Here is a 57,671-nt window from a genome sequence, read left to right as displayed (position 1 = left end):
AAGGCCTCAACCGCGAAGGCTTTACCGTCTATGCCGTGCAGTTGGCCGGCCATTGCGGCAGCATGCAGGACCTGGTGCAGACACGCTGGACCGACTGGCTCGCCAGCGTGCAATCGGCGTTGCTGCGCTTTGCACCCCATGTGGACCGCGTGGTGGTCGGTGGTCTGTCGATGGGCGCCTTGCTGTCGCTGGCGGTGGCCACCTCGCACCCGCGCCAGGTGGCGGGGGTGGCTGCCCTGTCCACCACCTTCCGCTATGACGGCTGGAGCATTCCCAGCTACACCAAGCTGGCCTTTTTGCTGCCGCTGTTTCGCCTGCTGGGCATCGGCCGGCACAGGGTGTTCATGGAAGCACCGCCTTATGGCATCAAGGATGAGGCCTTGCGCGCAAGGGTCGTCGCGCAAATGCACAGTGGCGACAGCGCAGCAGCCGGCCTGCCCGGCAACCCCTGGTGGTCCATCATCGAGCTGCGCCGGCTCTCCGCCCATGTCCGCAGCCATCTGCGAGATTTGCGCGCGCCCTGCCTGGCCATCCATGCGAAGGAAGACGACATCTCCCACCGCTCCAATGCCGAGGACATCGCCACCGGCGCGCTCCATGCCAAGGTCGAGGTCGTGCTGCTCGACAACTGCTACCACATGATCACCATCGATCGCGAGCGCCGTACCGTGATCGCCAAGGTGCATGACTTTGTGGCCCGCATCGGCGGCATACCGGTCTCGAAAGTAACGCATGGGCAGTGAAATGACATCCCTGGTCATCGGACTATGGCTGCTGAATGCACTGGTCGACACCGGAGGGCAACTGGCCTTCAAAGCCGCAGCAAGCCAGACACCCAGCACCACTACCGGCTTCGCCCACTGGCGCTTTATGCTGGCTCGTCCTTGGATCTGGGTCGGTGTGGCATGTTATGTGATCGAGTTTGTAGCCTGGCTCGCGTTTCTGTCGCTGGTTCCGCTGTCTGATGGTGTGCTGCTAGGCAGCATCAATATTGTGGTCATCATGCTGGCGGGCCGCCTGTTTTTCCAAGAGAAGCTCGCCCCCTTGCGCGTTGCAGGCATTGTGCTGGTGTCCATTGGCGTTGCCGTGGTCGGCCTCAGAGGGTAGTTTCGTGAAGCGTTTTTACCTCATCGGTTTTTTGGTGCTGATGGCCTTTGACACTCTGGCCCAATTGAGCTTCAAGATGGCTGGCAATGCCGCACTGCCCCTTGAGCTCAGCCCAGCTTGGTTGTGGCGGGTTTTTTCTGACCCCTGGATCTATGGCGCCCTGGCCGGTTACATCGGCGCATTTTTTACCTGGATGCATTTGCTCAGGCGCGCCCCGATCGGGCCGGCCTTTGCGGCCTCCCACCTGGAAATCATCTCGGCCCTTGTGGTCTCGCACTACCTGTTTCAAGAGAACGTGGGCGCCCCCCAGATAGCCGGATGCCTGTTTATCCTCGCGGGTATCGCCTGCCTGGCGATGAGCGAAGCGCAGGACCATCGCAAAGCCGAACACGCTTGACGGACCGCGCGGCTCCAATGCAAGTCCGTGTGCAAAGCCCGCAACGACGGAATCAGGGCCGCACAGCGGATGCCTTTGGAATAAGGGTGGCCGCAGCAAGCGCTGCCATCAACCGCTGGTTGAGCGCATGCTGCCCCGCCTGGGCCTGCGCCAGCGCCTGTACGTTGATAACAGTGTCCTGGCCATCACCGGCACTGAGCCAGCGCTTCCACCAGGTGCTGTATTGCCAGGATGAGACATCGCCGGTGATGTCGCTGCCCACCAGCTGGCCCCCCAAGGCCGCGATGATGCCCATCGCCTGCGCCTCACGCATCTGGCCCTGGTCCCAGTTCGTGGTGACCACGTCGGCGGCAAACACGTCCTTGTCGATGCTGAGGTAGCTGCTTTGGCGCTCGCGGGCCAGGGTAGCGGTCAAGGCATCGGTCAAGGCATCGAGGCTGGGGAAGGCGCGAAAGGCGGCAGACAGACCCAGGCGCCGCGCCCAGCCGGTGTCCACGCCGCAGCTCCAGTAGCTGAGCTTGCCGGCACGCAGCGGGCCCAGGTAGTTCTCCCAGGCATGGCCGGCGCCAATATCGGGCGAGGTGATGCCGGCCACATGTACATGCGATACGGCAGGGTGCATGGCAATGCGCCGCACCCAGGAGCCGCAATGCACGCCCCAGGGAAAGCGCATATTGTCCGGGTGGTTGTCCAGCACCACCACCCGCAACGGGCGCGCCGCTGTGCAGCCCTGGCGCGCAATGCAGTGCTCGATCAGCAGCCAGGACAGGTGGTGAAAGTCGCCACTGCCCATCCAGGCCGTGCCATGCTGCTGTGGCAGCAGGGCCTGCACATGGCGGCGGAACTGCTGGTAGCGGCCCAGCGAGGCGCCAAAACGGATCGCCTCCTGCCAGTCGCCCAGCGACAGGCGCAGCTCCCCGGCCAGGGGGCCGACGGAGCCATCGACATCCAGCACCAAGGGGGTCATCGCTGTTCCTGCCATGCGCGGTCACTTTCAAAATGCCGGGAAAACCGCCGCCCCAAGGCCCTCAGCAGCGGGTTGCGGATGTAGACCGCATGCTGGGTGAAGGTAAAGCTGGCACCCAGCTGCGCCTTGACCTCGGGATCGGTCCAGCCGGCGACATAGTGTGACAGCCCGCATTCCAGCGCATATTCCAGGTTCACGATCCAACTGACGAAGTACAGGTTGGTCTGGCGCGCACGCGGGTAGGACAGGCCGATGTATTTGTCGACCAGGCGCCCATCATGCGCAAAGCACAGGTTCCAGCCCAGCAAGGCGCCATCCTGCGCATCGCGGTATTCAAACACCAGGCCCTGGTTGCTGGCATCGCGCAGCACCGCGGCAAAAAAGCTGCGGCTGAGTTTGTCAAAATGCAGCTCGCTTTGCGCATACACGGCCTCGAACAGCGCATAGTAGGCATTGACCAGGGCCTCATCGGCAAAGGCCGGGCCGGTGGGAATGCGCCGGATCTGCAGCTGGCTGCGGCTCTTGAGCTTGCGGCGCAGGTCGGAGCGCCGGTTTTTGGACAGCTGCGCCAGGTAGTCGTCGATGCTGTCGAAATCGATAGCCACATAGGCCAGCGCCTGGCCTTCGACCAGGATGAAACCCTCATGCTGCAGTGCCTGGGCCAAGCGATGGGCATCGGCATTGTCGGCCGGCGGCAGCAGCGGCGAATGTTGCGGCAGGTCCTTGACGATGGTCAGCATGCAGCGCCCGGCGTAGCGGCACAGCTGGCGGGCCAGCTTGTCCATCTCCACATCCGGGGGCAACACCAGGTACTCGCTCAAGGTAGAGCCGACAAAATCGGTGCGCAGCCGCAAGCGCTGCGCCAGCCAAGCCCCGCCGGGCAGCTGCAGCACCCAGCGCTTGACGGCCTCGTCGGCCGTGGTCAGCAGGTCAAAAGGCGCGCGAAAGGCCGGGAACGGCCGGTCCGAGAACACCGCAAAGCCCTCGGGCGGATGCGCGGCAAACTGCCGGATCAGCGCAGAGGGCTCCAACTGGTTGCGCGAAGGGCGCAAGGACTCGCTCAAGCTCAGGACCGCTTGGCCAGGGTGATCAGCTGGTCGAGCAGCACCAGCGCTTCATCGATCTCGCTGCGGCTGATCATCAGCGACGGCGCGAAGGTGATCACGTTCTTGTAGTAGCCGCCCACGTCCAGCACCAGGCCACGTTTTTGGCCCTGGTACTCCAGCTTGCCTTCCAGGCCCAGGTCGACCATCTTGTCGAGCAGCGCCTTGTTGGGGGTAAAGCCATCGGCCGTGCAGATCTCGGCGCGCAGCGCCAGGCCCATGCCGTCGACATCGCCGATTTCCGGATGGCGCTTTTGCAGCTGTTGCAGGCCGTCGAGGAAATAGGCACCCGATTCGCGCACCTGGCGGCCAAAGTCCATCTCGTGGGTCATCTTCATCACTTCCAGGCCCAGGGCCGTGCCCAGCGGGTTGGAGGCAAAGGTCGAGTGGGTCGAGCCCGGTGGGAACACCGTGGGGTTGATCAGCTCTTCACGGGCCCACAGGCCAGACAGTGCGTTCAGGCCATTGGTCAGCGCCTTGGCAAACACCAGCACATCGGGCTTGACGCCAAAGTTCTCCACCGACCACAAGGTGCCGGTGCGCCAGAAGCCCATCTGGATTTCATCAACCACCATCAGCACGCCATGGTCGTCGAGCACCTTCTTCAGGCCACGGAAGAAATTGGGCGGTGGCACCACATAGCCGCCAGTGCCCTGAATCGGCTCAATATAGAAAGCCGCATATTCGCACTGCTGGGTCTTGGGGTCCCAGACGGCGTGGTATTCGTTCTCGAACTTGCGCGCAAACTCCTGCACGATGGAGTCCGCATACTCTTCCGAGGTCATGCCCTTGGGGCGGCGGAACGGATAAGGGAAAGGGATGAACTGTGCGCGGTCGCTGAAGTGGCCGAAGCGGCGGCGGTAGCGGTAGCTGGAGGTGATGCTCGATGCACCCAGGGTACGGCCATGGTAGCCACCTTCAAACGCAAACATCAGGCTTTTGCCATGGGTGGCATTGCGCACCACCTTGAGCGAGTCTTCAATCGCCTGGGCGCCGCCCACGTTGAAGTGCACGCGGCCGGGCATGCCCCATTTCTTCTCGGCATCCTGCGCGATGAACTTGGCCAGCTCGATCTTGGTAGGGTGCAGGTACTGGCTGGCGACCTGGGGCAGCGCGCGCAGCTGCTCGATCATCTTGTCTTCCAGGCGCTTGTTCTTGTAGCCAAAGTTGACGGCCGAGTACCACATCTGCAGATCCAGATACGGCGTGCCTTCCTGGTCATACATGTAGCTGCCCTCGCAGCCGCTGAAGATCTTGGGGGGATTGACGTAGTGAACGGTATCGCCAAAAGAGCAGTATTGGGCTTCGTCAGCCAGCAGTTGTTCGGTATTGAAAGTCACGGCGGAGGGCTCCAGTTTTGAGTGCCGCCAGTCTGGCCCTGCAATGTTGTCGCTCCGCCTACATTGTTTGTAGGATTGATGGAGATCTTGCCCGCTTGATGGAGCATGGCCGCCGCCCGGTTTGGCGCTGGCGGATACTGGGTGTACCATGGTCAGCCACCAGGGCGCCCCCAGAGGCGGCCCGTGCATTTGAGCCGCAGACACCATCTTCCATGAATAGTCCACACAAACGTTTTTCGATGATTCGCGAGTTCCACCTCGCAGACTGGTTCACCCTGGGCAATGCCGTCTGCGGCGTCGGCGCGCTGTTCTCGGCGATGACCTTTCTGGAAACCTCGGACCGCCGGCATATCTACTTTGCAGCCGCCCTGGTGCTGGCAGCACTGATCTTCGATATCTTTGACGGCCGCATTGCACGCTGGCGGCAAAAATCATCGGCCATGGGCCGCGAGCTCGATTCGCTCGCCGATGTGATCTCCTTCGGTGTAGCGCCCGCCATCATTGCCTATGCCTGCGGCATGCAGGGAATGTGGGACCGCATTGTGCTGGGCTACTTTGTGGCCTGCGGCGTCTCGCGCCTGGCCCGTTACAACGTCACTGCAGAGTCGCTGTCCGATGGCGCATCGGGCAAGGTCAAATACTTTGAAGGCACCCCCATCCCGACCTCGATCGTGCTGGTTGCTCTGCTGGCACTGGCCGCCGCGATGAATGCGGTGCGGGCCGATCTGTGGTTTGGCAAGCTGCTGATTGGCGGCTTCACCCTGCACCCGCTGGTGCTGCTGTTTGCGGTGTCGGGCTCGCTGATGATCAGCCGCATCAAGATCCCCAAACTGTAAGAACTTGGGCCTCGCGCCCAAGTCCCCATCACATCCCGCGAATATGCTCCACATGTGCCAGCAGTGAGCGCTTGGCCACCGGCCACAGCCGCTCGGGCGTGTCGGCATAGGCAATCGCCACCCAATCCTCCGGCGTCCCATCAGGCGCTTGCGCCATGGCCTGGCGCACCTTTTCTTCGCGCGCCATGCGGTGGGCATGCAGCTTGGCAATCACCTGCAGCGGCTGGGCCAGCGCATAGCCGTGGGCCGGCAGGATGAAGTCGATCTGGTCCTGCTCGCAGGCCTGGGCCAGCTTGGCCAGCGAGGCCAGGTAGAGGCGCATATTGCCGTCTGGTGGGTCCACCACGGTGGTGCTGCCGTTGAGGATATGGTCGCCGCTGAACAGCAGGCCGTCTTCCTGCAGCATCAGACAGACATGGTTGGCGGCATGGCCGGGGGTGTGCAGCACCCGCAGGCTGTGGCTGCGCGCCGGGTCGCTGGGGTGGGCCAGCTGCAGCACCTGGCCGTCCTGCAGTGCTTGGTCCGGCGTGAACTGGCTGCCCGCGCGGGCAGTGCAGGCAGAGGCCAATCCCCAGATCAGCGGCTTGCTGCGCCCCGACTGCGCGACCAGCGCCTGCAGTGGCGCCGCACCAGGGGAATGGTCGGCATGCGAATGGGTGCAGACGATGGCGCGGATATCGCCACCGGTGGCGGCCATGATGCGCGCCAGGTGCGGGTCGTCCTGCGGCTGCGGCCTGGGGCCGGGGTCGACCACGATGTAGCCGGTCTCGGCGTCACCGACCAGGTAGGTGTTGGTGCCCGGGCCGGTCATCGTGCCGCCATTGTCGGCCGTCAGGCGCTGCACGTTCTTGAGCAACGGCACCGGCTGTTCGCTCTGCCAGCCCACTGCATGGTGCAGTTGGCCATCGGGGCAGACCAGGGCCAGCTCGCCGTAGGCGGTTTCGTGCTCCATAAAGCGGCGCACCTCGCCATCCACCATCGCGCCACGCGGCATCGACTGCCAGAGCCACTGGCCAGGCTGCACCTGCTGCAGCGCCTGCAGCACATCCAGCAGCGCCTGTACCGTCGGATAGGCCGCCAGGCGCTCCAGGGTGACCCGGGTGGGGAACATCACCGTCATCTGCCCGTCGGCCGCGCGCTGCAAGGCCTGCGCGGGGTGCACCCACAGGGCCTCGAACTGCTCCGTGTCATCGGTCACGGCTTCCTGCCCCTCGGGCATGCGCGCCACCAAAAAGGGCACATCAAAGCGGATCGGTATCTCTTGCGCCGCCGTCCAGCGTGCCAGCGGCCACAGCATATCGGCCGCCAGGGTCAGGCCCAGCGCGCCGCACTGGGGCAGCAGTGGCTGGCTGCGGTCAATGCTGGCCACCTCGGCCTGGCTGGCCCAGCGGCCATCGGCATGGCGGGCCAGCAGTACGCCCATTTCCTCCATGCTCTCGCGGATGGCGGCCTGGGCGTAGGTCAGCTCCTCGGTGGTTTGCGCCGTGCGGCGCGCCAGCAAGTCATGGTGCAGGGCATCACTGGCATCCACCGCGCCACCGGGAAAGACATAGTGCCCAGCGGCAAAACGGGCTTGGTCGGAGCGGCGCGACATCAGCACCTCCAGCCGGGTGGCGCCAGGCCCTGCCTGGGGATCGGGCGCATCGCGCAAAAACAGGGCCGTGGCGGCTGCGCGGGCCGGCGCGGGCTCGCGTTGCACATGGAGTAGCTGGCTGGTACGGGTCATGGGCCCATTATCAACACTTGCAAGGCTGGGCCGTGTCACCCGCAGCGCGGGCGGGATGGACCGCCACAGACTGTCCGCATCTGCAACCTCGGGGCGGGCTGCAAGTAACAGGTTCTTACACCGCCTGCCCCCCCGCGCATCCGGCCGGGCCCAAAAAGCGATAATGGGCGGATGGACATCCGTTTTACCAAGATGCAAGGCGCCGGCAATGATTTTGTCGTGCTCGACGAGACCGCTGGCCCGCTGGGTTTGCGTGCCGACCAGTACCGCTTTCTGGCCGACCGCCATTTTGGCGTTGGTGCCGACCAGATCCTGACGGTGCGGCCCTCGCCCGCCCCTGGGATCGATTTTGAATACCTCATCCACAATGCCGATGGTGGCGAGGTGGAACAGTGCGGCAATGGCGCGCGCTGTTTTGCACGTTTTGTGTATGACAAGGGCCTGACCGACAAGCAGGCAATCCGGGTCCAGACCCAAAAAGGCGTGATCGCCCCCGAGCTGATGGCCGATGGCCGCGTCACCGTCAACATGGGCCAGCCCCGCCTGGTGCCTGAAGACGTCCCCTTCAACACCAGCGGCCTCGCGCCGGTGGCCCAGCACCACACCCAGAAATGGCCGCTGGCGCTGCAAGTGCCGGTCGATCCCACCACCGTGTTCGTCGTACCGGTGTCCATGGGCAACCCGCATGCGGTGATGCTGGTCGACGATGTGGACACTGCGCCGGTCGCCTCCCAGGGCCCCGTGCTGGAGTCGCATCCCCGCTTTCCCGAGCGCGTGAATGTCGGCTTTTTGCAGGTACAAACCGCGCACCAGGTGCGGCTGCGGGTGTTCGAGCGCGGCACTGGCGAGACCCTGGCCTGCGGCACCGGCGCCTGCGCGGCGGTGGTGGCCGGCATCGAGCTGGGCCTGCTGCAAAGCCCGGTGGATGTGCAGACCCGGGGCGGCCTGCTGACCATCGCCTGGAGCGGCCAGGCCACCGACCCGGTGATGATGACCGGCCCGGCCACGACCGTGTTTGAAGGGCAGATCAGCATTCCGGACTAAGCACGGCGCTGCACCTTGCGGCTACCGATTGAGGAGACGGCGAGCAGCCGATACGAGAGAGACCGATGAGCGCAAACAACAACCAGGTTCCCCCCATTACCGAAGAAGACATCGCCGAGTTCCTGGTGCAGACACCGGATTTCTTCGAGCGCCAGGCCCAGGTGCTGACCGGCGTGCACATGGTCAGCCCCTACGGCAACCGCACCGTCAGCCTGCAGGAGCGCCAGGCCGAGATGCTGCGCGACAAGATCAAGGGCCTGGAGCACCGCATCATGGACATGATGCGCAACGGCAGCCAGAACCACCACACGATTGACCGCATCCACCACTGGACCTGCGATGTCGTCAAGACCCGCAACCCGCTGCAGCTGCCCGAGGTGATTGCCGACAGCCTGATGCAGCACTTTGACGTGCCCCAGGTCGCGCTGCGGCTCTGGGATGTGGCCGAAACCTATCTGAACGAGCCCTTCGCCCAGGGCGTGAGCGCCGATGCCCGCAGCTTTGCGAGCTCACTGTCCACGCCGTACTGCGGCCCCAATGTCGGCGTCGAGCCGGCCGGCTGGCTGCCCGACAGCGCCCAGGTGCAGTCGGTGGTGCTGCTGCCGCTGCGCGACGGCGCCATCCTGGGTGACACCCCCGCCTGGGGCCTGCTGGTGCTGGGCTCGCCCGATCCGGCCCGCTTCCAGGCCGACATGGACACCGATCTGCTCGAGCGCATTGGCGAGATTGCCGCCAGCGTGCTCTGCCGCCTGCGCTAGGCCCCATGGACACCGCTGCGCTCAGCGCCCCCATGCTCCAGTACCTGGAGCATGTGCGCGTGCAAAAGCGGCTGGCGCCACGCACACACACGCTCTACACGCTGGATTTGCAGCGCCTGTCGGCCATGGCCGCCGAGGCCCATACCGAGGTGCTGCAACTGGGCCCCCAGCATATCCGCCGCTTTGTTGCGCAGATGCATGCCGCAGGCCGCAGTGGCCGGGGCATTGCACTGATCCTGAGCGGCTGGCGCGGCTTTTTCAACTGGGCCGGCCGCGAAGGCTTGGTCGAGCGCAACCCGGTGCAGGATGTGCGCGCCCCTAAATCTCCGAAACCCTTGCCCAAGGCCTTGTCGGTCGACGATGCGGTGCGCTTTTCCGAAGCCAGCCATGCGCAGGGCGACCCCTGGGTGCAGACCCGCGACAGTGCCATGGTCGAGCTGATGTATGGCAGCGGCCTGCGCGTGGGCGAGCTCGTGGGCCTGGATACCGCTGCCAGCGTGCAGGCGCTGGGCTGGATCGATATGGAAGCCGCCGAGGCCCATGTGCTGGGCAAGGGCAGCAAGCGCCGCGTGGTGCCAGTGGGCAAGGCGGCCCTGGTGGCCCTGCAGGCCTGGCTGGCCGTGCGCGACCAGGTGGCCCCCTGCGATGCGGCCTTGTTCATCGGCGTGCGTGGCGCCCGTCTGTCGGCCGCCAGCGTCTGGCAGCGCCTGCGCGAGCGCAGCCTGGTCGCCGGCATGACCACGCCGGTGCATCCGCATATGCTGCGCCACTCCTTTGCCAGCCATGTGCTGCAATCCAGCCAGGATTTGCGCGCGGTGCAGGAGCTGCTGGGCCATGCCAGCATCACCACCACCCAGGTCTACACCCGGCTGGATTTTCAGCACCTGGCCCAGGTCTACGACCAGGCCCATCCGCGCGCGCGCAAAAAAGATTGATCAGAATGACAAAACGGCCACCGATCTACATCGGTGGCCGCTGTCGTTATCAAAGTGTGAAGTCTGCCGATAAGCCGGATTCTGTGCACCTGGGTTGCCCCAGGCGTGACCGCCATTACTCTGGGCCGGGTGTCACCACCACGGCTCGACGCTACCTACCCGCCAACTCTGCGGAACCACATCAACGCTGGCCTACTTGGTATTGCTGCGCGTAGAGATTGCCCGTTTCACCCCGGGTGGTTTACCTTGCGGTACGCCCCCCGGACTCGTCTCTGTTGCTCTGATCCTCACCTCACGGTGGGCAGCCGTTAGCTGCTACGCTGTCCTGTGCAGTCCGGACGTTCCTCCAGTGCGGCCTTTCGGCACTAGCACCAGCGGCGGTCTGGCAGGCTTCACAGGCGTGATTATTCCACCGAATGGCAGCCGCCCGCGCCAGCCGGGCAAAAACTGCAGGCCGATGCCAGGATAAATGGCCAGCCGCCGCCCTATTCGGCCACCGCGCTGCTGAACTCGCGCCGGAACTGCTCGGGCGGCATGCCCGCTGCGCGCTGGAACATCGCGATAAAGGCCGAGGCCGTGCTGTAGCCCAGGTCAAAGGCGATCTCCTGCACCGTCTGGCCCTGGCCCAGCGCATCCACCGCGCAGAGGTGGCGCAGGCGCTGGCGCCATTCGGCCAGGCCCATGCCCAGCTCCTGGTGGCAGTGGCGCGCCAGGGTGCGCTCGGTCATGTGTACTGATGCCGCCCAATCGGCCATCGTGCGGCGGCTGCTAGGCTCGGCCTTGAGGGCATCGAGCACCGCCAGCAGCGCCTTGGACTGGGCCGATGGCAGAAAACTGTGCTCGGGCGGCGCCAGCCGCAGCTGGTCCACCATCACCTCGGCCAGGCGCAGGTCTTCGGGCGTCGCGGGCCGGCGTATGTCGCGCTGGGCCAGATCGGCCAGGATGCTGCGCGCAATGGCGCTGATGCGGATGATGCAGGCATGCTGCGGCAGGCCCGTGCACAGCGCCGGCTGCACATAAAACGAGCGGTAGACGGCTGCCTGCGGCACATAGCAGTTGTGCTCCACCGCAGGCGGAATCCAGATGCCGTACTGCGGCGGCGCCACCAGGCTGCGCCCCTGGGTGACGATGGTCATCGTGCCATGCGATGTGTAGTTCAGATGCCCGGGCCGGTGGCTGTGCGCATCGGCAAAACTGCCGGCGGCAAACTCGTCATAGCGCACCAGATAAGGCGCCGTCTCGGCATCCACGTCGTAAATCTTCAGTGCCTGGCCTGTCGCCATCCTGGCCTCCTCGCCTGCCGCACCGCGCAATATGTCTGGCTTGGTGCTTTAAATGTCTGATTGCAGCTATAGGCTTTAAACCCGCCACGGCGATGATAGCAGCCAGATGTTTTTGAATGCTTGAGATATGCAATACCTGTATCCGCTGCTGGCGGTCTTGATCTGGTCGGGCAACACCGTTGTCAGCAAACAGGCCGCTGGCGCCATCGCACCCATTGAAATCGGCTTTCTGCGCTGGGTGCTGGCGGTGCTGCTGGTCACCCCCGTGCTGCTGCCGGCGGTCTGGCGCAACCGCGAGGCCATCCGGGGCCATGCCGGCCAGATCCTGGTGCTGGGCGTGCTGGGCATGGTGGTCTACCAAAGCTGTGCCTACTTTGCCGCCGCCTACACCACGGCGACGCACATGGGCATCATCCTGACCCTGTCGCCGCTGGTGGTGCTGGGCATCTGCGTGGGCCTGCTCGGCCAAGTGCTGACGGCCGGTGGCGCCATCGGCTCGGTGCTGGCCTTTGCCGGCGTGGTGCTGGTGATCAGCGAGGGGCATCCCGCCTCCTTGCTGGACCAGGGCATCAACCGGGGCGATCTGCTGATGCTGCTGGCCTGCCTGGCCTATGCCGCCTACAACATCCTGCTCAAACGCTGGGCCATGCCACGCGTGCCCAGCTGGCAGCTGCTGTACCTGCAGATGGTGGTGGCCATGTTTGCGCAGCTGCCGTTCTACCTGGCCTCGCCCAAGGTCGGCCTCAATGCGGACAACTGGTACCTGGTCGCCTATGCCGGCACCATGGCGTCCATCGTGGCCACCTGGATGTGGATGACGGCCGTCGCCAAGCTCGGGCCCAGCCGCTCGATCATGTTCTTCAACCTGACCCCGCTGCTGACCGCGCTGATCGCCTCGGCCTGGGCCAAGGAACAGTTGCACAGCTACCTGTGGATCGGCGGCGCGATGACCATCCTGGGTGTGCTGCTGGCCGAGCTGTGGAAGACGCCGCTGCGCCGCGCCCGGGATACCGCCGGTCGGGCTGCCTGAGCGTTCAGCCCATGGCCAGCAGGTCGTAGATGATCCTGGCCATCAGCGCCAGCAGGCCGCCGATGGACAACAGCATCAGCCAGGGCGCCCAGACCTTGTCGCGCCAGGAAAAGCCCAGCAACAGGCTGACGCAGCAGATGCCCAGCAAAACCAGGGTGGTGTTGAAACTCAGCAAACGGCCTCCTTGCACAGCGGTGTGGTTCAGTGCCCATCTTCGGCCGATGGGCTTGAGACTGTGTTGACGGCCATCAAGGAGCAGGTGCTTGTAGTCCACGGGCTAAGAACTTCTCGGACATATTGATATTCCAGACGGAATGAACAACTGCGTCACAATGGTTCGGCAATTTCCACCCCCTTGTTCATCCCGATCCGCTGGAGGCACCATGAAAGTTGAGAATATTCTGCACACCATTGGCAACACGCCGGTGGTCCATATCAACCGTTTGTTCGGCGCTGGCGCCCAGGTCTGGATCAAGTCCGAGCGCAGCAACCCGGGCGGCTCCATCAAGGACCGCATCGCGCTGGCGATGATCGAAGATGCCGAAAAGACCGGCGCGCTCAAGCCCGGTGGCACCATCATCGAGCCCACCAGCGGCAACACCGGCGTGGGCCTGGCGCTGGTCGCCGCGGTCAAGGGCTACAAGCTCATCCTGGTAATGCCCGAGAGCATGTCCATCGAGCGCCGCCGCCTGATGCTGGCCTATGGCGCCAGCTTTGACCTGACGCCCAAGGAAAAGGGCATGAAGGGCGCCATCGCCCGTGCCGAAGAGCTGGCCGCGCAAACCCCTGGCTCCTGGATCCCGCAGCAGTTCGAAAACCCCGCCAATACCGCCGTGCATGAGCGCACCACCGCGCAGGAAGTGCTGGCCGACTTCCCCGATGGCCTGGATGTGCTGATCACCGGCGTGGGCACCGGCGGCCACCTCTCGGGCGTGGCCCATGTGCTCAAGGCCAAGTTCCCGCAGCTCAAGGTCTACGCGGTCGAGCCCACCGCCTCGCCCGTCATCTCGGGCGGCCAGCCTGCTCCGCACCCGATCCAGGGCATTGGCGCCGGCTTTATCCCGCGCAACCTCGACACCAGCGTGCTCGACGGCGTGATCCAGGTCGATGCCGAGCCCGCCCGTGAATACGCCCGCCGCGCCGCACGCGAGGAAGGCCTGCTGGTCGGCATCTCGTCGGGCGCCACCCTGGCCGCCATCGCGCAAAAGCTGCCCGAGCTGCCACCGAACGCCAAGGTGCTGGGCTTCGCCTACGACACCGGCGAGCGCTACCTGTCGGTGGACGGCTTCCTGCCGGCCTGATAGCCCTCCCGTCTCATCGCTCAGCCCCTGGCCGCAAAGCCAGGGGCCTTTTTATTACCTATCGTCACATCAAAATAGATAACCCTGATTAATTTCAGGGAGCAACCATGCCATATTGCAGGCCGGGCGCGTTTTCCACCTCTGGCTTTTGCAGGTCCTGGACCATCTCAGCGGGTTCAACCCGGTCCCTCGGACAAGGAAACGCACGCGCCCGTCGACCCCGAAATACCACAACACCAAGGAGGCTCAGTGATGCAATTTTCCTGGAACGATCCCACGGCGATCATGTTCGCCATCTACCTTGTCGCCATGCTGGCCATCGGCTGGCTCGGCTACCTCGGCACCAAGAACCTGTCCGACTACATCCTCGGCGGCCGCAGCCTGGGCAGTTTTGTCACGGCGCTGTCGGCGGGCGCCTCCGACATGAGTGGCTGGCTGCTGATGGGCCTGCCAGGCGCCATCTACGCCACCGGGCTGTCCGAGTCCTGGATCGCCGTCGGCCTCATTTTCGGCGCCTACCTCAACTGGTTTTTTGTGGCGGGGCGCCTGCGCCTCTATACCGAACGCGCCGGCAATGCATTGACCTTGCCCGACTACCTGGCCAACCGTTTTGAAGACCGCAGCAATGTGCTGCGCATCGTCACCGCGCTGGTGATCCTGGTGTTCTTCACCTTGTACTGCGCCTCCGGTGTCGTCGCTGGCGCACGCCTGTTCGAGAACATGTTTGGCATGCCCTACACCACCGCGCTGTGGGTGGGAGCCGCTTGCACCATCGCCTATGTGCTGATTGGCGGCTTTCTGGCCGTGAGCTGGACCGATACCATCCAGGCCTCGCTGATGATCACCGCGCTGCTGCTGGCACCGGTGATTGCCTGGCTGGCGGTGCAGGGGCAACTGCAGCCTGGCCAGGACCTGCATGCCATCGTCAGCGCCGAGAAGTTCGACCTGCTGCGCGGTGCCAGTGTTGCGGGCATCGTATCGCTGCTGGCCTGGGGCCTGGGCTACTTTGGCCAGCCGCACATCCTCGTGCGTTTCATGGCGGCCTCGTCGGTGCAGACCATACCGGCGGCGCGCCGCATCAGCATGACCTGGATGGTGCTGTGCCTGGGCGGTGCGGTGGCCGTGGGCTTTATCGGCATTCCGTATTTCGCCGCCCATCCTGAAGGCGCTGCGGCGGTAAACGCCAATGCCGAGACCGTGTTCATGGAGATCACCAAGCAGCTGTTCAACCCCTGGATCGCCGGCGCCTTGCTGGCTGCCATTCTGGCTGCGGTGATGAGCACCCTGTCCTGCCAGCTGCTGGTCTGCTCCAGCGCGCTGACCGAAGACATCTACCGCGTCTTTCTGCGCAAGCAGGCCAGCCAGACCGAGCTGGTCTGGGTGGGCCGCGCGATGGTGCTGCTGGTAGCGCTGATTGCCATTGCTATCGCCAGCAACCCCGAGGCCAAGGTGCTGGGCATGGTGAGCTATGCCTGGGCCGGCTTTGGTGCCGCCTTTGGCCCGGTCATCATCCTGTCGCTGTTCTGGGGCCGCATGACGCGCGGCGGCGCACTGGCCGGCATCATTGTTGGCGCCGTCACCGTGCTGGTCTGGAAGCAGCTCGGCTGGCTGGGTCTGTACGAGATCATCCCGGGCTTTGTGTTGGCATGGATCGCTGCGGTGGTCGTGAGCCGCATGGGGCCGCCACCGTCGGCCACGATGCAGCAGGCCCATGCCGATGTGGAGCGCGAATTCTCCCAACTGCAGCGCTGATCTCCGCCAGCTAAAAAGCAAAAACCGCTCCCGAGAGCGGTTTTTGCATGGGCAGCAGAGGCTTACTTGGCCGCCACAACGCCCGCCCCAGCGGTCTCTTGCGCGATGGCTTGCGCCACCTTGCTCACGCTGGAGCGCTTGCGCCAGGCCGACCAGGTCACGGCAGCCAGCAGGAACAGGCTGATGCAGACAAAGGTCGCGCTGATGGGGCGCTGCATGAAGACCATCATGTCACCACGGGACAGCAGCAGCGCACGGCGGAAGTTCTCTTCCATCATCGGGCCGAGCACAAAGCCCAGCATGATCGGCGCGACCGAGAAGTCCAGCACCATCAGGATGGCACCGATGATGCCGAAGGCCAGCACCTCCCAGATGTGGAACAGGCTGTTTTGCGTGGTGAACACACCGACAGCAATGAAGAACATCGCCGACGGGAACAGGTACTTGTAAGGCACGGCCAGCATCTTGACCCAGACACCGATCAGCGGCACGTTCAGAATCATCAGGATCACGTTACCGATCCAGAAGCTGGCGATCAGGCCCCAGAAAATGTCCGGATGCTCGGTGATCAGCTGAGGACCAGGCTGAATGCCCTGGATCAGCAGCGCGCCCAACAGCAGCGCCATCACGGCGTCACCGGGGATGCCCAGACTCATGGTCGGGATGAAGTCCACCTGGGTCTTCGAGTGCGCCGAGGCCTCGGGGGCTGCCACGCCAGCGATCATGCCGGTACCAAAACGGCTCGGATCCTTGGCCACCTTTTGCTCCAGCGCATAGGCGATGAAGGTGGTGATGGTCGGGCCCGTGCCGGGCATGGCGCCAAACAGGGTGCCCACGGCCGTGCCGCGCACCATCGGCCAGAAGGCTTCCTTCAGCTCGGCCATCGAGGGGCGCATGTCACGAATGCGCATCTTGGTGTTGCTGGTGATCGCCTTCATCTTGTTGACGTTGAGCAGGAAGTCGGCAATACCGAACAAGCCCATCGCCACGGCCACCATTTCCAGGCCATCGCTCAAGTCCGGGATGTCAAACGCAAAGCGGAAGGTACCGCTGTTCACGTCGGTGCCGACGATGCCGCAGAGCAGGCCGAACAAGGTCATGGCCACCCCCTTGAGCGGCGAGCCGCGCGACATGGTCGAGCCAGCGAGCAGGCCCAGCAGCATGATGGAGAACAGCTCGGCCGGCCCAAACTTGAACGCAATCGTGGTCAGCAGCGGCGAGGCGAAGATCATCACGATGATGCCGACCGACGCGGCAAAGAACGAGCAGATCATCGTGATGCCGAGCGCGGTTCCGCCCTTGCCCTTCTTGGTCATCGGGTAGCCGTCCAGGCAGGTCACGGCATGGGGCGGGTGCGATGGCAGGTTCAGCAAGATCGCGCCAATGGCGCCACCGTACTGCGAACCATAGAAGATACCGGCCAGCATCAGGATCGCAGGCACCGGATGCATGGTGTAGGTCAGTGGCAGCAGGATGGAGATCGCCGACAGCGCGCCCATGCCCGGCAGCACGCCGATCAGGTTGCCCACCAGGACGCCGAAGAACGACCACATCAGGTTATGGCCCTGGAAGGCGATGCCAAAGCCGTACCAAAGGTCTTGCAGTGCTTGTCCCATGGCTTACATCCCCCACCTGACCAGCGGCATCTGCACCTGCAGCGCCCACCAGAAAATCACCACGGCGACGATCATCATCGACATGGCCAGCACAAAGCAGGCCATGACGCTGTTGCTGCGGTCACCCAAAGCGCAGATAAACACGATGGCAAAGGTCGCCGGCAGCAGGCCCAGGTATTCGCCACAGAAGTAGAAGGCAATGGTGCCCAGAATGATGCAGGCTGCACCCCGGAAATCGGGAATGTCATGCTTGTGGCCAACCAGCGCCGCTTCGTCGCCGGGGCCTTTTTTCTTGGCACTCAGCGCAATCAGCACGCCCGTCAGCGCCAGCAGAATGCCGACCGCAAACGGGAAGTAGCCCGGCCCCATGTGGGCCAGCGAGCCGATGTTGTAGCCTTGTGCCGCGTAGGCAGCGCTGCCACCGAGCAGGATCATCAGCGCGCCGCCGTAGTAATCCTTGTTGTAGCTCTTGCCGCCATCGCTCATGGCCGCTCCTTGGCGGGCGCCCGGCGCCCATGCGCACCCGCGAGGGTGGACCTGTGTTGACCCATGTTCGTCTCCTTTTCTTACAACTTGCGCGGAAAGTCTAGAAAACGAAGCTGCCAAACAGCTGCCAAACGCCAGGCAACGCCTCAAAATACGTAAATCTACTTAGCGAAAACAGTCCCCTAAAGGACAGCGCGCTCAGGCCTGATGGGGGGCTAGCGGCAGGCGCACCAACGCGGTCAGCCCCCGGCCAGCCGCGCTATCGCTGGCATCGCCATCTTGCAGCAGCAAGTCGCCATGGAAGCGCTGCACATAGGCCCGGGCGATGGCCAGTCCCAGGCCCGATCCTCCCGGCGCCAACGCCGCATCGGCCTGCAAGCGGCTGAAGCGCGCAAAGGCACGCTCGCGGTCCTCGGGCGCAATGCCGGTGCCGTTGTCCTGCACACGGATCTCCACCCAGGCACCCTCGCGCTGCACCGCCACATTGATGCGGCCCCCGGCAGGTGTGTAGGCAATCGCGTTGTGCACCAGGTTGGCCAGCAGCTCATAGACGGCGGTGGCCGCTGCCTGCACCGGTGCGGCCATCGCCGCGCCCGGGCCGGTCTCGCCTTCGGCATCGCCCTCGAAATCCTGGCCGCGCACATCAGTCCAGCCCAGGTCCTGCTGCTTGTCCAGCGCCAGCGGCAGGTAGGCCAGCACCACCTCGCGCGCCACTGCATTGGCATCGCAGACCTCGCTCTCGAACGCCTGCTGGGCGGTGGGCTGGCTGGCATGGGCCAGCGCCAGCAGCTGCTCGGACACGCGGCGACCCCGCTGCAGCTGCTGCAGCATGCTGCGCAAGGTGGCTTGTACGGCGTCGGGGTCGGTCTCACGCAGCGCATAGCCGGCCTGTGTGCTCAGAATGGCCAAGGGCGTGCGCAGCTGGTGCGATGCATCGGCCAGAAACTGGCGCTGCTGGGCCAGTGCATCGCGCTGCTGCGCCAGGTGCAGGTTCATCGCATCGACCAGGGGCCGCACCTCGCCGGGCACGGCCTCGGTGGCCAGCGGCTGCAGGTCATCGCTGCGGCGCTGCTGCACGGCCCGGCGCAAGGCCTGGAGCGGGCGCAGGCCCCAGGCCACGCCCAACCACACCACCAGCACCAGGACCAGCAAGGTGCGGCCATCGCGCAGCAGGCTGTCCCACATCAGGCTGCGCACCGTGCGCTCAATGCCGGCGCTGGTCTGCGCGGTCTGGATCAGCACGCGCCATTCCTGGCCCGACTGGTCATGCAGCACCCGCAGCAGCGCCAGCACCCGCACTGGCTGGTGGTCCACCTCGGCGGCATACGACACGCGCGTGCCATCGTCGGCCGCGCGGAAAGGGCGGCTGGGGTCGGCCGGGTCATGCCTGGGCTCGGGGAACGCGCTCGCACCCAGCAGCAGCCGCTGCTGCGCGCCATCGGGCGTCTGCAGCTGCACGCGCAAAAATTTGCGCCGGCTGCTCAGCACTTCGAACATCGAGATGATGTGCAGCGGCTCGTCCAGGCTCAGTTGGCCTTCCGCATCCCAGCGCAGGTTGTCCGACAGCGCCTGCGCCGGCTCCAGCAGGCTCTGGTCATAGGCGCGCTCCAGCTCGCGCGCCAGGCTGACGCTGTCGCGCCAGCTGTCGAGCACCAGCAGGCCCATCAGCACGGGCACCAGCACCCACAGCAGGCGCAGACGCAGGCCGTTGGAGGAGCGCAGGCGCCAGCGCATGGTGTTCAGGCTGAAAGCGTGCTGCCCGGGCCCTTGGGCAGCAGGGTTTCGAGCATATAGCCCAGGCCGCGCACCGTCACGATATGCACATCACCACCGGCCAGCTTGCGCCGCACCCGGTGCAGCACCTGCTCGATGGCATCGGGGCTCACGCTGCTGTCCTGCGGAAACACCTTGGCCGTCAGCTTGGACTTGCCCACCGGCGCACCGGTGCGCGCCATCAGCGCTTCGAGCGCCGCATGCTCGCGCGGGGTCAGCGCGAGCATCTGATCGGCCAGCCAGAAGGTGCGGTGGTTGCTGTCATAGCGCAGCGAGCCGCATTGCTGCATCGCCTGCACCCGCCCCTGGCTGCGCCGGTGCAGCGCGGCCAGGCGCGCCTCCAGCTCGGCCACTTCAAAGGGTTTGGTCAGGTAGTCATCGGCCCCCCGGTGCAGGCCTTCGACCCGGTCCTGCACCGCCCCTTGCGCGGTCAGCACCAGTACCGGCTCACGGTGGCCCTGCACTCGCATCGCCGACAGCCAGTCAAAGCCATGCTGGTCGGGCAGTTGCAGATCGAGCACCACCACGTCAAAGCGGCCATCGGGCAGCAGGCGCGTGGCCATCGCCGCCTGTGGGGCATGCACGGCTTCGATATTCGATTGCTTGAGGGCGCGCACCAGCCAGGCGGCCATCTCCTGCTCGTCTTCAATCAGCAATATGCGCATCGTTGTCGCCCGCCCGTAGACCCACAAAGAGCGCGATCATACGCCCAAGTGGCCGCTGCACGGGCACGCCATGCCCAGCGCTACTCCTGGATGGGTGACGGAATGCCAGGCGTGGGCACCGGTGGGGGTTGCACCGGGGCGGGGTCTTTCACAGGCGGGGCTTCCGGGTGCCGGGGGTCAATATGCATTCTGGGCTCCTTGCAGGTCAATGCTGCGATTGTGCCCAGGCCCGGCAGGGCGCGCTGTCAGCAAACGCCCTGCCCTGGCAGCCCGGCACCGGCTCAGCGCGCCAGCACAGGCACCAGCGCCTTGCCGGTATGCGTGCCCGCCTGCACCAGGTCTTCAGGCGTGCCAGCGGCCACAATGCGGCCACCGGCATTGCCGCCTTCGGGCCCGAGGTCGATCACCCAATCGGCTTCGGCAATCACATCCAGGTCATGCTCGATCACCACGACGCTGTGGCCGGCATCGACCAGGCGGTGCAGCACATGGATCAGCTTGTCCACATCGGCCATGTGCAGGCCGACGGTGGGCTCATCGAGCACATACAAGGTGTGGGGTGCCTTGTTGCCACGGCGCGTGATGTCATCGCGCACCTTGGTCAGCTCGGTCACCAGCTTGATGCGCTGCGCCTCGCCGCCCGACAAGGTGGGCGAAGGCTGGCCCAGGGTCAGGTAGCCCAGGCCCACATCCTGCAGCAGCTGCAGCGGATGGGCGATGCTCGGCATGCTGGCGAAAAAGGCCACGGCCTCGTCCACCTCCATCTGCAGCACCTCGCCAATGCTTTTGCCGCGCCAGGTCACCGCCAGGGTTTCGGCATTGAAGCGGGCACCATGGCAAACTTCGCAAGGCACCTTCACATCGGGCAGAAAGCTCATCTCGATGGTGCGCATGCCCTGGCCCTCGCACGCAGGGCAGCGCCCTTCGCCGGTGTTGAAGGAGAAGCGCCCGGCCGCATAGCCGCGGGCCTTGGCCTCCAGGGTCTCGGCAAACAGCTTGCGGATCGTGTCCCAGAAGCCGATATAGGTCGCAGGGCAGGAGCGCGGCGTCTTGCCAATCGGGGTCTGGTCCACTTCCAGCACCCGGTCGATGCCTTCAAAGCCCTGCAGGCCCTTGCAGCCCGTCAGCAGCGGGGCCTTGCCGGCGTCCATGTCGTCACGCCCGGCCTTGGTGGCGCGCTGGCCCACCCAGGCGGCCACATTGCTCAGCAGCACATCGCGCGCCAGGGTCGATTTGCCCGAGCCCGATACGCCCGTCACGGCGACCAGGCGCTTGAGCGGCACGCGTGCGTCCACGTTCTGCAGGTTGTGCAGGTTGGCACCCAGCACCGTCAGCCAGTGCAGCGGCGCCATCGCATCAGCCCGGGCCGGTGCGGCCAGCGCGGCATTGGCCTCGGCGCTGTCGGCCGCCAGCGCGGCAGCAGCGTCGGCGGCGATCTGCTTCTTGGTGCGCTTCTTGGCGACCGGCTTGGCCTCCTCGGCGGGCACAGCCACTGCATCGGCCACGCCATGCACCAGGCGGCGCGGCTGGAAGGGGTGGCGCATCGCATGCAGCAGGTAGCGGCCAGTCTGCGAATCGGCCGCGTCCATCACATCCTGCGTCGTGCCCTGGGCCACCAGGCGGCCACCGCGCTTGCCGGCGCTGGGGCCGATGTCGATCACATGGTCGGCACGGCGGATGGTGTCCTCGTCATGCTCCACCACCACCAGCGTATTGCCCTTGGCGCCCAGCTTGTGCAGCGCATTGAGCAGGATGTGGTTATCGCGCGCATGCAGGCCAATCGTGGGCTCGTCGAGCACATAGCAGACACCTTGCAGATTGCTGCCCAGTTGCGCGGCCAGGCGTATGCGCTGCGCCTCGCCACCCGACAAGGTGGGCGCGCCCCGGTCCAGGGTCAGGTAGCCCAGGCCCACTTCTTCCAGAAAGGCCAGGCGGCTGTGGATCTCGGGCACCAGGTCGCGGGCGATGTCGCTTTCGCGGCCGGACAGCTGCAGCCCCTCGATCCAGAGCCGCACATCGGTGACCGACAGGCGCGCGATCGACGAGATCGACTGGCCATGGAACAGCACCGCACGCGCGGTGGCATTGAGACGCGTGCCCTGGCAGGTCGGGCAAGTGGTTTCGCCCACATCCTCGGCCTCGGGTTCCTCGAAGCTTTGCTCGCGGCCCCGGTTGTCCTGGCTCATCACCGAGTCGTCATAGACCTTGCGCTGGTCCTTGGTGAGCTTGACGCCGGTGCCCACGCAATCGGGACACCAGCCATGCTTGCTGTTGTACGAGAACAGGCGCGGGTCCAGCTCGGCATAGCTGGTCGCACACACGGGGCAGGCGCGCTTGGTGGAGAACACCTGCAGCCGGCCAATGGCTGCCGTGTCGCTGCCGGCCAGCATCGCCGCCTCCAGCGTGTCGATGGCCGACAGCACATGCAGCACGCCCTTGCCAAGCTCCAGCGCCGTGGCCAGCTTGTCGCGCAGCAGGGCCTCGTTCTCGGGCCTGATCTCGATGCTGGCCACCGGCAGCTCGACCGTGTGCTCCTTGAAGCGGTCCAGGCGCGGAAAGCCGGTGGTCGGCAGGAACTGGCCATCGACGCGCAGATGCGTGTAGCCACGCGGCCGCGCCCAGTCCGCCAGCTCGGTGTAGACGCCCTTACGGGCCACCACCAGCGGCGCCATCAGGCCGATCAACTGGCCCCGGTACTGCGTCATCAGCTGCGCGGCAATGCTCTCGGGCGTTTGCGGCTGCACCGCCGCACCATCCTTGGTGCAGTGCTGCACGCCCAGCTTCACATACAGCAGGCGCAGAAAATGCCATACCTCGGTGGTGGTGCCCACCGTGGACTTGCGACCGCCGCGCGAGAGGCGCTGCTCGATCGCCACCGTGGGCGGAATGCCGTAGACCGCATCGACCTCAGGACGGCCTGCTGGCTGCACGATGGAGCGCGCATAGGCGTTCAGCGATTCCAGGTAGCGGCGCTGGCCTTCGTTGAAAAGAATGTCAAACGCCAGGGTCGACTTGCCCGAGCCCGATACGCCAGTCACCACGTTGAACTTGCCGCGTGGAATATCGACGCTCAGGTGCTTGAGGTTGTGCTCCTTGGCATTGATGATCTGGATGCTGTTGCTGGGCGCCACGGCTGCGGTGCCCGGCGTGCTGCGCTCCAGCGCATAGCCGGCGCGCGGCTCGCGCACCTCATGCGGCTGGCCGTCGGCACGCCCGCCCAGCATCGCCACTTCGTAATCGCGCAGCGCCTGCGCGGTGTAGGAGCGGCCTGATTTGCGCACCTCTTCGGGCGTGCCCTCTTCCACCACCTTGCCGCCGTCTTCACCGGCATCGGGCCCCAGGTCGATCAGCCAGTCGCTGGCGCGGATCACATCGAGGTTGTGTTCGATGACGATCAGCGAATGGCCGGCTTCCAGCAGCTTGCGCAGTGCGCGCATCAGCTTGGCAATGTCCTCGAAATGCAGGCCGGTGGTGGGCTCGTCAAACAGGAACAAGGTGCCTTTGCGCGCCAGGCTCTGCTTGGATTTGGAGGCGCTCTTGGCGGCCTCAGCCAAGAAGCCAGCCAGCTTCAGGCGCTGGGCCTCGCCGCCCGACAACGTGGGCACGGGCTGGCCCAGCTTCACATACTCCAGCCCCACATCGACGATGGGCTGCAGCGCGCGGATCACCTCGCGGTCCTTGGCGAACAAGCCAGCCGCTTCGCTGACGGTCAGCTCCAGCACATCGGCCACGTTCATCAAACGGCCATCGCGTTCGATGCGCACTTCCAGAATCTCGGCGCGGTAGCGCTTGCCATCGCAATCGGGGCAGCGCAGGTAGACGTCGGAGAGGAACTGCATCTCCACATGCTCAAAGCCAGAACCGCCGCAGGTAGGGCAGCGGCCATCGCCGCTGTTGAAGCTGAACTTGCCCGCGGTGTAGCCGCGCTGCAAGGACAGCGGCGCCGTCGCAAACAGCTCGCGGATGGCATCCCAGGCGCCCACATAGCTGACCGGGTTGGAGCGCGCGGTCTTGCCAATCGGCGATTGGTCAACAAAGACGACATCGGACAGGTGGTCTGCCCCCAGCAGGCGCTGGTGCGCACCGGCCAGCTCGGTCGGCTTGCCAAAATGGCGCATCAAGGCGGGTGCCAGCACATCCTGGATCAGGGTGGACTTGCCCGAGCCCGAGACGCCGGTCACCACCACCATGCGCTGCAGCGGGAAATCCACCGACACGTTCTGCAGGTTGTGCTCGGTCGCGCCTTCCAGAATCAGACGCGGCGTGCTCTCGGTCACCATGCGCTTGGCGCCCATGCCCACCTGCTTGCGGCCGCCCAGGTAGGCGCCGGTCAAGGTGTCGGCATGGCGCAGCTCGGCCGTGGTGCCATCGAACACGATCTGGCCGCCCTTCTCGCCTGGGCCGGGGCCCATGTCGATCATGCGGTCGGCAGCAAACATCACTGCCGGGTCGTGTTCGACCACCACCAGGGTGTTGCCAGCATCGCGCAACCGCTTCATCGCCACGGTGATGCGCTCCATATCGCGCGGGTGCAGGCCGATCGAGGGCTCGTCCAGCACAAACAAGGTGTTGACCAGCGAAGTGCCCAAGGCCGTGGTCAGGTTGATGCGCTGCACCTCCCCGCCGCTCAGGGTGCGGCTCTGGCGGTCCAGGGTCAGGTAGCCAATGCCGACATCGCAGAGGTACTGCAGGCGATTGCTGATCTCTTCATGCAAGAGCCGCAGCGCCTGCGCGTCGCCGTCATTGCTGCGGCGGATGTCCATGCTGGCAAAGAACTGGCGCAGCCGCACAATCGGCAGCAGCATCAGGTCGTGCAGGCTCAGGCCTGGCAGGGCCTCGAGCTGCTCGCGGCTCCAGGCTACCCCGCGCGGCATGAAGCGCTGTGCGGGCGGCAGCGCCGCATCGGCATCGGCCTTGGAGCCCACGCGCCACAGCAGGCTCTCGGTCTTGAGGCGTGCACCGCCACAGACCGGGCAAGGCGTGTAGCTGCGGTACTTGGACAGCAAGACGCGGATATGCATCTTGTAGGACTTGGTTTCCAGGTACTCGAAATAGCGGCGGATGCCATACCACTGGCGGCTCCAGTTGCCGTCCTTGTAGCCCTCTTCGCCGTTGATGACCCAGTCCTTCTGCGCCTCGGTCAGCTTGGCCCAGGCGGTATCGCGGGGAATGCCCTGCGCCTCGGCATGGCGCATCAAATCGTCCTGGATCTCCTTCCAGGCCGGCGTCTGGATCGGCTTGATCACGCCGGTGCGCAAGGTCAGCTTGTCGTTGGGGATCACCAGGCCCCAGTCCACCCCAATGACCCGGCCAAAGCCCCGGCAGGCATCGCAGGCGCCCACGGCCGAGTTGAAGGAGAACATCGACGGTGTCGGCTCGCGGTAGCGCAGGCCGCTTTCCGGGCAGTGCAGGCCAGACGAGAACTTCCATAGCGCCGGCTCGGCGGTGTGGCCGTCGGCATCGGCTTCGGCAATCGCATACACCGTCATATGGCCGCTGCCGCGCTTCAAGGCCACCTCGATGGCTTCAATCACGCGCGCCTTCTCGGCCTTGCTGAGGCGGAAGCGGTCAGCCACCACATCGAGCAGCTTGACCCGCTGGGGCGCCTCTGCCGAGGCCTGCTTGCCGGCCTTGGGTTTTTTCTTGCTGCTGTCCACCGCAGCAGCGTGGCGCACGGCATCGACCTCGCGCTCGGCCTGCACCTTGGTAAAGCCGCTGGCCGACAGCCATTGCTCGAGCTGCTCGGCGCTGGTGTTGGCCGGCAATTCGACGGGAAAGGTCACCACGATGCGCGGGTCATCCGCCTGGGTGCGCTGCAGCAGCTGATCGTAAATGCTTTCGGGCGTGTCATGCTGCACCGGCAAGGCGGTCTGCTGGTCAAACAGATGGCCGGCGCGCGCCACCAGCAGCTTCAGGTGGTCGTTCAGCTCGGTCATCGTGCCCACGGTAGAGCGCGAGCTGCGCACCGGGTTGGTCTGGTCAATCGCAATCGCCGGCGGCACGCCTTCAACCTTGTCGACCGCAGGCTTGTCCATGCGGTCGAGAAACTGGCGCGCATAGGCGCTGAAGGTCTCGACATAGCGGCGCTGGCCTTCGGCATACAGCGTGTCGAACACCAGGCTGGATTTGCCCGAGCCGCTGGGCCCGGTCACCACCGTCAACTCCCCCGTGCGGATATCCAGATCCAGATTCTTGAGGTTGTGCTGACGCGCACCACGGATGCGAATGTTTTCCTGAGACATACCGATGAGCTATCCAGTAATTCGTTGGCGCAGTCCATCAACCGGATAAGCAGGCCCCCGGCGCAGTGCCAGGGATGCCCAGACTCGGAAGGCTGACACGACTGCGTGGGGCTAATGATCGTGAACAACCATTCTAGGGAGTTCATTCATCGGCTGAATCAGCTCGCGGCAAAGCCCTGCAAAACACTGTACATATTTACAGATAATAGCAAATCGGCGATGTATCCCGGCCACAGGGCAGTCACCCACGAAAAAGCCCGCATCCTCTCGAATGCGGGCCTGGCAGCGGACGGCGCGCGGGGCGCCTCTGTGGGGCGGTGGCCGCTCAGAAGTGGTGGCGAATGCCGAGCGCAAAGGTGCTGAAGTCAGCCCCGTCTGTACCGGTGGCATATCTGGCATTGGCCTTGTTGTCCACCTTGGTGTAGCCGGCATACACTTTGGTACGCAGGCTCAGGTGGTAGTTGTAGCCCAGGATCAGCTGGCGCGCGCTGCTGCCCGAGACGCCGCTCCAGTCGCCCGCCCAGCCAACACCCGCGATCAGATCCGATAAACCCAGGCTGTACAAGGCAGTGATGCGGGCCGCATTGCGCTTGCCGCGCAGGTCTTCATCGGTGCGCTGGTAGTAGGCGCCCACTCGAAAGGCGTCGAAGGTGTATTGGGCATGCAGGCCCAGGGTGGTGCTGTCATGGACTTTGGTGACGCCTGTGGCCAGCGACAGCGGCCCTTGGGCCCACTTGGCCGTGAGGTCGTAGCCGTTTCTGTTGCCCGAGTTTTCTGCGTTTTCATGGAAGGCGCTGGCTCCCTCGATCGTCAGGCCGCCCCATAACACCGGCGTGCGATAGGCAATCTTGTTGGCATCGGGCATCGGGTAATAGTAGAGCGCATCCGACAGCGAGCCCAGGTCGTGGTTGGGCTGGCCCATCACCCCTTCGGCAGCCATGGCGATGTAGGTCTCGGAAGGCATCGAGCCCAGACGCAGCCGGCCAAAGTTGCCGGACAGGTTCACTTCACTGTGGCGCCTGAAGTCAATGCCTGTACCTCCACGACCGGACCCATCGTCGGAATTGAAATCTGCCTCCAGCACAAAGCCTGCTCTCAGTCCGCCTCCCAGATCTTCAGTGCCGCGAAAGCCAATGCTGGAGCGGTTGTTGTACAGCCCGGTGGTCGTGGCATCACCTGTTTTCTGCCGTTCCAGGGTGGTATTGATGCGCCCAAAAATCTCCAAACTGCTTTGCGCCATGGCGGCAGGCGCACCGGCAGCGGCCAAGCCGGCCAGGGTCATACGGTTAATCAGCACACGCATGTTGTCTCCTCACGGATAGTCTTTGAAATCGCGAGAAAGGACCGTCGATTTCTCCACGAGAACCGATCTAGCAATCTATATTTAATACCAAAACTCTATTTTTAATAGTTATTTTCTATTATAAAAAGTACAGTTTGGTTAATACAGGGAAGATCTTTTAGATAACCGTGAGAGCTAAGCAGAATCAGCCTAGACCCATTGATGGTGAAAAACAAAAAGACCCGCATCCGTCCAGAATGCAGGTCCAAGCGTGACAGCGAGCCAGAGATTACATCGTCCGACAGAAGGCATCACAGGCATAAAAAAACCCGCCTCCTTGCGAATGCGGGTGGTGAAGCAGAAGGCGCGCTGGGCGCCCGAAGCTTGCTTAGAAGTTGTGGCGGATACCAGCAGCGAAGGTGCTGAAGTCGGCGCCGGAGATGCCGGTGGCGTAGCTCGCGTTGGCCTTGTTGTCGACCTTGGTGTAACCAGCGTACAGCTTGGAGCGCTTGCTCAGGTTGTAGTTGTAGCCCAGGATCAGCTGGCGCGCGCCGCTGTTGCTGACGTCGTCCCACTTGCCAGCCCAGCCGAAGCCAGCGACAAACTCGGAAGCACCCATGGTGTACATACCGGTCACGCGGGCAGCGTTGCGCTTGCCGCGCAGCTCTTCGTCAGAGCGTTGGTAGTAGGCACCCAGTTGGAAGGCGTTGATGGTGTAGTGCGCGCGCAGGCCCAGTTGCTTGTCGCCACCCACCTTGCTGAAACCTGCACCCAGGGCCAGCGGACCGCTTTCCCAGTTGGCAGCCAGGTCGTAGCCGTGCTTGTCGTTGGTGCCGGCAGCCTTTTCGTGGAACGATGCGGCGCCTTCGATGGTCAGGCCGCCCAGGAACACAGGGGTGCGGTAGGCGATCTTGTTGGAGTCGCGCATCACGTAGCTGTACAGCGCATCCGACAGCGAACCGGTGTCATGGTTAGGCTGGTCCAGCACGCCGTAGTCGGCCACTGCGTAGTACGACTCGGAGGTGAAGGTACCCAGACGCAGCATACCGAAGTTGCCAGCCAGGTTCACTTCGCTTTGGCGGCGGAAGGTCAGACCACCAGCCGAACCGGTGCCCGAGCCGTCGTCCGAGTTGAAGCCCGATTCCAGCACGAAGCCAGCCTTCAGGCCACCACCCAGGTCTTCCGTACCACGGAAGCCGATACGCGATGCGTTGTTGAACAGACCGGTGGTGGAGACATCACCCACCTTTTGGCGTTCCACCGAGGTGTTCACACGGCCATAAACCTGCACGCTGCTTTGCGCCAGTGCAGCGGTAGAGCCAGCAATGGCCAAGGTGGCAATCATCAAACGATTCAGTGAACGCATAGTGTCCTCGGGGATGGAGTAATAAAAATATGGTTGGACGTTGCGGTGATTTGCGGAGGGCAAATTCAAGCTCGTCGCGTAGGATGAATTCTAGGCGGCACACCCCATTGAACGTGCTGAATATCAGGCAGTTTTTCAAGGAGTGACGCATCGCTACCACACTTCGATGACAGACCTTGGTATTAACCATGAGAGCGCACCAAGGCAAAAAAAACAGCACCCGCAGGTGCTGTTGAGAGTTGAAGGCCTTGGGTGATTACGCCAAGCGAATATCCAGGGCCGTCTCGCAGTATTGCGTTTCAGTCGTTCGCGTAAATATCCACATCCTTGGTTTCACGCACGAACAAGGTACCGATGACAAAGGTGATACCGGCAATGATGATCGGATACCACAAGCCGTTGTACATGTTGCCGGTCTGGGCCACGATCGCGAAGGCTGTCGTGGGCAGCAGACCACCAAACCAGCCATTGCCGATGTGATAGGGCAGCGACATGGAGGTGTAGCGGATACGGGTGGGGAACATTTCCACCAGCATCGCGGCAATCGGCCCGTAGACCATGGTCACCAGCAGCACCAGGTAGGTCAGCAGCACGACGGTCAAGAACTTGTTCGTCTTGGCAGGGTCGGCCTTGGCGGGGTAGCCGTCCTTGGCCAGGGTCTCGGCCACAGCCTTCTTGAAAGCGCCGTCCTTGGCTTTCAGATCGTCGCCACTCAGGCCCGCAGCCGAATAGCTGGGGATAGTGTCGTTGCCGATCTTGATGACCGCCGTCGTGCCAGCAGGTGCGGCCTCGGTTTCATAGCTCACCGAGTTGGCGGCCAGCAGTTGCTTGGCCACGTCGCAGGAGCTGGTGAACTTGGAAGTACCCGTCGGGTTGAACTGGAAGGAGCACTCGGCCGGGTTGGCCACGACCACCACCTTGTTCTTGGCTTGCGCCGCTGCCAGATCGGGGTTGGCCGCTTCGGTCAGCATCTTGAACACGGGGAAGTAGGTCAGCACAGCCAGCAAGCAGCCCGCCATGATGATGGGCTTGCGGCCGATCTTGTCGGACAGCGCACCAAAGATCACGAAGAACGGGGTGGCGATCAGCAGGGCCACGGCGATCATCAGATTGGCACTGACGGCATCGACCTTGAGCTGCTGCGTCAGGAAGAACAGCGCATAGAACTGGCCGGTGTACCAGACCACGGCCTGGCCGGCGGTCAGGCCGATCAGCGCCAGGATCACGATCTTCAGGTTCTTCCACTGACCAAACGATTCACGCAGCGGTGCCTTGGAGGTCTTGCCTTCGGCCTTCATGCGCTGGAACGCCGGCGACTCGGACAAGGTCATGCGGATCCACACCGACACGCCCAGCAGCAGAATCGACACCAGGAACGGAATGCGCCAGCCCCAGTCATTGAAGGCAGGCTCGCCCATGGCGGTGCGCGTGCCCAGAATCACCAGCAAGGACAGGAACAGGCCCAGGGTTGCCGTGGTCTGGATCCAGGAGGTGTAGGCACCGCGCTTGCCATGCGGTGCATGCTCGGCCACGTAGGTAGCAGCACCACCGTATTCACCACCCAGCGCCAGACCTTGCAGCATGCGCAGCACGATCAGGATGATGGGCGCTGCCACGCCAATGCTGGCGTAGTTGGGCAGGATACCGACGATGAAGGTCGATGCGCCCATCAGCAAGATGGTGACCAGAAAGGTGTACTTGCGCCCGATCATGTCGCCCAGGCGGCCGAACACCAGCGCGCCGAAGGGGCGCACGATGAAGCCGGCCGCGAAGGCCAGCAACGCGAAGATGAAGGCAGAGGTTGGATCCAGTCCGGAGAAGAACTGTTTGGCGATGATGGCCGCCAGCGAACCGTAGAGATAGAAGTCGTACCACTCAAAAACGGTACCGAGTGACGAGGCAAAGATGACCTTGCGCTCCTCCTTTGTCATCGGCCGTGCTGCTGCACTGGTTGCCATGCTGTTGTCTCCTAGTAGTGTTGCCGCTCTTTTGTTTGGCGGACACTGCATTCTTCAAGCAAGCGCTGACCCAAGTCTGACGGTTTTCCAACACTAGCTTGCAAGCTGCTGACAATTCGCTGACAAAATCCAGCGCAACCCGCAGAAATTGTTTTGCCATGTGGAAAATCGCTGCACTGCAGCAGCAACCAAGGGAAAGTCCCAGGGCTGGCAAAACCGCTGGGAAAGGTGTTTTCAGCGGCGCTGAAGCCGGAAATCAGCGCTTATCAGCGCTTGGCCAAGCCGGAGGGGCGGTCGGCTGCCGCATCCCATTGGCCATCGGCAAACCAGGCATCGCCGTTCAGGTAGGCGCTCAGCATCGGCAGCCCATCCAGGCCCCAGAACAGCTTGTCGTCCAGCACCATGCTGGGCACGCCAAACACGCCGGCAGCCGCCGCCGCATCGGTATTGCTGCGCAAGGCCTGCTTGGCCGCCTGCTCGGCCGCATCACCATGGCGCAGCTGCTCGGCCAGGGTTAGCTCCAAGGCCTGCAGGCGCTGCGCATCCAGCGCATCGGCGCCACCCAGCCAGACATGGCGAAAGATGGCATCGGCCGTGAAGCGGTTGATGCAGCCGCCCTGGCCGGTGCGCAAGGCCAGGCGCAGCAAGGGCAAGGGGTTGAAGGGGTGCTGGGCGGGCATCTGCAGACCGCAGCCCAGGCTGTGGCCCAGCCAGCTGGCATGGCGGTAGGTCCATTCGCGCTTGCCGGCAATGCCGGCCGGGCCGGGGTTGGCATGCTGCTGCAGCAGCGCCCCCAGCAGGACGGGCCGGTAGCGCACATGCACACTATGGCCTTGCAGCGCCTGCGGCAGCGCATGGAAGGCCAGCCAGGCGTAGGGAGAGACAAAGTCCAGGTAGAAATCGATGCTTTTCATACCCGGCTCCTGTCAGACGGTCGGCACCAGCGGCCGGCCATTGGTGCCCAGGCCCGCACGGCCCAGCGCCTGCAGCCAGATCTGCTGGCGCTCGGCGGTATCGGCCTTGGACCAGGCGCGGATCTCGTCGATCGAGCGGTAGCAGCCGATGCAGTGGCTGCGGTCCGCATTCATCTTGCACAGCGACACACAGGGCGATGGCACGACATCGGCGTAACCGGCCGCAAAGGCACCGGTGACGCGCACCTGCTTGGTGCGGGCAGCCAGTGGCGCGGGCGATGCCACCGGCAACGCCACCGGCTTGTCCACTTGTTCTGTCATGCCGCCTCCTTGACTACATCGGCCACCGGCGCCCCGGTCAGCGCTTCCAGATCGGCCGGCGCCAGCGCAAACACGCCGTTCGGGTGGCCTGCGGCAGCCCAAATCTGTTCAAAGCGGAACAGCTCGCGGTCAATTAAGGTGACGGGCTTGGTCACATGGCCGACCGGCGAGACACCGCCAATCGCAAAGCCGGTGCGGGCTTTGACAAAATCCGCATCCGCGCGCCCTACCGGGCCGACCAGCGCCGCCACCTTGGTCTCGTCCACGCGGCAATCGCCCGAGGTGATGACCAGCACGCAGGCATCGTCGATCTTGCGGCGAAAAATAATGCTCTTGGCGATCTGGCCCAGCGCAATGCCCAGCGCATCTGCCGCCTCCTGGGCCGTGCGCGCTGAGACCTCCAGCATCTGCGGCCCATGCGGATGGCCCTTGTCCTGCAGCACCCTGGCTACCCGCTGCACCCCTTCGGGCAGGCTCAGCAACTCCGCTCCACACATGGTTTGACTCCTGATTACGCCATGATTGTGCCGACTTGCGCCTGCGGCTGCAGCACCCCGGGCATTCGTGCCCCCGCCTCGGCCCTTCAGCCCGCGCGCTTGTTGATCAGCGCCACGGCCACGCGCGAGTTGGGCTTGCGCTGCAAAAAGTCGCTGATGTAGATGCCCGCATCGACCAGCTTGTCCAGGTCAATGCCGGTCTCGATGCCCATGCCATGCAGCATGTAGACCAGGTCTTCGGTGGCGACATTGCCGGTCGCACCCTTGGCATAGGGGCAGCCGCCCAGGCCGGCGATGGAGGACTGGAAGTTCCAGATGCCCAGCTCCAGCGACGCCAAGGTATTGGGCAGCGCCTGGCCATAGGTGTCGTGGAAATGGCCGCTCACCTGATCGACGCTGAAATACTGCAGGGTCGCTTCCAGCGCCTTTTGCACCTTGATCGGTGTGCCCACGCCAATGGTGTCGGCCACGTCCACGCGCTCCACGCCAATACCCTTCATCAGCTCGGCCAGGTAGGCCACGCGCGAAGGCGCAATCTCCCCTTCGTAGGGGCAGCCGACGGTGCAGCTCATCGCGCCACGCACGGCAATGCCGGCGGCCTTGGCCGCTTCCACCACAGGGGCAAAGCGCTCGATGCTCTCGGCAATCGAGCAGTTGATATTGCGCTGGCTGAAGGCCTCGCTGGCCGCGCCAAACACCACGATCTCATCGGGCTGGGAGGCCACGGCCGCTTCATAGCCCTTCATGTTCGGGGTCAGCACCGAATAGCGCACACCGGCCTTGCGCGCCAGCCCCGCCATCACCTCGGCGTTGTCGCCCATCTGGGGCACCCACTTGGGGCTGACAAAGCTGGTCACCTCGATCTCGGTCAGGCCCGCATCCTGCAGGCGGTGGGTCAGCTCGATCTTGACAGCCGCCGGCACCGGCGATTTCTCGTTCTGCAGACCATCACGCGGGCCGACATCAATCAATTGGACACGTTGGGGGTAGCGGGCCATGGGGCGTCTCCTGGGGTATTTCTTAAAAACGGGGGGCGGAATCAGTATCCGCGATCGGCATAGACCATGCCGCCAGGCTTCTCTCCGGCGGCAAAGGCCCGGAGCTTGTGCAGGATCTGCTGCAAGGTCTCTTCGGGCAAGGTGCGGGCGGAGCTGTGGGGCGTGATGCGGATCTGCGGCTGCTGCCAGAACGGGTGCCCGGCGGGCAGCGGCTCGCTGCGGAACACATCCAGTGTGGCGCCGGCGACCTGGCCGCTGTCCAGCGCGGCCAGCAGGTCGGCATCGACCAGGTGTGCGCCGCGCGCCACGTTGATCACATAGGCGCCCGGCTGCAGCTGTGCCAGCAGGCCGGCGTCGATGATGTTCTCGGTCTGCGGGGTCAGCGGCAGCAGGTTGACGAGGATGCGCGTGGCCCGCAGGAAGGCCGGCAGCTGCGCGCTGCCTGCAAAGCAGTCCACACCAGCGATCTGCTTGGGCGAGCGGCTCCAGCCGCGCACCGGAAAATCAAACTGCGCCACCGCCCGGGCCACGCGCTCGCCCAGCACACCCAGGCCCATCACGCCGACGGGAAAGTCGCTGCGCAAGCGCAAGGGCTGCTGTGCCCAGACGCCAGCGCTTTGCTGGGCGCGGTACGGCGCCATGTCGCGGAAGTGGTCGATGACCGCATGGCAGACATACTCGGCCATCTGCACGGCCATGCCGGCGTCTTCCAGCCGCAGCACCGGCACGCCGGGCGGCAGCTGGCGCGCAAACAGCGCATCCACGCCTGCGCCCATGTTGAAGATCGCCTTGAGGCCCGCGCCTTGCTCGTCCAACAGCTGCTGCGGCGGCTTCCAGACCAGCGCGTAGTCGGCCTGGGCCATGCCCGGTGTCCAGCCGCTGGCGTCCGCCTGGGGAAGGTGCAGGCGAATGGCATCCAGCCAGGGCTGGAGCGCATCGCTGTCGGTGTAGACGAGAATTTTCATGGCCGGCATTTCAGCACAGAAAGCAGCGCAGCGCCGTCACAGACAGCGCAGAGGCGCATACGTCAGGACGCAGCGACCTGCAGCTTGAGCAGTTCGGCGCCTTCGCTCACCTGGTCACCGGGTGCAAACAGCAGCTCCAGCACCTCGCCATCGGCCGGGGCGGCAATCGTGTGCTCCATCTTCATCGCCTCCATCACCGCCAGCGGCTGGCCCTTGCTGACCTTGTCACCGGCCTTGACCGCAAACGATACGACCTTGCCCGGCATCGGGGCCGTCAGGCGCCCACCTTCGCTGCCGGCGTCACCGGCATGGGCCAGCGCATCGATGGCGGTGATCTCGGCCGCGCCACGTGGGGCAAACACATGCACCACCTCGCCCTGCTGCCAGGTCTGCACCTGGTCGCGCTGGCCGTTGAACTGCAGCTCCACCAGCTCGCCGTTGGCGCTGAACTGCAGCGGGCCGGTGGCATCGCCCACCGTCAGCACCAGGCCGCCCGCCTCGTAGCGCAGCGCCGCCTGCAGCTTGTCGCCGCCAAACTCAAAGTCAAAACGGCGCTCGGTCACGCCATGCGATTGCCAGCCGTCGCGGCGGCTGAAGGGGTCGTTGCTCTCGGTAGCGCGCTCCTGCAGCAGCTCGGCCACCACGGCAGCGGCCGCAGCGGTATCCAGGCCCAGGCCGCGCTGCTTGAAGAGCAGCGCCTCTTCGCGCTGGATCAGTGCCGTATCGAGCTTGGCCTGGCCAAACGAGGGCGTGGCCAGGATATGGCGCAGAAACTGCACATTGGTCTGCAGGCCGACGATGCGCACGGCCGCCAGCGCCGCATCCAGCCGTGCCAGCGCCTGGGCGCGGTCTGCGCCATGGACGATGAGCTTGGCGATCATGCTGTCGTAGAAGGGGCTGATGGCATCGCCTTCGCGCACGCCATCGTCAATGCGCACATCGCTGATCGCAAAACTGCTGCAGTCGGGCTTGCGGTAGACATGCAAGGTGCCGGTGGCGGGCAGGAAGTTGTTGTCCGGGTTCTCGGCGCAGATACGCGCCTCGATCGCGTGGCCGCTGATCTTCAGCTCGGCCTGCTGCTTGGGCAACGGCTGGCCGTTGGCCACCAGCAGCTGCCACTGCACCAGGTCCTCGCCGGTGATGGCCTCGGTCACCGGGTGCTCGACCTGCAGGCGCGTGTTCATTTCCATGAAGTAGAACTTCATCGCCTCGGGCTGGTCGTAGCCGCCGGGCTGCTCGACGATGAATTCCACCGTGCCCGCACCCACATAGCCCACGGCCTTGGCCGCTGCCACCGCGGCCTCGCCCATCTGCTGGCGCAGTGCGGCCGTCATGCCGGGTGCCGGTGCCTCTTCCAGCACCTTCTGGTGGCGGCGCTGCACCGAGCAGTCGCGCTCGAACAGGTAGACGCAGTTGCCCTGGCTGTCGCCAAACACCTGGATCTCGATATGGCGGGGGCGCAGCACGTATTTCTCGATCAGCACCGCATCATTGCTGAAGCTGTTGATGGCCTCGCGCTTGCAGGACTCCAGCGCGGCGGCAAAGTCCTCGCTCTTTTCGACCAGGCGCATGCCCTTGCCACCGCCGCCGGCGCTGGCCTTGATCAGCACCGGGTAGCCGATGCGGTCGGCCTCCGCGTGCAGCATGGCCGGGTCCTGGCCCGCGCCGTGGTAGCCAGGCACCAGCGGCACACCGGCCTTTTCCATCAGCTGCTTGGATTCGGCCTTCAGGCCCATCGCACGGATGGCGCTGGCAGGCGGGCCGATGAAGACCAGACCAGCGGCGGCGCAGGCGACGGCAAAGTCTTCGTTCTCGCTCAGAAAGCCGTAGCCAGGGTGGATGGCGTGGGCGCCGGTGGCCTTGGCGGCCTCGATGATGCGTTCCCAGCGCAGGTAGCTGTCCTTGGGGGCGCTGCCACCGATGTGCACGGACTCGTCGCAGGCGGCCACATGCTTGGCATGGGCGTCGGCGTCGGAGTAGACGGCCACGGTCTTGACGCCCATGCGGCGGGCGGTAGCGGCGACGCGGCAGGCAATCTCACCACGGTTGGCGATCAAAATTTTCGAGAACATAGAACAATCTCCTCAGTCTTCTTCCCTGACCCCGGCCCGCCTTTGCAAGCCCTGGGTCAATATCGTTGGTGATCCGCGCCCGTGGCGGCCAAGGCCACCGGCTCTTCATGGCCCAGCCACCGGCGAATCCGGCGCACCACGGCCCGCAAAAACTTCCACAGCACCCAGGTCATCACCCACATCAGCACCAGCACCACGGCCAGCGCCACCGCAAACACCAGCGGGTGGTTGATGGCCAGCCACACCGCACCGACCGACACCCCGTCTTCCAGCAGGCTGGCGCCCCAGTTGGAGAAAGGCTCCGGGCTGGTGTTGATGGCCGCGCGCGTCGTGGTCTTGGCCACCTGGCTGCTCAGCGCCAGGGTGCCGCCCATCAGGGCGGCCGCCGTGGCCATCGTTGCGTTGTCGGTGCCAAACACGCTGGCCGCCAAGGCCGCGCCCGCCGGCACACGCACGACGCTCTGCACCACATCCCAGACCGAATCCACGCCGGGAATCTTGTCGGCAAAAAACTCGACAAACAGCAGCGCGCCACTGATGACCAGGATCACCGGCTGCTGCAGCACCGTCAGCCCGCCGGGCAGGTGCAGCACGCCCGTCGCGCCCAGCATGCCCGTCACAAACACCACCGCGTAGAGCCGAAAGCCACTGGCCCAGCCCAGCGCGGCCGCCAGGGCCATCAGCTGGCCCCAGTCCCACTGCGCCATGGCCTGGCCCATCTGGCCGGCCACCTGGCCGACCTGGTCGGCCGCCTGCCCCACCGTTTGGGCGGTGTCCTTGTCCAGATGCAGGCCGATGCCGTGCAGCCAGTTGACGATGGTGTTCCAGATATCCATGGTGGGTGCTCCTCAGTGCCAGTCAGCAAACACGCTGTTTAAACGCGCTGTTTATAGCGCCAATGCCTGCTTGCTGTCTGCCATCCGAGGCCGCGTCATGCATACATCAGCTGCCCAGCCAGCTGGGTTTGCGTTTGTTCAAGAATGCCTGCACGCCTTCCTTGCCTTCGGCGCTGGCGCGGATATCGGCAATGCCGGCCACCGTCTCGGCGATCAGCGCCTCGTCCACCTCGCGGCCGGCCACATCCAGCACCAGCTTTTTGCAGGCCTGCACTGCGGCCGGGCTGGCACTCAGCAGGTGCTTGAGCAGGCCGTCAACAGCGCTGTCCAGCGCCTCGGCCTCCACCACCTGGTGCACAAAGCCGGTGCGCAACGCTTCGGCAGCGTCAAAGCGCTCACCGGTCAGAAAGTAGCGGTGCGCCGCACGCGGGCCCATCGCACGGATCACATAGGGGCTGATGGTCGCCGGGATCAGGCCGATCTTCACCTCGCTGAGGCAAAAACCGGCATGGCTGGCCGCCACCGCCATGTCGCAGCAGGCCACTAGGCCCATGCCACCGGCGTAGACATCGCCCTGCACCCGCGCAATCGTCGGCTTGGGGCAGGTGTAGATGACGCGCAGCATCTCGGCGAGCTTGCCGGCATCGACCAGGTTCTCCTCGCGGGTGTAGTCGGCCATCGCGCGCATCCAGTTCAGGTTGGCGCCGGCGCAAAAGGCCGGGCCTTCGGCGGCCAGCACCACGGCGCGGACCTGGTCCTGCGCACCCACCCAGGTAAAGGCGCGGGTGATGTCGGCAATCACCTCATCGCTGAAGGCATTGCGCACATCGGGCTGGGTCAGCGTGATGGTGGCCACCGGTCCAGCGGCTTCGACGGTCAGAAATGTGCTTTTCATGGAGTCCTCTCTGTCTCAGGGCATTACATGCGGAAAACGCCAAACTTGGTGTCTTCGATCGGTGCATTGCGCGTGGCGGCCAGGCCCAGCGCCAGCACGCGGCGGGTATCGGCCGGGTCGATGACGCCGTCATCCCACAGGCGAGCCGAGGCGTAGTAGGGGTGGCCCTGGTCCTCGTACTGCTGGCGGATGGGTGCCTTGAAGGCCTCTTCCTCCTCCGCCGTCCAGGCGCCGCCCCGGCCCTCGATGCCATCCCGCTTGACCGTGGCCAGCACGCTGGCCGCCTGCTCGCCGCCCATCACGCTGATGCGTGCGTTCGGCCACATCCACAGGAAGCGTGGGCTGTAGGCCCGGCCGCACATGCCGTAGTTGCCGGCGCCAAAACTGCCACCGATGATGATGGTGAACTTGGGCACGCTGGCCGTGGCCACCGCCGTCACCAGCTTGGCGCCGTGGCGGGCAATGCCCTCGTTCTCGTACTTGCGGCCCACCATGAAGCCGGTGATGTTCTGCAGGAAGACCAGCGGAATCTTGCGCTGGCAGCACAGCTCGATGAAGTGCGCGCCCTTGACGGCCGACTCGCTGAACAGAATGCCGTTGTTGGCGATGATGCCCACCTCCATGCCCTCGACCCGGGCAAAGCCGCAGACCAGGGTGGCGCCAAAGCGGGCCTTGAACTCGTCGAAATCGCTGCCATCGACAATGCGGGCGATGATTTCGCGCACGTCGAAAGGCTTGCGCGTATCGACGGGGATCACGCCATACAGCTCATCGGCTGGGTAGGCCGGTGCCTGCGGTGCCTTGTCAGCCGCATTGGGCTGCTTGGCCTTGTTCAGGTGGCTCACGGCCTTGCGGGCCAGCGCCAGCGCATGGGTGTCGTTGTCAGCCAGGTGGTCGGCCACACCGGACAGGCGGGTGTGCACATCGCCACCGCCCAGGTCTTCGGCGCTCACCACCTCGCCGGTTGCGGCCTTCACCAGCGGTGGGCCGCCCAAAAAGATCGTGCCCTGGTTCTTCACGATGATGGACTCATCGCTCATCGCCGGCACATAGGCGCCGCCGGCGGTGCAGGAGCCCATGACCACGGCGATCTGCGCAATGCCCTGGGCCGACATATTGGCCTGGTTGTAGAAGATGCGGCCGAAGTGCTCGCGGTCGGGGAAGACCTCGTCCTGGTTGGGCAGGTTGGCGCCGCCCGAATCGACCAGGTAAATGCAGGGCAGGCGGTTTTGCGCCGCCACTTCCTGTGCGCGCAAATGTTTTTTTACCGTCATCGGGTAGTAGGTACCACCTTTGACCGTGGCATCATTGCACACGATCATGCAGTCCACGCCACTGACCCGGCCCACGCCGGCGATCAAACCCGCACCCGGTGCATCGTTGTTGTACATGTTCAGCGCAGCCAGCGGCGCCAGCTCCAAAAAGGGCGTGCCAGGGTCCAGCAGCATCTGCACGCGGTCACGCGGCAGCAGTTTGCCCCGGCCCAGGTGCTTGGCACGTGCGGCTTCACCACCGCCCTGCGCCACCTTGGCAGACTGGGCCCGCAGGTCCTCCACTATGCTGCGCATGGCTTGCGCATTGGTCTGAAAATCTGCCGACCGGGCATTCAGCTGGGTTGCGAGTTTGCTCATGCTTGTCCTCTTCAATGTTCTAGCGTTCCGTTCAGAAACGCGTTTTCTTTAAAAATAGTCTGCTGCCAAACGAATCCGCACCATGCACACCGTCGAAACCGTCCTGCTCGTACTGATGATCGGTGCCGTCACCGGCATCATTGCGCGCTACATCCGGGCCATTCCGCTGCCCCTGATCCAGATCATGCTGGGCGCTGCGCTGTCCTGGCCGCAAAAAGGCCTGCATATCGATTTCGACCCCGGCCTGTTCATGCTGCTGTTCATTCCGCCGCTGCTGTTTGCCGACGGTTGGCGCATTCCCAAGCGCGAGTTCTTTGCGCTGTACCGCCCTATTCTGCGGCTGGCCTTCGGCCTGGTGCTGTTTACCGTGATTGGCCTGGGCTACCTGATCCACTGGATGATTCCGGAGATCCCGCTGACCGTCGCCTTTGCACTGGCCGCCGTGATATCGCCCACCGATGCGGTGGCCGTCTCGGCCATCACGCGCAACCTGGGCATGCCGGCCCACACCATGCATGTGCTCGAAGGCGAGTCGCTGCTCAATGATGCATCGGGCCTGGTGGCGCTGAAATTTGCCATCGCCGCCACCTTGACCGGCCTGTTCTCCTGGACCCAGGTCACGCAGGAGTTTCTGTGGATCGCACTGGGCGGCCTGGGCGTGGGCGCTGCGGTGGGCTGGGGCTTTAGCTACCTGCGCGATACCGTCACCCGCCGCCTGGGCGATGTGGCCGCCACCCAGATGGTGCTGCTGCTGGTGCTGCTGCCCTTTGCAGCCTACCTGCTGGGCGAAAAGATTGGCGTCTCCGGCATTCTGGCGGCCGTGGCCGCCGGCGTGGCCACCAATTTTGGCGACCTGAACCGCGCCGACTACATCTCCGAGCGCATGCAGACCGCCGGCACCTGGGCCATGGTCGAATCGGCCTTCAATGGCGCAATCTTCCTGCTGCTGGGCTTGCAGCTGCCCTCGATCATTGGCGTGACCTTGCGCGATGCCGGCCATGACTGGTGGATTCTGGTGGGCTATGTGGCCATCATCTCGATCGCGCTGCTGGCGCTGCGCTGGATCTGGCTGATGCTGGGCGTCAGCCGCAGCCTGCACAAGGCCCACCAGACCGGCAAGCTGGTCAAAAAGCCCGATCTCTGGCTGAACCTGGCCACGACCCTGGCGGGCATCCGTGGTGCGGTCACCTTGGCTGGTGCGCTGTCCGTGCCGCTGCTGCTGAACAACGGCCAGCCGTTTCCGGCACGCGACATGCTGATCTTTCTGGCCACCGGCACCATCTTGTTCACCCTGGTGATCGGCAGCATCGGCCTGCCGCTGGTGCTGCGCCGCGTGCAGGCGGTGAGCGAGCCCGAATCGGTGCGCGAAGAGCGCCAGGCGCGCATTGCAGCCTGCCGCGCGGCGATCAACAGCCTGGCGATGAGCGACGACGATGCCGCCCAGCAGCCCACCGAATGGCAGGCCCAGCAGCATGAAATCGAAGGCCGGATTGCGCGCGAGTACCGCAACCGTATCGACCTGCTCGACGAAGAGCGCACGCCCGAAACCGCCGAGGTGCAGGACCTGGCCACGCCCGACGCCGTGCAGGAGCGGCGCCTGCGCTATGTGGCCGAGCTGGAGATGCGGCTCAACTGCATCAAGGTCGAGCGCCACACCATCTACGCCGAGCGGCACAACAACCGCATCAACGACGAATCGCTGCGCAGCCTGGTCCAGGAGCTGGACCTGAGCGAGATCACCTTGCGCAAGCGCCTGGAAGTGGCCCGCCGCGCCGCCGCCAAGCAAGCTGCCAAGCTGGAAGGGCATTGATCGTTCAGGCGGGTGCTGCATGGCGGCGCTCTGCCGGTCTCAGGCGGTCTTGCTCACATCCAGCTTCAGCGATTCGATCATCGCCTCGCGGATCTTGAACTTCTGGATCTTGCCGGTCACCGTCATCGGGAAGGCCTCGACAAACTCGATATAGCGCGGCACCTTGTAATGGGCCACCCGGCCCTTGCAGTAGCTGCGCAGTGCCTCGGCATCCAGGCTTTGGCCGGCCTTGACGATGACCCAGGCACAGAGCTCCTCGCCAAAGCGGCTGTCGGGCACGCCCACCACCTGCACATCCTGCACCTGGGGGTGGGTGTAGAGAAACTCCTCGATCTCGCGCGGGTAGATGTTCTCGCCGCCCCGGATCACCATGTCCTTGATGCGGCCGACGATGTTCACATAGCCTTCGGCATCCATCGTGGCCAGGTCGCCGGTGTGCATCCAGCCATCGCCATCGATGGCCTCGCGCGTCTTGGCCTCGTCGCCCCAGTAGCCATGCATGACCGAGTAGCCGCGCGTGCAGAGCTCACCGGATTGGCCGGGGGCCACGGTCTCGCCGGTCTCGGGGCTGACGATCTTGACCTCCAGGTGCGGATGCACCTTGCCGACGGTGGACACGCGCTTGTCCAGCGGCGTGTCGGTAGAGCTTTGGCAGCTGACCGGGCTGGTCTCGGTCATGCCGTAGGCGATGGTGATCTCGGACAGATGCATCTGGCTGACCACGCGCTTCATCACCTCGATCGGGCAGGGCGAGCCGGCCATGATGCCGGTGCGCAGGCTCGACAGGTCGAACTCGGCAAAACGCGGGTGGTCCAGCTCGGCGATGAACATCGTGGGCACGCCATGCAGGCCGGTGCAGCGCTCGGCCTGCACCGTCTCCAGCACGGTCAGCGCATCAAAGCCATCATTGGGGTAGACCATGGCCGCACCATGCGTCATGCAGGCCATATTGCCCAGCACCATTCCAAAGCAGTGGTAGAGCGGCACGGGGATGCAAAGCCGGTCTTCTTCGGTCAGGCGCATCGCCTCGCCAATGAAATAGCCGTTGTTGACGATATTGCGGTGGGTCAGCGTGGCGCCCTTGGGAAAGCCGGTGGTGCCACTGGTGAACTGGATATTGATCGGGTCGTAAGGCGTCAAGGTGGCGCCGATCTGCGCGACCTGCGGGTCGGCTGCCTCACCGCTGGCGATAAAGCGCGAGAAGCGCTGCATGCCCGGCTGCTCCTGGCCCTGGCCTGCGACATCGATCCAGACCACCAGGCGCAGATCGGGCAGGGCCTCGATCTGCAGCGCAGCGCTGGCTTGGGTTTCCAGCTCAGGCGCCAGCGTGCGCACCATGCCCAGGTAGTCGCTGGTCTTGAAGCGCTCCATCACGAACAGCGCCTTGCACTGCACCTTGTTCAGCGCATAGGCCAGCTCGGAGGTGCGGTAGGCCGGGTTGATGTTGACCAGGATGATGCCCACATGGGCGGTGGCCAGCTGCAGCAGCACCCATTCCACATTATTGTGCGACCAGATGCCGACCCGGTCGCCCTTGGCAATGCCGGCGCGCAGCAAGGCGCTGGCCAGTTGCTGCGATTGCTCCAGCAGCTGCTGGTAGCTCAGGCGCAGGCCCTGGTGGCGGCTGATGAGCGCATCACGCGCGCCAAAGCGGGCGGCCGTCTCGCTCAGTTGCTGGCCGATGGTCTTGTTCAGCAGGCGCGGCTCGCTGGCGCCCCGTGCATAGCTGCTGGTCAATCTGGTCTCGCTCATGGTGTCTCCTGTCCGCCGCGCCAGCCGTCTGGTTGGCGGCCCTTTTCCTATCTATTCAGGATACGCGAGCGTGCCGCGCAAATGATGGCAGGATGGTTGCAAATGTCGCCAGTACAATGGCCCTGCTTGGCGCTATTTAAACCCCACCCTCCATGCCCAAACCCCTGCCCTCCTCCGCCGTCGTGCACCACCCCGCAGTCACGCCCATGGCCTTTGTCCGGGCGATCGCCCGTGCCTACCAGCACCGGGGGCTGAGTGCGGATCGTGCGCTGCAATTGGCGCAAATCGATCCCTTGGCGGTCGAAAAAGATGGCCCCGGCATCACCGCCTTGCAGTTCGAGACCCTCTCCGATGCGGCCATGCAGGAGCTGGACGACGAGGCCCTGGGCTGGTTCAGCCGCCGCCTGCCCTGGGGCAGCTATGGCATGCTGGCGCGCGCCTCGCTCACCAGCCCCAACCTGGGGGTGGCACTCAAGCGCTGGTGTCGCCACCACGGCCTGCTCACCGATGACCTGGCGCTCAGCCTGCAGGTGCAGGGCGAGACGGCCACGGTCGAGATCATTGAGCACACCGGCCTGGGCGAGCTGCGCGAGTTCTGCCTAGTGTCCATGCTGCGCAATATGCATGGGCTGTCGAGCTGGTTTGTCGATTCGTCGCTGCCGCTGTTCAAGGTGAGTTTTCCGTTCGAGGCGCCAGCCCATGCCGATGTCTATGCGCTGCTCTTCCCCGGCGATGTGCAGTTTGGCGCGCCGGTCACCCGCATGCAGTTTGATGCGCGCTACCTGGCCTTGCCGATTGCCCGCGATGAGGCGGCCTTGCAGCGCATGCTGCAGCGCGCGCTGCCACTGACCGTACGCCCCTACCGGCGCGACCGGCTGATGGTGCAGCGCGTGCGCCAGCTGCTGGCGGCCGACCCCTCGGCCATGCACAGCGCCGACAGCCTCTCGGCCAAGCTGCACCTGTCGCTGCGCACCCTGCACCGCCAGCTCAAGGACGAGGGCGCATCGCTGCAGGCCTTGAAGGACGAGGTGCGGCGCGAACGCTCGCTGACCCTGCTGCACCGCAGCAACCGGCCCATCAAGCAGATCGCGCAGCTGGCCGGCTTCAGCAACGACAAGAGCTTTATCCGCGCCTTCCGCACCTGGATGGGCATGTCCCCGGCCGAGTACCGCAAGAGCACCCGCCCGCCGGCCTGAGGCGCAGCGGATGTCGGCCTGAGGCCGGCCCGATTTGCAACCTGCCTGACACCTGCAGGGCAGCCGCGCGCGTCCATTCATGCCAAGATGGCGGCACAACATCGGATGGAGACTTGCTGTGATCGAGCTGTACCACTGTGTGAGCGCGCGCTCGTTCCGCGCGCTATGGATGCTGGAAGAGCTGGGCCTGCCCTACCGGCTGCAGATGCTGCCCTTTCCGCCCCGCGCACTGGCCAAGCACTATCTGGCACTCAACCCGCTGGGCACCGTGCCGCTGCTGATCGATGGCGACACGCGCATGACCGAGTCCGCCGCCATCTGCCAGTACCTGGCCAGCCGCGACCCCGCCCAGCGCCTGGACGTACAGCCCAGCGACGCCGCCTACGGCAGCTACCTGAACTGGCTGCACATGTCCGATGCGACCCTGACCTTTCCGCAGACCCTGGTGCTGCGCTACCACTTTTTTGAGCCGGCCGTGCGGCGCCAGCCCCAGGTGGCCGAAGACTATGAGCGCTGGTTTCTGGGCCGGCTGCGCGCGCTGGAGACCGCCGCCCAGGCCATGCCGGCCGACCAACCCTACCTCTGCGCGGGCCGCTTCACGGCCGCCGATGTGGCCGTTGGCTATGCGCTGATGCTGTCGGACTACCTGGGCATGTCCTCGCAATGGGGGCCGGCCACCCAGCACTACTGGATGCACCTGCAGCAGCGTGCCGCCTTCCTGCGCAGCCTGGAGGCTGAAAAACAGGCCGCGCTGGACCAGCAGATCGACCCCATTCCGTCGCCGTTGATCCGGCCCTGACCTTGCCTGGAAGCCCCTCGACATGATCGCCATCACCGACCAGACCACCATTGGCCAGGCACTGCAGGCCGCCATTGCGCGCTACCCCGAGCACAGCCTGCTGGCGGTGCCGGCCAACCCCAAGCGCAGTTATTTGCCCGAGGGCTGCGAGTTCAGCTACACACAGGCCGGCGCCCATATTGCGCGGCTGCAGGCGAGCTACCAGGCGGCCGGCTATGGCGTGGGCCACCGTGTGGGCTTGTTTCTGGAAAGCCGGCCCGAGCACCTCTGGCACAAGCTCGCAATGAACAGCCTGGGCATCTGCTGTGTGCCCATCAACCCCGACTACAAGCGCCGCGAGCTGAACTACCTGATCGACCATGCGCAGCTGGACCTGGTCGTCTGCCTGCCCGAGCGGCTGGAGGCGCTGCAGCAGTCCTTGCAGGACACGCGCAACCAGCCGGCCCTTGTCTGTACCGATCCGCAAGATGGCAGCGCCATCACGCTGCCACCGGCGCGCTCGCAGCCCTCGGGCAGCCTGAGCGCCGACACGCCGGCGAGCATCCTCTACACCTCGGGCACCACCGGCCAGCCCAAGGGCTGTGTGCTGTCGCATGCCTATGAGCTGGCCGCTGGCAAGTGGTATGCGTCCCACCCCGGCCATGTGTCGATCCAGGAAGGCCGCGAGCGCCTGTTCAACCCGCTGCCGCTGTTCCATGTCAACGCCTCGATCCTGTCGTTCTACTGCATGCTGCTGAGCGGCGGCTGCCAGATCCAGACCGACCGCTTTCAGCCCAGCCGCTGGTGGGAAGAGGTGGCCCGCAGCCGTGCCACCATCGTCCACTACCTGGGCGTGATCATTCCGCTGCTGCTCAAGCAGCCGCCGTCCGACTGGGAAAAACAGCACTGCGTGCGCTTTGGCTATGGCGCCGGGGTGGAGCCGCAGCTGCATGCCGCTTTCGAGCAGCGCTTTGGCTTTCCGCTGATCGAGCTTTGGGGTATGACCGAGGTGGTGCGCACCCTCTCCGACCATGGCCACGACCGCCAGGTGGGCACACGCTCCTTCGGCCGGGGTGCACCGGGGCTGGAGGTGCGGGTGGCCGATGAGAGCGGCCAGCCAGTGCCGCCCGGCACGCCTGGCGAGATGCTGGTGCGCCACTCGGCCGAGACCCCGCGCAAGCATTTTTTCAGCGAATACCTGGACAACCCCGAGGCCACCGCCAAGGCCTGGGAGGGCGGCTGGTTCCACACCGGCGATGTCGTGGTGCAGGACCCCGATGGCCTGCTGCACTTCATGGACCGGCGCAAGAACATCATCCGCCGCTCTGGCGAGAACATTGCGGCCGCCGAGGTAGAGGCCGTGCTGCTGTCCCACCCCAAGGTGCACCAGGTGGCCGTGCTGGCCGCGCCCGATGACATCCGTGAAGAAGAGGTGCTGGCCAGCATCGTGCTGAGCGAAGGTGTGGCGCCCGGCACTGCCATCTGCCAGGAGCTCTTTGCGTTCTGCCAGCAGGAGATGGCCTATTACAAAGTGCCAGGCTGGTGGTGGTTTACCAATGAGATCCCCACCACCGGCACCCAGAAGATCCAGAAGCACCGGATCTTGGCGGCGGGCCAGGATGTGCGCAGCCTGCCCCAGGTGCTGGACATGCGGGCGCATAAAAAGCGCTGACAGCGCCGGGCCCGCTGCTGCGGTGCAGGGCGGGCCGGGAGTCTAGCCTGCGCGGCGCAGCAGGTCTGCGCCCTTTTCGCCAATCATCATCGTGGCCGCGCAGGTGTTGGCCGAGGTGATCTCGGGCATCACCGAGGCATCGATCACCCGCAGCCCCTCAAGGCCGTGCACGCGCAGCTGGGAATCAACAACGGCACCGGCCTCGGGCCTGGGCCCCATGCGCGCCGTGCCGTTGAGGTGGTAGGACGACACACCATAGCGGTAGATAAAGTCCAGAATCTCGTCATCGGACTGCACCTGCGGCCCGGGCATGACCTCGTCCACCCGGTAGGGCGCCAGCGCCTGGCTCTGCAGCAAGGCCCGGGCCTGGCGCACACCACGAATGAGGGTCTGGCGGTCGCCCTCTTCCGCCAGATAGCGCGGCTGCACCACTGGATCGGCCAGTGGGTCGGCTGACGCCAGTTGCACCGTGCCCATGCTTTGCGGCCGGTGCTGCCAGACGCCACAGGTCATACCCGGAAACACATCGAGCTGGCCCACATAGCCTTCGCGGTAGCTGGCTGGGGAGAACACGCCTTGCAGATCGGGCCGCTCCAGCCCCGGCTGCGAGGCCGCGAACCAGTGCACCACCGAGGGGCTGAGCTGCAAAATATTGGGCTTGCCGCGCAGCCATTGCCAGGCCTGGCCCCAGAGGCGTGGCACACGCGCCAGTTCGTTGATCGTGGTGGCGTTCTTTACCGAGGCGACCAGCCGCACCGAGAAATGGTCCTTGAGGTGCTGGCCCACACCGGGCAGGTGCACCTGGGTGGCAATGCCCAAAGCACGCAGCTGCTCGCCATCGCCAATGCCCGACAGCTGCAGCAGCTTCGGTGTATTGATGGCGCCGGCGCTGACGACCACCTCGCGCCGCGCCATCACCTGGCGCCGCACGCCGTCCTGCAGGTACTCCACACCACTGGCGCGGCCGCCCTCGACCAGAATGCGCAGTGCCTGCGCGTGGGTCCGCACATCCAGGTTGCCGCGCCGAACAGCCGGGCGCAGAAAGCAGCCTGCCGTGCTCATGCGCCAGCCCTTGTAGATGCTGCGCTGGAAATAGCCCACGCCCTGCTGGTAGGCGCCGTTGTAGTCCGGGTTGCGCGCCAGTCCCTGCTCGGCGGCGCCGTCCAGAAAGGCCTCGCAAATCGGGTGCGGCCAGTGCGGCAGGCTGACCTTGAGCGGGCCGTTGTGGCCGCGCAGTGCCGGATCGCCGCCATCGACAAAATGCTCGCTGCGCTGGAAATACGGCAGCACCTCGTCATAGGACCAACCGGCATTGCCCTGCGCCGCCCAGCCGTCGAAATCCTCGCGCTGGCCCCGGTTGTAGACCAGGCCATTGATGGAGGTGGAGCCGCCCAAGGTCTTGCCCTGGGGCAGCGGAATGCGCCGGCCGCCGGTGCGCTCGGTCGGCTCGGAGCTGAACTGCCAGGCCACCGCCGGGTTGAAGATCACCTTGATGAAACCGGCCGGCAGCTTGAGGTAGGGCCGGTGGTCGGGCGGGCCGGCCTCAAGCACGCAGATGCGCAGCGCCGGGTCCTCGCCCAAACGGGCGGCGACGATGGCCCCGGCCGCGCCGCTGCCGACCACCACATAGTCAAAACTGTCAGCTGCCGGCGCGCTCATGCATGGGCTCCCAGGTACGCGGCACGCACCTTGGGGTCGCGCCGCAAATCGGCAGCGGCGCCCTGCAAGGTGAAGTGGCCGGTCTCCAGCACATAGGCGCGGTCGGCCACCGCCAGCGCTTGGTTGGCCATCTGCTCGACCAGCAAGATGGTCACCCCCTGCGCCTTGAGCTGGCGCACGATCGCAAAGATCTCCTTGACGATCAGCGGCGCCAGGCCCAGCGAGGGCTCATCAAGCAGCAGCAGCTTGGGCCGCGACATCAGCGCACGCGCAATGGCCAGCATCTGCTGCTCGCCGCCCGACATGGTGCCGGCCATCTGCGCACGGCGCTCCCGCAGCCGGGGGAAGGTGTTGAACTGCTGCTCCACATCGGCAGCAATCGCGGCGGCGCCATCCTTGCGGTGGTAGGCGCCCAGCAGCAGGTTGTCATGCACGCTCTGGTCGGCAAACACCTGGCGGCCTTCGGGCGACTGGGCAATGCCAAAGGGCACGCGCAGGTGGCCGGGCATGCGGGTGATGTCCTGGCCCAGAAACTCGATGCGGCCCGCTGCTGTGGGCTCCAGGCCCGAGATGGCTTTCATCAAGGTGCTCTTGCCCGCGCCATTGCCACCGATGATGGTGACCACCTCACCGGCATGCACCTGCAGCGACACCCCTTTGAGCGCCTGCACGGCACCGTAGTGCAGCTCCAGCGCCTCGACACGCAGCAATGGTGTTTGCTCAGGCATGGGTGCCTCCGTTCATCGCTTCGTCCTCGGTTTCATCGTCGCTGCCCAGGTAGGCGGCAATCACGCGCGGATTGCTTTGCACCTGCTGGGGCGTGCCTTCGGCAATCTTCTGGCCGTAGTCGAGCACGATCACGTGGTCGGACACGGCCATCACCAGGTCCATGTGGTGCTCGATCAGCAGCACGGTGATGCCCAGATCGCGGATGCGCGCAATCACCTGGATCAGCTCCTGCGTCTCCTGCGGGTTGAGGCCGGCGGCCGGCTCATCGAGCAGCAGCAAACGCGGGTGGGTGGCCAGCGCGCGCGCCAGCTCCAGCCGGCGCTGCAGCCCATAAGGCAGGCTGCCTGCGGTATGCAGCGCCTTGTCGCGCAGCTGCAGGCGGTCGAGGATCTGCAAGGCTTCATCACGCGCAGCCAGCTCGGCGCGCCGGGCCTTGCCCACCCCTATCAGGCTGGCAAAGAAGCCCGCCTGGATATGCGCATGCAAGCCGACCTTGACGTTGTCGAGCACCGTCATGTCGCTGAACAGCCGCAGGTTCTGGAAGGTACGGCCCAGGCCCATGCGGGCGATCCGGTTGGGTGAGACACCCACAATGCTCTGCCCCGCAAACTGGATGGAGCCGCGCTCGGGCACCACAATGCCCGAGAGGATGTTAAGCAAGGTGGTCTTGCCCGCGCCATTGGGCCCGATCAGCGAATGCACATGGCCGGGCTTGATGCAGAGATCCACCTCATTGGTGGGCACCACGCCACCATAGGCCTTGTAGATGCCGCGACCGTCCAGCAAGCCTTCGGCACCGGTGCTGGCCAGCGGCGCGGCCGATTTGAGCTGCCAGGCCGGCAGATCCTGCGGCAGCTGCGGCGTGGGCAGCAGGCCCGGTGCGTATTTGCGCGCCAAGCTGCGCAAGGTGCCTGCCAGGCCATTGGGCATGGCATACAGCGCAAACAGCAACAGCGCACCATAGGTGAAATGCTGCACGCCCGGCCAGCGCGACAGCAGCGAATCGAGCAAGGTCAGCACCACCGCACCCAGCAGTGGCCCGTAGACGGAGTTACCGCCAAACAGCACCACCAGCAGGAAGAACACCGACAGGTTGAAGGTGATGAAGTCGGAGTTGATGTACTGGTTCTGCTGCGTGATCAGCGCGCCGGCAATGCCGCAGGTAAAGGCGCTGATGACAAAGGCCAGCACCTTGAACTTGTAGACGCTGACGCCCACGCTCTCGGCCGCCACCTCGGCGGTGTTGACGGCCATGAAGGCGCGGCCAAAGCGCCCCGCCAGCAGGTGGCGGAACATGATATGCAGCACCACGCACAGGGCCAGCACAAACCAGACCCAGTGCGAGGACGCAAACATCTGGTCGCCCAGCTTCAAGGGCACCACGCCATAGATGCCCTGCTGGCCGGCAAACACATCCTGCCATTCCGAGACCACCTTCTCGACGACAATGCCAAAGCCAATGGTCACCATCGCCAGCGCCGGGCCCTTGACCCGCAGCGCCGGCAGTGCAATCACCACGCCAAACAGGCCGGCCAGCACGCCGGCCATTGCAAACGCGGCCCAGGGGTTCCAGCCCCAGCGGGTGGTGAGCAGGGCCACCGCATAGGCGCCCACCGCAAACAGGCCGGCATGGCCCAGCGATTTCTGGCCGGTGTAGTTCACCAGCACATTCAGGCCCGAGGCAGCGATGTAGTTCACCCCGATCAGAAAGACGATGCGCAGGTAGAAGTCGTTGCTGGTCATCAGCGGGATGGCGGCCACCAGCGCCGCCACCAGGGCCAGCCAGCCGTAGTGCTTGATCTCGCTGTTCATCAGACTTTCTCCACGATCTTCTGGCCCAGCAGGCCCTGGGGCCGCACCACCAGCACCACGATGATCAGCAAGAAGATGCTGATCTCGCGCATCTCCGCCTGCCACAGGCCCACCAACGCTTCAATCAGGCCCAGCACAAAGCCGCCCAGCATGCAGCCGCGTGGGCTGGTCAGCCCACCCAGAATCGCGGACGAGAAGGCCTTGAGCGCCAGGCTCATGCCCATGAAGACCGATGCCGTGGTGATGGGCGCAATCAGCAAACCGGCCAGGCCCGCCAGGCTGGAACTGATGACAAAGGCCAGCACGACGATGGCCGTCACATTGATGCCCATCAAGGTAGCGGCGCTGCCGCTTTGCGCCACGGCGCGCACGGCCTTGCCGATGCGGGTGTGGCGCATCACATAATCGAGCGCCAACAACACAGCCACGCTGCAGACCAGTACCAGCACCTCTTGCGGCAACACACCGGCATTGCCGATGCGCAGCACCTCGCTGCCCAGCGGCGAGGGCATCACCAGCGGCGCAGGGCCCCAGATGGCCAGCGCCGTGTTCTGGATGATGATGCCAAAGCCGATGGTGCTCATCACCCAGGCCATGCCGCCGCGCCCCACAAAGGGCCGCACGGCCGCGTAGTACAGCAGCAGGCCCAGCAGCGCCAGAACGGCCATCGTGCCCAGCAGGCTGAGCACATAGCGCCACAGGCTGACATCGGCGGGCACCAGGCTGTCGGTGATGTTCTTGCCGGCGAGCAGCAGCAGCACCGACACCGCGACAAACGCGCCCGCGACCAGGAACTCGCCCTGGCCAAAATTCAAGGTCTTGGTGGTGTTGAAGGTGATGTTGAAGCCCACCGCCACCAAGGCATAAATACTTCCCAAGGCCAGCCCGCTAAAGACCGCCTGCAGTATCGAATCCAGCATACGCACCCCAGACACATTGCCGCTAAAAAAACCAGGCCTGCGGACCGCATGGGGCGGGCGCAGGCCTGACGAGTCGATGCCTTACTTCTTCAGATCCGCGGGCGTCAGCGACTTGTAGACGCTGTCTTCAAAGCGCACCACATCGCTGCCCTTCCAGCGGGCGAGGTAGAAGTCGCTCACGCTCAGGCCTTCATGGTTGGTCTTGCTGAAGGGCTTGTCATAGGTCTTGATCACGCCCTCGGTGCTGTTCAGGTTTTCCAGCGCAGCGGCGACCTTCTCGCCATCGGTGCTGTTGGCCTGCTTCATCGCAGCGGCCAGCAGCATCACCGAGTCATAGGCCTGGGCGGCGCAGGGGAAGGTGGTCAGGGTCGGGAAGTTCACGCGCACGCGCTGGCCCAGGGCCTTGGTCTTGGCGGAGGTGTCTTCGGTCGTCGAGGCGGCCATGATCAGGTGCTCGGCCAGCTTGGTGCCCGCCATCTTGGGCAGCAGCGAGCTCAGATTGCCCCAGGTGCCCAGGGTCGTGGGCATGTAGTTGATCTTCTCCATGCTGCGCAGCACCTGGGCGGCGCCATCGGCAATGCCGTAGATGATCACGGTGTCCGCACCCGCCGCCTTGATCTTGTTGAGCTGCGAGGTCATGTCCGTGTCCTTGGGACCGTACTTTTCGACCGCCACGGGTTTGACGCCGTGCAGCGCCAGAATCTCGGTCGCATCCTTGATGCCGCCCTGGCCGTAGCCGGTGGAGTCCGCCAGGATGGCGATCTTCTTGTCCTTCGAGGCCTTGACGGCATAGGCGCCCAGCAAGGCGACCTGCTCGCGGTCCACCATCGAGATGCGGTAAAGGTAGTTCTGCGGCTCTTTGGCGTAGCGCGTGGTGATTTCGGTGGCGGTACCGATAGGCACGATCACCGGCACCTTCTTTTGCTGCGGAATATGCAGCCAGGCCAGCGCATTGCCGGAGTTGGCCGGGCCGACGATGCCGCTGACCTTTTCGCTGTCGATCAGCTCCTGCACGGTCTGGATGGCCTTGGGCGGTGTGCCCTGGTCGTCACGGATGACGCCCACCAGCTTGCGGCCCATGATGCCGCCCGCCTTGTTGATGTCCTCGATAGCGGCTTCAAAACCCCAACGGCCGGAAATGCCCAGCTCGGCCACGCCGCTGGCCGATTGGTCGGCGGTGTAGCCGATCTTGATGTCCTGGGCCTGTGCCGAAAAGGCAAAAGCGCTGGTAACCAACGCCGCAGCCTGCGTCAAACGATAGACGACCTTGTACATGTTTGTCTCCTTGCTTTGTTGTCAAAATCTCTTGCTGAACCTCTCTCGCACGCACGAGGCCCTTGTCTTCTTCAATATAGCGGCGGATGCCGCAAACGCTCTTCTGGGTTTCTCCTAGGTAAGATTTCGTAACTACAACCCCTTAGTCGCGATGCGCAGCAAGCAGCAGATCGGCGGCCTTTTCGGCCACCATCATCGTCGGCGCACCGGTGTTGCCCGAGGGCATGGCCGGCATCACCGAGGCATCGGCCACCCGCAACCCGGCCATGCCATGCACGCGCAGTTGGGGGTCGACTACGGACTGGCCATCGCCGGCCGCTCCCATGCGGCAGGTACCCATGAAATGCCAGGCCGTACTGCCGCGCTCGCGGGCAAACTGCAGCAGTTCCTCGTCCGATTGCAACTGGGCGGACGGCGCCTCGTCACTGGCCACATAGGGCGCCAAGGCGGCGCTGTGCAGCAGGCGCCGGGCCTGGCGCAGGCCCTCCACCACCAGGCGCTGGTCGGCCTCATGGTGCAGGTAGTGCGGCTGGATCACCGGGCTGTCCCAGGCATGGGCCGAGGCCAGGCGCACATGGCCCTTGCTTTGGGGACGCAGCTGGTAAAAGCCCAAGGTCATGCCAGGAAAGTCATCGAGCTGGCCGGCAATGCCGGAGGCATAGCTGCCGGGGGAGAAATGGAACTGAAAATCTGCCCGCCCACCGGCCGTTTGCGCCGATGAGAACGCATAAGCCACCGAAGGGCTGATGGCCAGAATGCTGGGCTTGTTCGCCATCCAGCGCGCCACCTGGCCCCAGAGCCGCCAGCCCCGGGCGGTGGTGTTCAAGGTCGGCGCGTTCTGCACCCGCACGATGGAGCGCAGCATCATATGGTCTTGCAGGCCCTGGCCCACACCCGGCAGGTGCTGCTGTACGGCAATGCCCAGGCCCTGCAAACGCTGTGCATCGCCCAGGCCGGACAGGTTGAGCAGCTTGGGCGAGTTGATGGCACCGGCCGCCACCACCACCTCGCGGCCGGCCTGCAGGCGCCGCAGCGGGCCGCCGGGCTCGGCCGCGTATTCCACACCGGTAACACGCGTGCCCTCCACCACCAGGCGGCTGACCTGGGCGCGGGTGACCACGCGCAGATTGGCGCGCCCCTTGGCCGGACGCAAAAAGGCCTTGGCGGCACTGACCCGCCAGCCCCGGTGGATCCAGCGCTGGTAATAGCCAGCGCCCTCTTGCTTGCCCGCGTTGTAGTCCTTGCCCGAGGGAATGCCCTGGCTGGCGGCACCGGCGATAAAGGCATCGCACAGCGGGTGGCGCCAGTCACAGTCGGTGATCGGCAATTCGCCTTCCAGCCCCCGGTAGTTCACATCGCAGATGGCCAGGCGCCGCTCCGAGCGCTTGAAGTACGGCAGCACCTCGTCATAGGACCAGCCGGTGGCGCCCTGCGCCGCCCAGTCATCGTAGTCCTGGGCCTGGCCGCGCACATAGTTGAAACCGTTGACGGCGCTGGAGCCGCCCAGGGTGCGGCCCAGCTGCGCGACCACCTGGCGGCCCATGGTGGCGGCATCGGGCGCGGTCTTGAAGGGCCAGGTGTAGCGCGGGTTGTAGCCGACCTTGATAAAGCCGGCGGGGATATGGATGTAGGGGTGGTGATCGGCTGGGCCGGCCTCCAGCAGACAGACCTGGAAGCGGCCCGATTCACTCAGGCGGTTGGCAAGGATGCAGCCGGCCATGCCGGCACCGACAATGATGAAGTCAAACGCTGCATCCCACTCATGCACAGGCCCCATAACAACTCCAGGTGGCAACCAGACGAAAAGTCTAGGTGCAGCCTGGCATCAGGCCTGTCGCTTCAGTGTCCGCCTCTTTGCAAGGAGGTGGCCAGGTTTGCTCAGGCGGCCAGGGCCGATGCGCGGGCCACGCGCTGGGGCAGATCGGCCATGTGTTCAAAGAACTGGCTGGCACCGGCTGCGACCAGATCGGCCTGCGAGCAGACCGCATGCGCTGGCGGGTGGTAGGCCCACACGGTAGCGCCGGCCGCCACACCCGCCTGGGTGCCGGTCACGCTGTCTTCAATCACCAGGCAGCGCTGTGGATCAGCGCCCAGCGCGGCAGCGGCAGCCAGGTAGACATCCGGGAAAGGCTTGGTGCGTGGCATCTCATGGCCGCTGAAAATGCGCCCTTCAAAATAGGGCAGCAAGCCGGCAATGCGCAGCTGCATCACGATCTTCTTGCGGTCCGCACCCGAGGCGCAGGCAATCTGCCCTTTGAACTGGGCATGCAAGGCCTGGATGGCCTCCACCGCGCCTTCGATGGCTTTGACATCCTGCTCCAGCGCTACATTGCGGCGCTCATAGAACTCTTCCATCCAGGCATCGGTCAGCGGCTTGCCGGTGTTGGCCTCGATCAAGTCCTTTTGACTGCGCACCATCTTGCCGATGAACAGCTGCAGGCAATCCTCGGACGACAGCACCCAGCCCGCCTCGTTGAGCATCGTGCACAGCACCCGGTTGGTGATGACTTCGCTGTCCACCAACACACCATCGCAATCAAACAGCATGGCCTCAAAGCCTGCATTGGGGTTCATTTTAGGGTCCTAGAAAAATGGCAGGTGGTGATCAGAATTGCTCACCATCCAGATAAAACCAGCGGCCTTGCTCCTGTACAAAGCGGCTGCGCTCATGCAGGCGCACCGCCCTGCCTTGCAGCTTGTAGCGGGCGACAAATTCGACCTCTGCATGGCTGTCATCCACCGGATCAAAGGCTTTCACCTGCAAGCCCAGCCAGCGGCACTGGGGCTCAAAATCCAGCTGCGACGGGCGGGTAGAGGAATGCCAGGTGGCCAACAGATAGGCACGCTCTTCCAGCACAAAGGCGCTGTAACGCGACCGCATCAGGTGCACAGCGTCCGGTGCCGGCGCCCCTTCAAAATCGGCAATGAAGCGGCCGCAGCAGGCGCTGTAGGCGGAACCGGATTCACAAGGGCAGGTGGGCTGCGAAGGCGATTGGGGTTTCTTCGCCATGGCTTAGCGCAGCGCTCCAAAGACCTTGCGCACGGCAGCATTGGCGCTGCCCAGCGGGTTCTGGCGAATCGCGCGCTCCTGTTCGCCAATCACAGCGTACAAACCATCTAGGGTCTTGCCGGTCACATACTGGTTCAGGTCCAGCGCATCGCTGGACACACCAAAGCTCGATGCCTTGCCCACCAGCTGGTTGTACTGCTGCACGACACCCACCTGGCCCGTCGCCTGGGTCACCACCGGCAAAAAGCGCTGCGTCAAAGGCTGGCGTGTTTTTTCCATGAAGAAGGTGGTCACCGAATGCTCGCCGCCGCTCAGGATCCGCTTGGCATCGTCCAGCGTCATGCGCTGCACGGCATCCAGCAGCACATCCTTGCCCATAGGCACTGCCAGCTCAGCCGCTCGGTTGATGCCCTGCTCCACCTCATCCACATAGCGGCCCTGGCCAAAGCGGCGCATCATCTTGGCCGCCTCGCCCATATAGCCAGGCAGCGGAATGCGCAGCTGGGGGTTGTTGAAAAAGCCCCCGTTCTGGCCCAACTGGGACACTGCCACCTGCGCACCCTGGGTCAGCGCAGCCTTGATGCCCTGGCTCGCATCGGCATGGGTCAGATCGGCGAGCGAGAGCGCGAAAGCCGGAGATACCGCACCGGCACCGCCCAGCAGCGCCAATAGATGCAGCAGACGGCGGCGCTGCGCTTGGCGCAGACAGCTTTGCTCTGTCATGGCAGTCCTTGAAACACAAACAGCTATTGTGCCAAACACCGCCATCCAGCCGTGCACCAAGGTGCTTGCCTGCTCGCGCTGAAGTGCAAAAGAGGGTCAGCCGGAGGCAGGGTCCGGCTGCGAGATAGCGCGGCGCAAAAGAAAAACCCCTCTACTCGGTAGTAGCAGAGGGGTTGATCAGTATAAAAGCCTGACGATGACCTACTTTCACACGGGAATCCGCACTATCATCGGCGCGA

Annotated in this window: 47 protein-coding genes and 1 other RNA gene (1 of these 48 running past the window's edge); 14 read left to right on the top strand and 34 right to left on the bottom strand. The window is 64.7% G+C overall.

Features of this window, described 5'->3' with window-relative positions; all coding sequences use genetic code 11:
* The 3 genes in view from LPW39_RS00275 to LPW39_RS00265 are tightly spaced (at most 4 nt apart) and all read left to right on the top strand, a layout consistent with a single transcriptional unit that may run on beyond the window.
* Window positions 1-743, top strand: partial view of an alpha/beta hydrolase gene (locus LPW39_RS00275; RefSeq protein ID WP_407928758.1) — the 3' portion only. It extends 193 nt beyond the left edge of the window; 743 of the gene's 936 nt are visible here — the last part of the coding sequence; the start codon falls outside the window, past its left edge; it ends in the stop codon at window positions 741-743.
* On the top strand, window positions 733-1,107 hold the full coding sequence (locus tag LPW39_RS00270) for a DMT family transporter (RefSeq protein ID WP_230770425.1): 375 nt from the start codon (window positions 733-735) through the stop codon (window positions 1,105-1,107). The genes LPW39_RS00275 and LPW39_RS00270 overlap by 11 nt, the downstream gene beginning before the upstream one ends.
* Window positions 1,108-1,111: 4 nt before the next feature.
* On the top strand, window positions 1,112-1,504 hold the full coding sequence (locus LPW39_RS00265) for an EamA family transporter (RefSeq protein ID WP_230770424.1): 393 nt from the start codon (window positions 1,112-1,114) through the stop codon (window positions 1,502-1,504).
* A 52-nt stretch (window positions 1,505-1,556) separates the two neighbouring features.
* Here LPW39_RS00265 and LPW39_RS00260 read toward each other — a convergent pair whose 3' ends face one another.
* The 3 genes from LPW39_RS00260 to LPW39_RS00250 are packed head-to-tail and all read right to left on the bottom strand — an operon-like array spanning window position 1,557 to window position 4,914.
* Entirely contained in the window at window positions 1,557-2,471 is a 915-nt protein-coding gene (locus LPW39_RS00260) for a hypothetical protein (protein WP_230770423.1), read from the bottom strand.
* Window positions 2,468-3,535 (bottom strand): GNAT family N-acetyltransferase, encoded by a 1,068-nt coding sequence (locus LPW39_RS00255; RefSeq protein ID WP_230770422.1) that lies wholly within the window; start codon window positions 3,533-3,535, stop codon window positions 2,468-2,470. The genes LPW39_RS00260 and LPW39_RS00255 overlap by 4 nt, the downstream gene beginning before the upstream one ends.
* A 2-nt stretch (window positions 3,536-3,537) precedes the next feature.
* Window positions 3,538-4,914: an aspartate aminotransferase family protein gene (locus LPW39_RS00250; protein WP_230770421.1), complete on the bottom strand. Its 1,377-nt coding sequence runs from the start codon at window positions 4,912-4,914 to the stop codon at window positions 3,538-3,540.
* Window positions 4,915-5,126: 212 nt separating this feature from the next.
* On the opposite strand from LPW39_RS00250, the gene pssA reads away from it, so the two are divergent.
* A complete protein-coding gene (gene pssA, locus LPW39_RS00245; RefSeq protein ID WP_230770420.1) occupies window positions 5,127-5,750 on the top strand; it encodes a CDP-diacylglycerol--serine O-phosphatidyltransferase in 624 nt (207 codons plus the stop codon).
* Between the two features lie 28 nt (window positions 5,751-5,778).
* Here pssA and LPW39_RS00240 read toward each other — a convergent pair whose 3' ends face one another.
* Window positions 5,779-7,476 carry an MBL fold metallo-hydrolase gene (locus LPW39_RS00240; RefSeq protein WP_230770419.1) on the bottom strand — a complete coding sequence of 566 codons (1,698 nt, stop codon included), beginning with the start codon at window positions 7,474-7,476 and terminating at the stop codon, window positions 5,779-5,781.
* A gap of 171 nt (window positions 7,477-7,647) precedes the next feature.
* Between LPW39_RS00240 and dapF the strand changes: the two genes are divergently transcribed.
* The 3 genes from dapF (at window position 7,648) to LPW39_RS00225 (ending at window position 10,213) form a co-directional block, all read left to right on the top strand.
* A complete protein-coding gene (gene dapF / locus LPW39_RS00235) occupies window positions 7,648-8,520 on the top strand; it encodes a diaminopimelate epimerase (RefSeq protein ID WP_230770418.1) in 873 nt (290 codons plus the stop codon).
* Window positions 8,521-8,585: 65 nt separating this feature from the next.
* A complete protein-coding gene (locus LPW39_RS00230) occupies window positions 8,586-9,278 on the top strand; it encodes a DUF484 family protein (RefSeq protein ID WP_230770417.1) in 693 nt (230 codons plus the stop codon).
* A 5-nt stretch (window positions 9,279-9,283) separates the two neighbouring features.
* Window positions 9,284-10,213: a tyrosine recombinase XerC gene (locus LPW39_RS00225; protein WP_230770416.1), complete on the top strand. Its 930-nt coding sequence runs from the start codon at window positions 9,284-9,286 to the stop codon at window positions 10,211-10,213.
* Between the two features lie 54 nt (window positions 10,214-10,267).
* On the opposite strand, the gene rnpB is transcribed toward LPW39_RS00225, so the two are convergent.
* Together rnpB and LPW39_RS00215 are read right to left on the bottom strand one after the other, a co-directional pair.
* Window positions 10,268-10,607: RNase P RNA component class A (rnpB, locus tag LPW39_RS00220), an RNA gene on the bottom strand.
* 91 nt (window positions 10,608-10,698) lie between these two features.
* A complete protein-coding gene (locus LPW39_RS00215) occupies window positions 10,699-11,496 on the bottom strand; it encodes an AraC family transcriptional regulator (RefSeq protein ID WP_230770415.1) in 798 nt (265 codons plus the stop codon).
* A 127-nt stretch (window positions 11,497-11,623) separates the two neighbouring features.
* Here LPW39_RS00215 and LPW39_RS00210 point away from each other — a divergent pair, with 127 nt between their 5' ends.
* Window positions 11,624-12,526 carry a DMT family transporter gene (locus tag LPW39_RS00210; RefSeq protein WP_230770414.1) on the top strand — a complete coding sequence of 301 codons (903 nt, stop codon included), beginning with the start codon at window positions 11,624-11,626 and terminating at the stop codon, window positions 12,524-12,526.
* Window positions 12,527-12,530: 4 nt separating this feature from the next.
* On the opposite strand, the gene LPW39_RS00205 is transcribed toward LPW39_RS00210, so the two are convergent.
* Window positions 12,531-12,701, bottom strand: a complete 171-nt coding sequence (locus tag LPW39_RS00205) for a hypothetical protein (RefSeq protein ID WP_230770413.1) — start codon at window positions 12,699-12,701, stop codon at window positions 12,531-12,533.
* A 208-nt stretch (window positions 12,702-12,909) separates the two neighbouring features.
* Between LPW39_RS00205 and cysK the strand changes: the two genes are divergently transcribed.
* Window positions 12,910-13,827, top strand: coding sequence for a cysteine synthase A (gene cysK / locus LPW39_RS00200; protein WP_133856991.1), 918 nt, complete (start codon window positions 12,910-12,912; stop codon window positions 13,825-13,827).
* Window positions 13,828-14,079: 252 nt separating this feature from the next.
* Window positions 14,080-15,579 (top strand): sodium/proline symporter PutP, encoded by a 1,500-nt coding sequence (gene putP, locus LPW39_RS00195; RefSeq protein WP_230770412.1) that lies wholly within the window; start codon window positions 14,080-14,082, stop codon window positions 15,577-15,579.
* A 62-nt stretch (window positions 15,580-15,641) separates the two neighbouring features.
* On the opposite strand, the gene LPW39_RS00190 is transcribed toward putP, so the two are convergent.
* The 17 genes from LPW39_RS00190 to LPW39_RS00110 form a co-directional block, all read right to left on the bottom strand.
* On the bottom strand, window positions 15,642-17,195 hold the full coding sequence (locus LPW39_RS00190; RefSeq protein WP_230770411.1) for a tripartite tricarboxylate transporter permease: 1,554 nt from the start codon (window positions 17,193-17,195) through the stop codon (window positions 15,642-15,644).
* Between the two features lie 3 nt (window positions 17,196-17,198).
* Window positions 17,199-17,681: a tripartite tricarboxylate transporter TctB family protein gene (locus LPW39_RS00185; RefSeq protein ID WP_230770410.1), complete on the bottom strand. Its 483-nt coding sequence runs from the start codon at window positions 17,679-17,681 to the stop codon at window positions 17,199-17,201.
* Window positions 17,682-17,879: 198 nt separating this feature from the next.
* Window positions 17,880-19,415, bottom strand: coding sequence for a sensor histidine kinase (locus LPW39_RS00180; RefSeq protein ID WP_230770409.1), 1,536 nt, complete (start codon window positions 19,413-19,415; stop codon window positions 17,880-17,882).
* Between the two features lie 5 nt (window positions 19,416-19,420).
* Entirely contained in the window at window positions 19,421-20,119 is a 699-nt protein-coding gene (locus LPW39_RS00175) for a response regulator (protein ID WP_230770408.1), read from the bottom strand.
* Window positions 20,120-20,400: 281 nt separating this feature from the next.
* Window positions 20,401-26,361, bottom strand: a complete 5,961-nt coding sequence (uvrA, locus tag LPW39_RS00170; RefSeq protein WP_230770407.1) for an excinuclease ABC subunit UvrA — start codon at window positions 26,359-26,361, stop codon at window positions 20,401-20,403.
* 325 nt (window positions 26,362-26,686) lie between these two features.
* A complete protein-coding gene (locus tag LPW39_RS00165) occupies window positions 26,687-27,664 on the bottom strand; it encodes a porin (RefSeq protein WP_230770406.1) in 978 nt (325 codons plus the stop codon).
* A 367-nt stretch (window positions 27,665-28,031) separates the two neighbouring features.
* A complete protein-coding gene (locus LPW39_RS00160) occupies window positions 28,032-29,009 on the bottom strand; it encodes a porin (RefSeq protein ID WP_230770405.1) in 978 nt (325 codons plus the stop codon).
* A gap of 299 nt (window positions 29,010-29,308) precedes the next feature.
* Window positions 29,309-30,967: an MFS transporter gene (locus LPW39_RS00155; RefSeq protein ID WP_230770403.1), complete on the bottom strand. Its 1,659-nt coding sequence runs from the start codon at window positions 30,965-30,967 to the stop codon at window positions 29,309-29,311.
* Window positions 30,968-31,233: 266 nt separating this feature from the next.
* Window positions 31,234-31,881, bottom strand: a complete 648-nt coding sequence (locus LPW39_RS00150) for a DsbA family protein (RefSeq protein WP_230770401.1) — start codon at window positions 31,879-31,881, stop codon at window positions 31,234-31,236.
* Between the two features lie 12 nt (window positions 31,882-31,893).
* Window positions 31,894-32,202, bottom strand: coding sequence for a DUF1289 domain-containing protein (locus tag LPW39_RS00145; protein WP_230770399.1), 309 nt, complete (start codon window positions 32,200-32,202; stop codon window positions 31,894-31,896).
* Entirely contained in the window at window positions 32,199-32,699 is a 501-nt protein-coding gene (locus tag LPW39_RS00140) for a YbaK/EbsC family protein (RefSeq protein ID WP_230770398.1), read from the bottom strand. The genes LPW39_RS00145 and LPW39_RS00140 overlap by 4 nt, the downstream gene beginning before the upstream one ends.
* Window positions 32,700-32,785: 86 nt before the next feature.
* Window positions 32,786-33,697 (bottom strand): hydroxymethylglutaryl-CoA lyase, encoded by a 912-nt coding sequence (locus tag LPW39_RS00135; RefSeq protein WP_230770397.1) that lies wholly within the window; start codon window positions 33,695-33,697, stop codon window positions 32,786-32,788.
* 41 nt (window positions 33,698-33,738) lie between these two features.
* Window positions 33,739-34,662 (bottom strand): 2-hydroxyacid dehydrogenase, encoded by a 924-nt coding sequence (locus LPW39_RS00130; protein ID WP_230770396.1) that lies wholly within the window; start codon window positions 34,660-34,662, stop codon window positions 33,739-33,741.
* A 62-nt stretch (window positions 34,663-34,724) separates the two neighbouring features.
* The gene (locus LPW39_RS00125) at window positions 34,725-36,734 is read right to left on the bottom strand and encodes an acetyl-CoA carboxylase biotin carboxylase subunit (RefSeq protein WP_230770395.1); all 2,010 of its coding nucleotides are present in this window, start codon (window positions 36,732-36,734) and stop codon (window positions 34,725-34,727) included.
* Window positions 36,735-36,790: 56 nt separating this feature from the next.
* Complete coding sequence (locus LPW39_RS00120) at window positions 36,791-37,570, bottom strand: DUF4126 domain-containing protein (protein WP_230770394.1); 780 nt, start codon at window positions 37,568-37,570, stop codon at window positions 36,791-36,793.
* Between the two features lie 106 nt (window positions 37,571-37,676).
* The gene (locus LPW39_RS00115) at window positions 37,677-38,465 is read right to left on the bottom strand and encodes an enoyl-CoA hydratase/isomerase family protein (RefSeq protein ID WP_230770393.1); all 789 of its coding nucleotides are present in this window, start codon (window positions 38,463-38,465) and stop codon (window positions 37,677-37,679) included.
* A 23-nt stretch (window positions 38,466-38,488) separates the two neighbouring features.
* Window positions 38,489-40,096: a carboxyl transferase domain-containing protein gene (locus tag LPW39_RS00110; RefSeq protein WP_230770391.1), complete on the bottom strand. Its 1,608-nt coding sequence runs from the start codon at window positions 40,094-40,096 to the stop codon at window positions 38,489-38,491.
* Between the two features lie 82 nt (window positions 40,097-40,178).
* Here LPW39_RS00110 and LPW39_RS00105 point away from each other — a divergent pair, with 82 nt between their 5' ends.
* Window positions 40,179-41,906: a Na+/H+ antiporter gene (locus LPW39_RS00105; RefSeq protein WP_230770390.1), complete on the top strand. Its 1,728-nt coding sequence runs from the start codon at window positions 40,179-40,181 to the stop codon at window positions 41,904-41,906.
* A gap of 39 nt (window positions 41,907-41,945) precedes the next feature.
* On the opposite strand, the gene LPW39_RS00100 is transcribed toward LPW39_RS00105, so the two are convergent.
* The gene (locus LPW39_RS00100) at window positions 41,946-43,658 is read right to left on the bottom strand and encodes an AMP-binding protein (RefSeq protein ID WP_230770388.1); all 1,713 of its coding nucleotides are present in this window, start codon (window positions 43,656-43,658) and stop codon (window positions 41,946-41,948) included.
* Between the two features lie 152 nt (window positions 43,659-43,810).
* On the opposite strand from LPW39_RS00100, the gene LPW39_RS00095 reads away from it, so the two are divergent.
* From LPW39_RS00095 to LPW39_RS00085, 3 genes are all read left to right on the top strand, one after another.
* Entirely contained in the window at window positions 43,811-44,854 is a 1,044-nt protein-coding gene (locus LPW39_RS00095; protein WP_230770387.1) for an AraC family transcriptional regulator, read from the top strand.
* 118 nt (window positions 44,855-44,972) lie between these two features.
* Entirely contained in the window at window positions 44,973-45,653 is a 681-nt protein-coding gene (locus tag LPW39_RS00090; protein WP_230770386.1) for a glutathione S-transferase family protein, read from the top strand.
* Between the two features lie 22 nt (window positions 45,654-45,675).
* Window positions 45,676-47,304 (top strand): AMP-binding protein, encoded by a 1,629-nt coding sequence (locus tag LPW39_RS00085; RefSeq protein ID WP_230770385.1) that lies wholly within the window; start codon window positions 45,676-45,678, stop codon window positions 47,302-47,304.
* Between the two features lie 42 nt (window positions 47,305-47,346).
* Here LPW39_RS00085 and LPW39_RS00080 read toward each other — a convergent pair whose 3' ends face one another.
* From LPW39_RS00080 to LPW39_RS00040, 9 genes are all read right to left on the bottom strand, one after another.
* Window positions 47,347-48,963 (bottom strand): GMC family oxidoreductase, encoded by a 1,617-nt coding sequence (locus tag LPW39_RS00080; RefSeq protein ID WP_230770384.1) that lies wholly within the window; start codon window positions 48,961-48,963, stop codon window positions 47,347-47,349.
* Window positions 48,960-49,691, bottom strand: coding sequence for an ABC transporter ATP-binding protein (locus LPW39_RS00075; RefSeq protein ID WP_043338144.1), 732 nt, complete (start codon window positions 49,689-49,691; stop codon window positions 48,960-48,962). Before LPW39_RS00075 ends, LPW39_RS00080 begins: the two co-directional genes overlap by 4 nt.
* The gene (locus LPW39_RS00070; RefSeq protein ID WP_230770383.1) at window positions 49,684-51,504 is read right to left on the bottom strand and encodes a branched-chain amino acid ABC transporter ATP-binding protein/permease; all 1,821 of its coding nucleotides are present in this window, start codon (window positions 51,502-51,504) and stop codon (window positions 49,684-49,686) included. The genes LPW39_RS00075 and LPW39_RS00070 overlap by 8 nt, the downstream gene beginning before the upstream one ends.
* Window positions 51,504-52,424 carry a branched-chain amino acid ABC transporter permease gene (locus LPW39_RS00065; RefSeq protein WP_133857013.1) on the bottom strand — a complete coding sequence of 307 codons (921 nt, stop codon included), beginning with the start codon at window positions 52,422-52,424 and terminating at the stop codon, window positions 51,504-51,506. Before LPW39_RS00065 ends, LPW39_RS00070 begins: the two co-directional genes overlap by 1 nt.
* A gap of 81 nt (window positions 52,425-52,505) precedes the next feature.
* Entirely contained in the window at window positions 52,506-53,699 is a 1,194-nt protein-coding gene (locus LPW39_RS00060) for an ABC transporter substrate-binding protein (protein WP_133857014.1), read from the bottom strand.
* Between the two features lie 142 nt (window positions 53,700-53,841).
* Window positions 53,842-55,476, bottom strand: a complete 1,635-nt coding sequence (locus tag LPW39_RS00055; protein WP_230770382.1) for a GMC family oxidoreductase — start codon at window positions 55,474-55,476, stop codon at window positions 53,842-53,844.
* A gap of 101 nt (window positions 55,477-55,577) precedes the next feature.
* Window positions 55,578-56,273 carry an HAD family hydrolase gene (locus LPW39_RS00050; protein ID WP_230770381.1) on the bottom strand — a complete coding sequence of 232 codons (696 nt, stop codon included), beginning with the start codon at window positions 56,271-56,273 and terminating at the stop codon, window positions 55,578-55,580.
* A 31-nt stretch (window positions 56,274-56,304) separates the two neighbouring features.
* Window positions 56,305-56,709 carry a YchJ family protein gene (locus tag LPW39_RS00045; RefSeq protein WP_230770380.1) on the bottom strand — a complete coding sequence of 135 codons (405 nt, stop codon included), beginning with the start codon at window positions 56,707-56,709 and terminating at the stop codon, window positions 56,305-56,307.
* A 3-nt stretch (window positions 56,710-56,712) separates the two neighbouring features.
* Window positions 56,713-57,432: a DUF4197 domain-containing protein gene (locus LPW39_RS00040; protein WP_230770379.1), complete on the bottom strand. Its 720-nt coding sequence runs from the start codon at window positions 57,430-57,432 to the stop codon at window positions 56,713-56,715.
* Between the last annotated feature and the right edge of the window lie 239 nt (window positions 57,433-57,671).

It is taken from the genome of Comamonas koreensis (genome assembly GCF_021026195.1).
Taxonomy (GTDB): Bacteria; Pseudomonadota; Gammaproteobacteria; order Burkholderiales; family Burkholderiaceae_C; genus Comamonas; species Comamonas koreensis.
The sequence above is the reverse complement of the archived record's forward strand: the minus strand, read 5'-3'. Positions and strand labels throughout refer to the sequence as shown.

Coding starts and splice junctions, on each gene's coding strand:
- pssA (WP_230770420.1), top strand. CDS start 5,127: ATGAATAGTCCACACAAACGTTTTTCGATGATTCGCGAGTTCCACCTC.
- LPW39_RS00150 (WP_230770401.1), bottom strand. CDS start 31,881: ATGAAAAGCATCGATTTCTACCTGGACTTTGTCTCTCCCTACGCCTGG.
- LPW39_RS00165 (WP_230770406.1), bottom strand. CDS start 27,664: ATGCGTGTGCTGATTAACCGTATGACCCTGGCCGGCTTGGCCGCTGCC.
- LPW39_RS00115 (WP_230770393.1), bottom strand. CDS start 38,465: ATGAAAAGCACATTTCTGACCGTCGAAGCCGCTGGACCGGTGGCCACC.
- LPW39_RS00060 (WP_133857014.1), bottom strand. CDS start 53,699: ATGTACAAGGTCGTCTATCGTTTGACGCAGGCTGCGGCGTTGGTTACC.
- LPW39_RS00215 (WP_230770415.1), bottom strand. CDS start 11,496: ATGGCGACAGGCCAGGCACTGAAGATTTACGACGTGGATGCCGAGACG.
- LPW39_RS00120 (WP_230770394.1), bottom strand. CDS start 37,570: ATGGATATCTGGAACACCATCGTCAACTGGCTGCACGGCATCGGCCTG.
- uvrA (WP_230770407.1), bottom strand. CDS start 26,361: ATGTCTCAGGAAAACATTCGCATCCGTGGTGCGCGTCAGCACAACCTC.
- LPW39_RS00055 (WP_230770382.1), bottom strand. CDS start 55,476: ATGGGGCCTGTGCATGAGTGGGATGCAGCGTTTGACTTCATCATTGTC.
- LPW39_RS00110 (WP_230770391.1), bottom strand. CDS start 40,096: ATGAGCAAACTCGCAACCCAGCTGAATGCCCGGTCGGCAGATTTTCAG.
- LPW39_RS00065 (WP_133857013.1), bottom strand. CDS start 52,424: ATGCTGGATTCGATACTGCAGGCGGTCTTTAGCGGGCTGGCCTTGGGA.
- LPW39_RS00180 (WP_230770409.1), bottom strand. CDS start 19,415: ATGCGCTGGCGCCTGCGCTCCTCCAACGGCCTGCGTCTGCGCCTGCTG.
- LPW39_RS00105 (WP_230770390.1), top strand. CDS start 40,179: ATGCACACCGTCGAAACCGTCCTGCTCGTACTGATGATCGGTGCCGTC.
- dapF (WP_230770418.1), top strand. CDS start 7,648: ATGGACATCCGTTTTACCAAGATGCAAGGCGCCGGCAATGATTTTGTC.
- LPW39_RS00260 (WP_230770423.1), bottom strand. CDS start 2,471: ATGACCCCCTTGGTGCTGGATGTCGATGGCTCCGTCGGCCCCCTGGCC.
- LPW39_RS00085 (WP_230770385.1), top strand. CDS start 45,676: ATGATCGCCATCACCGACCAGACCACCATTGGCCAGGCACTGCAGGCC.
- LPW39_RS00145 (WP_230770399.1), bottom strand. CDS start 32,202: ATGACAGAACAAGTGGACAAGCCGGTGGCGTTGCCGGTGGCATCGCCC.
- LPW39_RS00135 (WP_230770397.1), bottom strand. CDS start 33,697: ATGGCCCGCTACCCCCAACGTGTCCAATTGATTGATGTCGGCCCGCGT.
- LPW39_RS00100 (WP_230770388.1), bottom strand. CDS start 43,658: ATGAGCGAGACCAGATTGACCAGCAGCTATGCACGGGGCGCCAGCGAG.
- LPW39_RS00045 (WP_230770380.1), bottom strand. CDS start 56,709: ATGGCGAAGAAACCCCAATCGCCTTCGCAGCCCACCTGCCCTTGTGAA.
- LPW39_RS00040 (WP_230770379.1), bottom strand. CDS start 57,432: ATGACAGAGCAAAGCTGTCTGCGCCAAGCGCAGCGCCGCCGTCTGCTG.
- LPW39_RS00125 (WP_230770395.1), bottom strand. CDS start 36,734: ATGTTCTCGAAAATTTTGATCGCCAACCGTGGTGAGATTGCCTGCCGC.
- LPW39_RS00210 (WP_230770414.1), top strand. CDS start 11,624: ATGCAATACCTGTATCCGCTGCTGGCGGTCTTGATCTGGTCGGGCAAC.
- LPW39_RS00080 (WP_230770384.1), bottom strand. CDS start 48,963: ATGAGCGCGCCGGCAGCTGACAGTTTTGACTATGTGGTGGTCGGCAGC.
- putP (WP_230770412.1), top strand. CDS start 14,080: ATGCAATTTTCCTGGAACGATCCCACGGCGATCATGTTCGCCATCTAC.
- LPW39_RS00155 (WP_230770403.1), bottom strand. CDS start 30,967: ATGGCAACCAGTGCAGCAGCACGGCCGATGACAAAGGAGGAGCGCAAG.
- LPW39_RS00175 (WP_230770408.1), bottom strand. CDS start 20,119: ATGCGCATATTGCTGATTGAAGACGAGCAGGAGATGGCCGCCTGGCTG.
- LPW39_RS00095 (WP_230770387.1), top strand. CDS start 43,811: ATGCCCAAACCCCTGCCCTCCTCCGCCGTCGTGCACCACCCCGCAGTC.
- LPW39_RS00270 (WP_230770425.1), top strand. CDS start 733: ATGGGCAGTGAAATGACATCCCTGGTCATCGGACTATGGCTGCTGAAT.
- LPW39_RS00190 (WP_230770411.1), bottom strand. CDS start 17,195: ATGGGACAAGCACTGCAAGACCTTTGGTACGGCTTTGGCATCGCCTTC.
- LPW39_RS00225 (WP_230770416.1), top strand. CDS start 9,284: ATGGACACCGCTGCGCTCAGCGCCCCCATGCTCCAGTACCTGGAGCAT.
- LPW39_RS00230 (WP_230770417.1), top strand. CDS start 8,586: ATGAGCGCAAACAACAACCAGGTTCCCCCCATTACCGAAGAAGACATC.
- LPW39_RS00240 (WP_230770419.1), bottom strand. CDS start 7,476: ATGACCCGTACCAGCCAGCTACTCCATGTGCAACGCGAGCCCGCGCCG.
- LPW39_RS00070 (WP_230770383.1), bottom strand. CDS start 51,504: ATGAACAGCGAGATCAAGCACTACGGCTGGCTGGCCCTGGTGGCGGCG.
- LPW39_RS00050 (WP_230770381.1), bottom strand. CDS start 56,273: ATGAACCCCAATGCAGGCTTTGAGGCCATGCTGTTTGATTGCGATGGT.
- cysK (WP_133856991.1), top strand. CDS start 12,910: ATGAAAGTTGAGAATATTCTGCACACCATTGGCAACACGCCGGTGGTC.
- LPW39_RS00075 (WP_043338144.1), bottom strand. CDS start 49,691: ATGCCTGAGCAAACACCATTGCTGCGTGTCGAGGCGCTGGAGCTGCAC.
- LPW39_RS00140 (WP_230770398.1), bottom strand. CDS start 32,699: ATGTGTGGAGCGGAGTTGCTGAGCCTGCCCGAAGGGGTGCAGCGGGTA.
- LPW39_RS00185 (WP_230770410.1), bottom strand. CDS start 17,681: ATGAGCGATGGCGGCAAGAGCTACAACAAGGATTACTACGGCGGCGCG.
- LPW39_RS00160 (WP_230770405.1), bottom strand. CDS start 29,009: ATGCGTTCACTGAATCGTTTGATGATTGCCACCTTGGCCATTGCTGGC.
- LPW39_RS00130 (WP_230770396.1), bottom strand. CDS start 34,662: ATGAAAATTCTCGTCTACACCGACAGCGATGCGCTCCAGCCCTGGCTG.